Raw genomic sequence first — 44245 nt, forward strand, 5'->3', positions numbered from 1 at the left:
AACATTTACATTTCTGAATGTCTTTAATAATCTAGGATTTTTAATTTTTAGGGTTCATCGTTCAAAAAACGCCTTTTCCCGACAGCCCCTTTTTTTATACTTTTACATCTCTTTTTAAAACTTTTTTAATCTTTATAGAAAGGTCATCAAACAAGCTATATACAACTGGAATAAATGACAGGGTAAATACTGTAGAGAGGGTAAGTCCTCCTATTACAACTATAGCAAGTGGAGCTATAGTATTTCCACCTTCAGCTCCTCCTATAGCGATTGGAACTAGCCCAAGCACTGTAGTTAATGTGGTCATCATTATTGGTCTAAATCTGTCTTTTACTGCCTTGATTATAGCCTCAGTCCTGCTACTTAAAGCTCCTCTTGTCTGATTTATATAATCTATAAGAACTATCGCATTGTTTACAACTATCCCAGCAAGCATTATGATTCCTATAAATGCAGGAACTGATAGCGCTTTTCCAGTTATAAACAGTCCTATAAACCCTCCAGAAAGAGCAAAAGGAACGGATAGTATTACAGTAAATGGATGAAGCAAAGATTCAAACTGAGAAGCCAGAATCATATATACTATAATTATGGATAATACAAGAGCAAGTATCAGCCCTGAAAATGCCTCTGCCATCTGTTCTTGTTCTCCTGAAAAACTGTAGGTATATCCATCTGGCATAGGATATCTTTCAAGCTCTTTTTCTATATCAGATACAACAGAGCCTAGATCTCTTCCGTATATTCCAGAAGTTACGCTTATTGTCCTTACCTGACTTGATCTTCTTATTTGAGTAGGAGAGTTTCCAAACTCCACATCAGCTATTTGTCCAAGTGTCACTATTCTCCCTGTGGAAGTAAGAATTTCTATTTGCTTCATATTTTCAACAGAACTCTTTACAGATTCGTCTAGTGAAACTATTACATCTATTTCGCTATCCATCATCTTAAGGGAAGTGGCTCTTACCCCTTCTATGGAAGCTCTTAATGAGTTTGCAACCTCAGCTGCACTCACTCCATAAATAGAAGCCCTACTTCTGTCAATTACTACCCTAGCTTCGGGATCTCCATCTTCAACACCTATTGATACTTCAGATGTTCCAGGTACATTTCTCATTATATCCCTAAACTGAGTTGCTATTTCTTCAAGGGTTTCAAGGTTATCTCCCTTTATATCTATGCTTATAGGAGTCCCTCCGCCAAAGCCTCCTGACATAGCTGAGGTTTCACTTACTGTTATTTCAGCTCCTGCTATAGACTGGGTTTCTCTTCTTACCCATTGGACGATTTCTGTAGTTTCTCTTTCCCTTTCAGATATAGGTTTTAAGTTGACATTTACATTTGAAGTATTAGAAGCCGTAAGGTTAAATCCACTGCTTCCTCCTACTCTTGTAAATACTCTAGATTTTTCAGGTATTTGATTGACTATGTCTTCAACTTTTCTTACCATTTCATCGGTTTCATTTATGCTAGCACCAAATGGCATTTCTACCTGAACTGAAAAGCTTCCTTCATCTTCCATAGGGAAAAACTCACTTCCCACCATAGTAACGAGAAATAATGAAGAAATCAAAACTACAAGAGCTATAATTACAGATATTAATCTATGTCTTAAAGCTGATTTTAATAAAGAAGAATAGAAATCATTTACTCCATCAATTGCCTTGGAAAACCCATCTAAAATAATTCCAAGTCCTATTCCTTTTCTTTTTCTAGTCTTTTGCTCTCCCACTCTAAGTATTTTTGAAGAGAGCATAGGAACTACTGTTAGTGCTATTACCAGAGATGCTAGAAGTGAAAATGTAACTGTATAGGAAAGCTGTTTGAATATAATTGCAGTAAATCCTTCCACAAATACTATAGGCAAAAATACTGCAACTGTAGTCATAGTGGATGCAAAAACTGCCATTCCCACCTGTTTCGCTCCCTCAACGGAAGCCTTTTTAATATCTTTCCCCTCTTCTGCAAGTCTGTATATGTTTTCAAGTACCACTATGGAGTTGTCCACAAGAAGCCCTACTCCAAGGGCAAGTCCCCCAAGTGAAATAAGGTTGATACTAAGGTCTCCAAAATACATAAGAGCAAAGGTACTTATAATAGATACTGGTATTGCTATGGCAACAATAAATGTAGATCTGATATTTCTAAGGAACAGAAATAATATTATAACTGCAAGGAGACCTCCATAAAGAGCACTCTTTGTAACATTACTTATAGAGCTATTTATAAACTCACTTTGGTCCACTGCAATTTCCATTGTGATATCTGGAAATTCACTTCTCAGCTTTCCAATCTCTTCTATGACTCTTTGAGCAACTATTACCGTGTTTGCTACAGATTGCTTTGTGATACTTAGTCCAATGCTCGTCTCCCCATTAAATCTTGAAAGAGAACTTACATCCTTAAACTGAAGGTCTACCTCAGCTATATCGACCATCCTTATTGCTTCTCCGGTCCTTAGAGTGATTGGAAGATTCTTTATTTCTTCTATTGAAGAAAATTCTCCCATAGTTCTTATAAGGAGCTCTTGATTCCCTCTTTGAACCCTTCCTCCAGGAAGATTTAGGTTTTCGCTTCTTAATATATTTTGAACCTGAGCCACACTTATGCCGTATTGAGACATTCTCACAGGGTCAAGCTTTACCCTCACTTCCCTCTCCTGACCTCCAAAGGAATCCACAGAAGCTACTCCTTCAAGTCTTTCAAGTCTACTTATGATATTGTCCTCTATAATAGACTGAAGTCTGTCTACAGGCATATCAGCCGCCATGCTCAGCTCGATTATAGGCATAGCATTTGGGTCTATCTTAAGTACCAGAGGCGATGATGCTCCATCAGGAAGTGCCCCTTTCACTAGGTCTACTTTTTCCCTCATATCCAGGGCTGCAAAATCCATATCTGTGCCGTATTCAAACTGCACCACTATTATAGAAGTCCCCTCGCTTGAAAAGGATTCTACCATATTAAGATTGGAAACAGTTGATACTGCCTGTTCTATAGGTCTTGTTACAAGGGTTTCCATTTCCTGTGGTGCAACACCCGGATAATCAACTGTTACTATGGCAACCGGAACCTCTATCTGAGGATAAAGGTCAACTGGAAGTCTAGAAAGGGATACAAAACCCAAAAGAATCGCTATAAACATGAACATAAGGGTGGTAACAGGTCTTTTTACAGACATTCCAGAAACAAACATCTAATTACCTCCCTGACTCACTATAATTATTTTAGTTCCATCATCTAAGAAGTTTTGACCCTTTGAAATTATTGTCTCCCCTACTTCTATACCACTTAATATCTCTATATGCTCACCATCATCAAGTCCTGTCTCTACAACCTGCATTTTTGCTCTATCTCCTTCAGTAGTAAAGACAACACTTTGTCCATCTTTTATAGTGACAGCAGATGAAGGGATAGTTACGGTATTTGAGCTTACTTGAGTAGCTATACTTATCTCTCCAAACATCCCAGCCATAACCTCTGATGGTGCATTATTAACTTTTATTTCAAGGGGATATGTAAGACTTCCTTGATTAGGAGGAAGTATCACCTGAACAGTACCAGTTAAAATAACGTCAGAGGCTGATCTAACTCTTATTTGAATCTGATCTCCAACTTTAAAATAGTTGATAAGATTTTCAGGTATATTACTATCCATTATAAGTGAATCCAAATTTGATATTGTAAGTGAAGGTCCACCACTGGCAACATTTCCCTGAGTAATATTTAATCTAGTAACCACTCCTGAAATTGGAGCTCTTACAGTATAATCAGCAAGACCAGTTTGTGCGTCTAAAAGAGCTGCCCTTGCATTTTCAAGAGAAACCTGAGCCTGAAAAACCTGGGAGTTTGCAATTTCAATATTTACATCAGATGCCCCAAGCTCTGCCTGCTCAAGCTGATTGAGTGGAACTGCCCCAGCCTCATAAAGTTGCTTTGTTCTTTCAAGGTTTACTAGGGCATTTTCATGTTGCTCCTGTGTTCTTCTAAAAGAAGCTTGGGCTGATTCTACAGCTGCCTCTGCGCTTTTTATAGCAGACTCTGCATTTCTAACTGCAGATGCCACGTTTTGAGAATCTATTGTAAAAAGCACTTGATTCTTACTTACTCTTTGTCCTTCTCTCACATTTAGAGATGTTACCTTACCCATCACCTTTGGAACTACATCTACAGTATCAGATGCCCTAAAAGCACCTGTAATTGTAGTATTTAAAGAAATATCTCTAAGTTCAGATACAGTTGTTTCCACAGAAACACTCTTCTCCTCTTGCTCCTCTAAAACTACTTCATTTGAGCAACCCATAAGTGCAAGACTCATAAATACAAGGACCATAACTCCTGCGATAATTCGTTTTTTCATTTATCCATCCTCCTTATTTTTTGCCTACTCCATTGATAAATATATCAATTGTCGTTTTTATATCCCTTTGCATCTTTTCACGTGAATTTTCATTGCTATGAGCATGCTCCATAAATAGAATAAAAATCATTCCAGAAAAGCTTCTAATAGCACTATGAGAATCTATATCCTCTCTAAAATCCCCTGATTTTATATAATCCTCATAAGTACTTGAAAGTATGCTCTCTACTTTTTCGCATATGTATTTGTCAAAGAGCTCTTTTATTTCCATATGAAAGGAAAGCTCATGTATGACAATTTTAAAAAGATTTCTATACTTAACCCATAAATCATATCTATTCATAGATACTTCATACAAAAAATCTTGCCCATTTTTCTTAGCCCTTGTAAGTTCAATAAGAGGCTTTATAGCTATATCTTCTGAAAACATCTCAATTCCGTATTTTACAAGTCTCACCAGAAGCTCTTTCTTTGTACTGAAGTATCTAAATACAGTGCCTTCTGATACTCCTGCCTTTTTTGCTATCTCACTTGTAGAAGCTGCAGAATAACCCTTTTCAGAAAAAATCTCCCCAGCAGCAAGCATAATCTTTTGTTCGGTCTGCTCAGACTTTTTCATACCTCCTTGTTTCTCCTTTCAAAATATAAAAGTGAGTAAGTACTCACTTTTTTTAGGTTTCTCTATTTTATAATACATATTATCTATTTACAATATAAATTTCTATAAAATATCTAATTTTTAATCTATTTCTAATCTAGTTTTAACAAACTACTTTATAATTTAAGTACAAAAAAACCTGATGCTCTATAGCACCAGGTCTAGTTTTGCATATATTAACTTTAATTACTTTGATATATCTTTGCAAATTCCTCATATGGAACTGGAGTCATAGCTGTAGTACCTCTTCCATCTGAAGAAGTCTCTCTTAGAAATACAATGTTTCTATTGTTGTATCTTAACTCCTCAATCATAAAATTACTTTTAATAAACTCTGTATCTATTGATACTGCGTTTCCAGATACAGTATAGCTTCCTTTTCCTTCTTTTTTAGAAGTAAGGTTTTTTATATCTATGGTCATGTTATTGTTAAACTGAATTGCAAATCTTTCACCCTTCATGTTTTCAGCCACATAAATCCCTGCTATTATATTTGATTTCTGAGATGTATCTTTGGGTGGCACTGGTGAAGGCACTGTAACTATTGGGTCAAATATATCTGGAATTCCACCATTTACGGTCTTTACAGATGCTATGTAATTCACCCCATCCCAGTTTACCTCAGCACCAAGATATCTAGATACAAAAGCTAGGGGAACCATTGTTCTGCTATTTATTATTTGAACTGGAGTATCCATATTAACGCTTTCTCCATTAACTCTTGCTCCTGTTTTTCCAATAAAAAGTTCTACAGACAAATCTCCTTTTTTTCCTGTAACCTTCTGCTCAGGTTCATTCCAGTTTACCTCTTCTGCTCCAAGAGCAGTGAAAAGTACATTAAAAGGAACCATTGTTCTGCTATTTCTTATAACTGCAGGCTGATCCGTCACTAAAGGGGTTCCATCTACAAAAACCTGGACAGTAGAGGGAACTGCAAGAGATACTGTAGCTGTAAAAACACTAACTGCTGCTAAAAATCCTATAGTTATAAGACCTTGTAAAAACCTATTCATAAAAGACCTCCTAATAATCTAATCATTTATATTTAATTCATTTTGTAAACAATATTTTTTTCCCTATTCACTTTATAAATGATTATATCACAAAGTGCAGCCTTTTCTATTACAGTTTCTTAACACTCTATTCATATCTAAGGGCTTCTATCGGGTCAAGCTTTGCTGCCCTATTTGCAGGATAAAGCCCAAAAAACATTCCCACAACTGCAGAAAATACCACAGCTATTACTACTATTGCTGGAGATATTACTGGGGGAATCTTCAAAAAAAGTGATATTGATGATGAAATCGCAACCCCTATTGTAGTACCAATAATTCCTCCAGTTGCAGAAACTATCATAGCCTCAATCAAAAACTGAAAAAGAATATCTTTTCTTCTAGCACCAAGTGATTTTCTAATACCTATCTCTCTGGTTCTTTCTGTCACTGAAACCAGCATGATATTCATTATACCAATTCCCCCTACAAGAAGAGAAATTGCAGCTATAGCCCCTATCGCCATAGAAAGAGTTCCGAGTATTGAATCTATACTTCCCTGCTGACCTGCTGTTGTCTCCATCATATAAAAGCCAGGTTCTCTTCCTTTTGATCTAGCTAAAATATTAGCAATTTGATTTCCCACTTCTATTGATGATTTTTCTTCATTTATTTTCATATCTATCATACCCATATAATTTATCTGGGAAGGGAACATAGTATACGGCATATACATAGTCGTAGAATCTGATGTCATCATACTGTCAAATATAGAAGGTTCCGCTTCGTATACTCCTGAAATCATCACATCAGTAGGTACTGAATCAAGGCTCACCCTTATAGTCTGTCCTACAACATCTATACTTCCAAATATATTTTCCGCCATCCTCTTATCAACAACAGCCACAGGTCTTCTTGACTTGACATCGGAATTTGTAAGGAATCTTCCTCTTATGATATTCATATTAACCATTTTCTCGTAACCGTCTGCAACCCCGCTTATATTTACTCTACCTGTCTTTCTACCCCTTGAGATATCAGAGGAAGAGCTTGCAGAAGGAGCAAGGTATTCTATATCATCTCCAAATCTAGTTTTAATATATTCTATATCTTCCAAAGTAAAAAAATCAGAGTCCCTCATTTCTTCCGAATAAGGCATATATATTACAACTCTGTTTTTTCCAAATGCTTCAAACTCTTTTGCAATTACAGCTCTTGAAGTCTCTCCAAGGGATGCGATTGCAATAACTGATGATATTCCTATTATAATTCCTAGCATAGTAAGGAATGACCTCATTTTATTCGATTTTATACTGGAAAGAGCCAGCCTTATATTTTCAAATACCAACATTAAAGCTTTCTCTCCCTTCATCTTTGATGATTTCACCATCTTTAAATGTAATTATCCTATCTGTATATTCTGCTATATCCCTTTCATGTGTTACTATTATTACAGTTTTCCCCTCACTGTTTAGCTGCCTGAAAAGCTCCATTATTTCTTTGCTAGAGCTCGAATCAAGATTTCCAGTAGGCTCATCTGCAAGAATTATTGATGGATTATTTGCAAGAGCTCGTGCTATAGCAACCCTTTGTTTTTGGCCTCCTGAAAGTTCATTTGGAAGATGGTATATCCGGTCCCCAAGTCCAACTATTTCCAGCATAGACTTGGCTCTTTCTCTTCTTTCGCTCGAAGAAATCTTTCCATAAATCAAAGGAAGTTCTACATTCTTTAGTGAAGTAGTTCTTGGAATAAGATTGAATGCCTGAAATACAAATCCAATCTTTTGATTTCTAATATATGACAAATCATTTTCAGTCTTTTCCTTTATATCTATTCCTTCTAAAAAATATTCCCCTGCTGTAGGTCTATCTAAGCAGCCTATTATATTCATAAACGTTGATTTCCCAGAGCCTGAAGAACCCATTATTGCTATAAATTCTCCCTCTGTAATATTAAGACTAACTCCCCTAAGAGCCTTTACCTCAATATCTCCCATTTTATATGTCTTCTGGAGGTTTTCCACCTTTATAACTAAGTTTTCCATTACCTCATCTCCTGATTTGAAGCAGTCGCTACCTTCATTCCATCAATTTTCTCCATAGTAGGGTTTAGAATGATTTCATCTCCTTCTATAAGGTCATTTGAAATTATTTCCGTATTCATATCTCCCTCTATTCCTATAGCAACTTTAATCTTATTAATTATGCCATCTCGCACAGCTAAAACATAACTTTCACCAGCTTCTTCAAGAATCGTCTCAAAAGGAACTACAAAGGTATTTTCTTTTCTATCAATAAGTACTTTTCCTCTTGCACTTACACCTGCAATAAGTCTTGGATCATTTCCTTCTATATCAATTTCAACAGGAATAACCATTTCTCTTCCTCCCTGGTCCCTTGCTTCTCCAGTTGGAGATATTCTTGATACATATCCCTTTATAGAGTCAGAGCCAAGTATATCCGCACTTATTTCAACCTCCTGCCCTTCGCTAACTCTTGCAATATCAAATTCACTTATACTAACTATAAGCTTGAGATCCGAAAGGTTCTCTATGATAAACATAGGTCTATTTCCATCAGTATTTTGAGCATTTCTTCCAAGTCTTGCATTTACCCTTGTTACAGTTCCTTCTATAGGGCTTTTGATGTTTAATCTCTCAAGGTCTTCTTCTTTTTGTTTTATAACATCCCTTTTTATTTCAAGAGATTTCTCTGTTGATGCTTTTGGCCTTGACTCTTCAATTGCCTTTTCAATGTCGTGTTTTGTTTTTCGTAAGGTTTCCTGAGCTAACTCTACGGAAATATTTGCTCTTTCTAAAACGATCTCACTTTGTATAAGTTCTTCAAGAGGTATAGCTCCACTTTCATGGAGATTTTTCTTTATATTGACCTGTCTTTGAGCCTCTTCCTGCTCTAAAATACTCTGCTCTAGTTGTACCTCTTGAGCTTTTATTGAAGTGTCTATATTCCCCGTAAGTGATTCTCTGCTTTGAAGGACAGCCAGTTCATAATCCTTCTTTGCCATTTCTATCTCTCTTTTTAAATCCTTTCCATCAAGGACCGCTAGCACTTGTCCTTTACTAACATAATCCCCTTCTTTCACATTTATAGATATTATCTCATAGGAAAGAGAAGAAGATATCTCTGCACTATCCGTTCCTTTTATGGTACCTGTCACAGATAGACTTTTTTCTATATCGCCTTTTTCAAGGTTAACTGTTGATACATAAACATCCTCATCCTTACCTCTTCCAAATATACCAATTGCTAAAGCACTTATTAATGCTACTGCTAAAACACCTATTATTATTTTTTTTCTGGATAATTTTAAAAAGCTTTTTTTGTCTTTCACGATTAACTTTGCTCCCTTCACTTTTCTCACAATATATTAAGTTATGTGTGTACTATTTGTAGCAGTACACGTATATTATAACTCAGTAAATGAGATTTGTTACTTAAAGGAAGAAAGTGTAAATAATTCGTAACTATTTTAGGGTAAAAGAAAAAAATTTTTATTTTATTAATATCTTTATACCATTGAAAATACTGGTTTTTAGATAGACAGATTTTATCCTGTTACTTTTCTGTAACTAAAGCCTATTTTTAATATAAAATTTATGATATAATCTTTCAGTACCCTTACCAAGATGTACTTGGGAACATGAAACTTTCTATAAGAAAATAGAAAGAACTGGTTTTCATTAGAAAGCCTTTCAATACTAACCAGACAGTTTGGAGGAAATTTTTATGATTAAAATGTCAAAAGGGCTAAAAAGAAGGCTACTTCAAAATAGACTCTATGTTTATTCTTTAATTGCCCTTGTTGCTCTTGCAGGCTTTTTAGCCTATGTTCAGCCAGGAGTGGCCTATGAAGTAGCAGTAAATGGAAGCACCGTGGGGATAGTAAAAAGACCATCCCAAATGGAGAAACTTTTAAAAGAACTTGATAGCGAGCTTAGAGACACAAAAGGACAAGAAATTACATACGACATAAATATTGAATATATAAAAGGAAAATTAAACGGAAACGACCTTACAGATGCAGAAGACCTTAAAATAAAAACAGTTTCTTCACTGGATATCAAATCTCCAGGCTATCTAATAAAATCAGATGGCAAAGTTCTTATGGCAGTAAAAGATGAAGCTATTGCAGAAAATGTTCTTGAGGCAATAAAAGCACCTTTTTCAACATCTAAGCAAAATGCCAAGGTAGAATTTTTACAACAGGTAGATGTTCTAAAAGCTGAAAAAATTAGTGTCGATAAAATATTCAATAATCATCAAGCTTTAGCAGTAGTAAAGTCACCAATAAGTATAGCTAGTGTTTCAAGATCTAATATAAACAGAGATTCTTCAAATGAATCTACTGGGGATCATATCAAGCCTTTAATTGATGTGAAAGTTACATATGAAGAAAGTGTAAACATACCTATATATAGAGCAGAAAAAAGAGTTGCTGATTCTTCTATGACAGAGGGTACTACAAAAGTAACTTCCGAGGGAGAAAACGGTGTAAAAGAAGTACTTAGAGAAGTAATAGAAGTAAATGGAGAAGAAATTGAAAAAGTTACACTAAGCGAACAAGTAATAAAAAATCCTGAACCAAAAATAATAGCTTATGGAACAAAGCCAAAAACTCCAAGCGTTGTATCTATTGCTAGAAACTACATAGGAGTCCCATATAGATGGGGCGGAACTACTCCAAGTGGATTCGACTGTTCTGGATTTACTCAGTATGTATTTAGAAAAGCAGGAGTAAGACTTCCAAGGACATCTGCAGAGCAAGGAAGAGTTGGAACTAAGGTTTCAAGAAGCGAACTTAGATCCGGAGACCTTGTATACTTCCCTGGACACATAGGGATATATATAGGAAATGGACAATTCATACATTCTCCTAGCCCTGGAAAGAGCGTTAGAATAGATTCATTAAGCACAAGAAAAAATTTCCTTTACGGAAGAAGAGTTATTTAGTCAAAATTTAAAGACCTAATCATTTGATAAAGATTCACTCAAATGATTAGGTCTTATTTTATTTAGATGACCCGAAGGTCCATTTCTTTTGCATTATATAATTATATATCATGACAAGTCCAGTAACAAGTATCTGCCCAGTAATAGGACCTACTCCCAAAACATCTACCATAATATATAAAAGGCTAAGGTTTATCAAAAGAGCAGACAAATAAACACTTGAAAACATAAATAGGTTTTTTTTCGTCTTCTTCTCCTTAAATACAAATGCGGTATTTAAAATATAGCTGTTTAATATCCCAGCAATATATGAAATAATGCTTGCAAGTATATAATATATAGATAGCTTTACCAAAACCACGTATACGAGAAATGATATAGCTGTATTTGAGACTCCTACTATAGCAAACTTTAGAAACCTTTTATTTTCATCATTTAATATAAAGCTCTTTAAATCAGCTTTTTCTAACTTCATTGAGAAACTCCTCATAATCTCTAATGTATTCCCCAGAGTCAAATCCCTCGCTTGACAATACAAGGAGTATAGAATCACTAGAAAAATCCTTCATCTCTTTCCAGACCATGCTTTCTAGAAAAATCCCTTCATGTGGCTTATCTAGGACTACTACATCCTTATTATATCCATCATCTACAACTATGCTTACACTACCTTGAAGGTTTATAAGGACGAATTTTGAGTTTCTATTTGCATGCTGCCCTCTTATTACCTCATCCTTGGTATCATAGATATAAAATATTCTCTTTATATCAAAGGGTACATCCTTAAGACCTTCCGCAACTACAAGCTTTCCCCTAGAATCTCCAAGCTCATTGAATTTTAAAAGACTGTATTTTTTCATTTATACTCTCCAGTTTTACAAAATTAGATTTAAATTATAAAAGACTTGTTTTTAATAATTCATATCTATCATTTTACTTATAATTGTTGATTACTTCAATCACATAGTCTATTTCTTCTTTTTTCATCCCATTGTATATTGGAATACTTACAACTTCATTTGAATAAGCCTCAGCTAAAGGAAAATCCCCTTCCTTATAACCAAGATAGCTATATGCTTCACTAAGATGAGGAGGTATAGGATAATGTATCATTTTACCGATATCATTCTCCTCCATATATTTCATAAACTTTTCTCTGTTTTTTAATCTAATTACAAAAAGGTGGTATATATGAGTTGAATTTTTCATTGACTCAGGAAGTAATATCTCCTCATTTTTAATCTCAGTCAAATAGCGTTTTGCTATTTCTTCTCTTTCTTTATTTAGCTCGTCAATATACCTTAACTTGACCCTAAGAAGTCCAGCTTGAATCTCATCAAGGCGAGAGTTGTATCCAACAGTCTTATTATGATATCTTTTTTCACTTCCGTAGTTTCTAAGTACTCTTATTTCCTTTTCTATATCAGGATTCTCTGTAACTATAGCTCCCCCATCTCCAAAACATCCTAGATTTTTGCTTGGATAAAAGCTAAAACACCCTATATCCCCTATAGTTCCGCTCATCTTTTCCCCGTGCTTTGAGCCATGGGACTGTGCACAGTCCTCTACAAGATAAAGTCCATGTCTATTGCAAATATCCTTTAGAGAACTCATATCTGCACTTTGCCCATATAAATGCACAGCTAGTACAGCCTTAGTCTTTTTAGTAACTGCATCCTCTACAGCTTTTGGATCTATATTATAGTACTTGTCAGGCTCTACAAAAATAGGTGTTGCCCCATTCATTGTGATGCCCATCACGCACGCTATATATGAATTTGCGGCAACAATAACCTCATCACCACTGCCAATACCTAGCGCTCTAAATGCTATCATAAGAGCATCGAGTCCACTTGCAAGGCCTATGCAGTATTTCGCTCCAAGATATGCGGCAAACTCCTTTTCAAAGCTCTTTACTTCAGAGCCAAGAATATACCATCCGCTTCTAAGAACTTCTAAAGCCTTAGACTCATACTCCTGCTGATGAAGAAAGAACTGCCTGTCTAAAACATTAAAAGGTACCTTCATATTTTACCTTCCTTTCTAAAACTAGTCCCTATACCAGATATTCCAAGAGCCGTAATCATAGGCATAGCTATATATCCATATCTTGGCTGCATCTCAATTAAAGTATGTAGACATACAAATCCTATAAACAGTATCACTCCGAATATAAACTCCTTATCCAGTTCATTTTGATGCCAAAGCCTGTATATTTTGTATAGAATACTTAACACAATTGCACTGTAAAAAGATTGTATAAAATAAAAATGGTAGTTAAACCATACTAGCATATCATTGGTTGACTTTGGGTTACTTCGCAGTTCTAGAGTGGACCAGTAAAGCCCTCCAAAATCCCCTGCTCCCCACTGAGTTCTATACTTGCTTGAAATAAGATTCATTACCTTGTCTTTATCCTCAAGCCTCTCACTTAGCCTTCTTTTTGCCTCAATTTCTGCCTTTTCATAATCATAGCCCACATCTCTTAGAAGGTCGTAGTCGTACTGATTCCACATACCATTGCTATCGTGATTGAATCCTGCATTTATATAGAGTATGAGATTTCCTTCAGTCTCCCACGTTGCCTTTTGAAATACTCCTGTCCATATAAAAGCATAGTTTAATAAAAAAGTGGTAAGATACATACTTATTAATAAAAGAGGAAGGCACATCAGCTTCATGCTATGATTACCTCTGTTTTTTTTCTTGAATCTTAGCCCTTTATAATCCGTAAACAAAATCATATGCATCAGTATTGCAATCAAAAATATAGGCCCTACAGAGCGCATTAGGTTTCCAAGGGAAAGAAGTACTCCGCAAACAATCAGGTATAATGGGTTTAGTTTGTCCTTAAATACCCTTAGATAAATATATACACACCCATAAAATAGAGGTATAGCAAGATTTTGCGAATCAAGAATATTATTGAAAAATATAAATGGAGCATTTATAGCCATTACCAAAAATGCTAGCCCTTTTTTTCTGTTTGATATCTCATTTGCAATAAGATATACAAGTAAAGCAGATACCATAGAAAGGATAAGATTTACTATTTTCATAGCATAGATACTTCCTGAAGACACTCTATAAACCAGAGAATAAAACAGTGTAGTAAAGGCTAGGTGAGGATAGGTATATAGATATCCATTTTCCTTGAATCTCGAATAGTCTCCTTTTGCTATTTCTCCGGCACTTTCCCACATTCTTCCAAAGTCAGAAACCTGAATAGTATCCACAGAGTTAATCCAGTAAAGCCTCAGAATAAGCCCTGAAAACAATATAGCTCCAGCTATAATATAATAATATGTATTTTTTTTTTCAATATAATGGAACAGAAAATCACATAATATAAAGATTCCAATAAAAACCCCTGTCAAAAAAAGACTCTTAAGGACTGGGGCTCTAAATCCTGGAGAAGCAATATAATTTATGTAAATAAAGATAGACAAAAATAGAAAAAAACCTAATGCTAGCAGAGTTTTTCCAAAAAGTCTCTGAAATTTTTCCAACATAAAACCTCCAAATGAGTTTATATTTTTATAATAACTGGCTTTAAATTACTTTTGCATCCTATATTTACTTTAAACCCATAAAGCCCATGGGATATTTTATCATTTGCAGTTGATGGCCCTATATCAACATACGATATCCCTCTTTCCTTGTAATATTTTATGATCTCAAAAGATAGTAGCTCCATAGGTCTCATACAGGAAAACTCTTCAAGACTTCCCCAGTAGATGACTTGAACAGCATTTTCATTTATTTTAAATACTATACCTGCCGCTATATCTATATCAGATTCCTCACACCTTAATACAAATGAATCTACATTTGAGCTTGTCATGGAAGAAATGCTTTTTATCTGCTCAAAACTCATACTAAGAGGATAATTCTTTTCACTTCTATTTTTTTCTATTACCCTATAGGCCTTTTCAAGGGAAGCCTCTTTATTTATCTCCATCTTTAGATTTTGATTTTTAGCTTTTTTTAAATTTTTTCTATAGCTATGACTTTTCTCTCTTACAAAACCCTCCATATCCTCTAGATATCTAAGGTCAAAATAATTATTTATATGCATATAGTCAACCTTAAAGGAACTATCCATAAAAGATGCTAAATCCAGGGCAAAGTCTTTATAATAAATATCAGGGGGCAACATAATCCTTAAGCCCACTTTCATATTATTAGCCATCTTCATAAGGGAGCTATATACTTTTTCCCTATCACTAGTCTTTGCCTTTTTCGAAAAATAAACCTTTGAAAAAGGAGAGGAGTAGGGTATAAAGAGCATTTTTTTATTGTCTATGTTTTTTTCCCCTGCATAACAAAATCCTAGGTAAGCTTCATCTTCCATAAAGATGAGCTTATATACCTTTAGGGCATTTTTTTCATGGTAAGCATGGAATTCCTCTGAGTCAAAAAAAAGGACGTCCTCAAATCTTGAGCTGTAATCAATTTCAGGAAAATCAGAAATATATTGTACTTCAAACTCAAGAGTATTCTTTAGTTTATCTCTTCCAATAAATGCTTCTTCTTTAATATCATAGATTAACTCTATCATACTTTTGCACCTTCTTTAAAATCCATTTTCTCTATATATTCTAAAGTTTCTATATCGATTCCATGATGCTCATCAACTATATATGTAGGTCTATTTCTAGTTTCATCAAAGTTTCTCCACAGATATTCCCCTATTACTCCAAGGGTTAGCATCTGGATTCCAGAAAGAATCAGAACAGTAATCATCATTGTAGTCCACCCTTGTACAGGGACATTGTAGATAAATTTGTTTGCAACAAGAAACACCGCACTTAAAAATCCAAATATAGATATGACTATACCGAGTGTAGATATAAATCTGATTGGCACATAGGAAAAGGCCATAAAAGAATCTACAAAGAGCTTTATCTTTTTTGATAAGGTCCATTTTGATTCTCCTATTTCTCTTTTTTTCCTAACATAATATATCTTAGCAGGCTCAAACCCAGTCCAAAGAACCTGTCCAACAATAGACGAATTTTTTTCACTCATTCTTGTAAGAACATCCCTGACCTTTTTGTCTATAAGGAAACAGTCAAAGCCTCCATCTGGCATATTTGAAATAGCATATTTTTGCATAAGCTTATAATATGTATTCGAAAAAATCTTTTGAGAAAATCCATCTTCCCTATCTTTCCTCACCGCTATAACTACCTTGTTTCCCTCTTTCCATTTTTCATACATCTCTATTATTATTTCAAGTGGCTCCTGAAGATCAGCCGCTACCATAGTCATGCAGTCCCCACTTGCATGGGCAAAACCTGAAAGGATTGCAGTATGAGAGCCAAAGTTTCTAGATAATTTTACTATTTTAAACCTGCTGTCTTTTTCCCTTAGCTTAAGCAGCTCTTTATAGGAATTGTCCTTAGAACCATCATCAACACATATTATCTCAGATTCAAAATCAGTTCTTGAAAGGATTTTTTCATTAAGAGCATCATAAAGATGAGGTATATTAAGTTCATTATAATAAACTGGAATAATTATTGATATTTTATTCATCACTTTCTCCTACATCTAAAGACCTTATTTTTTTTGCTGGAACTCCTGCATATACACTATATGGCTCAACGTCTTTATTTACTACTGCCCCTGCTCCAACTACGCTACACCTTCCCACTGTCACTCCTGGGAGAATAGTTACGTTCGCTCCTAGCCATACCTCATCCTCTATATATATGATTTCATTTTTAGTTAGATTTTTTCTTACATAATCTATAGAGTTTATTTCAATGCCGTTATTGGCTGATGACTCTCCAACCAAAGTGAGATTCGGGCCAATTGAAACTCTATCTCCAATATATACCATATATCTATGATTAGACCCTATTACAGCTTTCATTCCAAGATTTGCAAAGGTTCCTTCACCCATTTTCACACCAAGTCTGTCAAAATAAAGCTTTCGAATCCTAGCATCTGTATAGTAATGGGCTATTAACTTTTTAAGTCTTGATGGCATATTATCCACAGAGGCTTCCAAGACCTTATATAAAATTTCATCTAAAAGCTTAAAAAATTTGTTGTCATATTTTTTTATATTAAAATCGTCTCCCATAAAAACCTCCAGTAATAAGACGCTTTATTTGTATTTTACTTTCTTAAAAAATCATCAATAACTCCTAGAACTATATCCATATCATCCCTTGAATACCTCTGGTCTATTGGTAGAGGCACTAGATAGGAGCTTAGGTATGCTTCAAATGAATCTGATTTCACTCTTTTAAGTACATCATTCCACCAAGTCGGCACATATATCCTGTTTGATACAAGGTGCTCTCTAAGTCCTTTTTTTTCAATAAGAAAAGGATATATCATTGGCGCTTCAAATCTATGGGACAAATCAATGCCATTTATATCCTTTAACCTTTGATGAAGATAATAAAAATTTCTCTCCCTTTTTATCTTCACCTTTTCGTAATCTATACCTTGAAGGATTCTCCTTGTGAGCTTTGACATACCCATCGCCTTAAAGTCATCAAATCTATTTTCATTATCCATGTTTTCCTTGTAGGCACTATTTGCCCCCTCTTCTATTCTTTTGAAAAGATGGGAAGCATGCTTATATGATATATCCTGAGGCAAATCCTCAATATCTATATTCCCTTTGATTAGGTAACCTCCATCACTTACGCCAAAAAATTTTCTTGGGGAATATATGTTATATGCTTTTTCTAAAGGAGGGCTATAAAAGCTTTGAGTATTGTCTAAAAGAAAATGTTCATGATTTTTGGAAATCTCATTAATATCCTCTTTTTTCCCTGTTCCAAAATAGTTTATATAAAGAAATGCCTCTTCACTAGAGGTAGAGTGAATCTCCTTTGGTCTAAACTGCTCATCCATATAATAAAGCTCCACATCTATGCCTAGAGCTTTTGGAGCCTGAAACATACTGGTGCAAAGATAATGAGGCAAATATACTTTTTTTACATTTGCTTTTTTTAGAGCATAGTATATGCAGGCTCTTCCAGTATTTAATCTCATTACCGATGAGCCTTCATAGTACTCTTTTCCAGCAGGAAGCTCTAGCTCCATATATCCACCTATTTCTTTTTGATTAGTCATCTTTCCCTCCATCTATCAGAAATTCAAATAGCGTTGGAAACTGCTTAACAAAATGCTTTATTTCAGATTTTTTCATAAAGCGAAGGAGGCTTACAACTTCAACAGTAAACCTCTTTCTCGCCTCTGTAACTCTTATATTGTTGAGTCCCAAAAGTGCTAGAGTTTTGTACTCAGGTGTATTTGAATTTTTTATACCTGATTTTGGTATTATCTCTCCAGTTAAAGAATCATAGGTAAAATGTTTGCCTGGATCATAAAAAACCGGATCAATAAACTGTTCAAAGTACCTATTTCCTTTTTTTATGCCGCATGATTCCTTTGAATTACAAGATACAATTAAGTTGGTATATTCAAGGTCAGATTTAGGAAATTGTGATTGGGGCTTTATATGCTCTATATGGGAACCATTTGCTTTATCAGAGTTTACAACTATCTCCCTTTCACAATATGCACAAAAACACCTTTTGGCTTTGCACTGCTCTCTATATGCAATATAATGCCTCAGGTCTTTTCTCATTTCTCCCCTCATATTCTTATAGCTTGCATTGGCCTTATTTTCCTTGTATTCAATTAGAAATTCCGGCTGTTCAGACTTTTTAACATTCAGCATTAAATCCACCTTTTCTTCTGGCTATCTCTATATTGATTAAAAGTATGTCTTGATCTATAGTCCCTATATTTCCTGTAACCTCTTCATAAAGCTCTTTGAATTCATCAGTATCGTAAAGATCATTTCTGACCATATCCTTTAAAGTGTCAATCATCTTTTGAACATTTGGGTGCCTTACTGTATTAAGTCCCATTATCTCAAGAAGTATTATATCTGCTGGAAGCCCATAGATTTCATCTAGGTTTTCCCCATCTATCACTGAAACTGTCTTCCCATTTTTAGAAAGTATTTTAAGAGACTCTCTTTTCACTGAAGAAATCACATGAGGTGAGTGGGTAGCTATAATGATTTGATTTCCCTCTCCTATATGCTGATAAACTTCAACTATTCTTTGCTGCCAAGATGGATGAAGAGAAATCTCAGGTTCATCCACTAAAATCAAAGCACCTACAGGATTTAAGGCTTTTAGAGAAAGTATTCTTATAAATAGCTGTTTTTCTCCTGATGAAAGTCCATTTATATCAAACTCAGCCCCTGAAGAATTTCTAAAAAGAGGCATTTTAGTAGCAGTATCCTTCATTCCAACAAGCATCACATCAAGGTCTAGTATATCAAATATAGAATTTATTTCGTTGCACACTTTGTCTATACTCTGCCCTACTGTAAGCTCATGATTTGAAAATATCTGTTTATCAAATTCATCTTTTATATATGTTGTAATATCATAGGTATTTTTGTCATCCATGCAGTATGTAAAGGATGCTTCATGACGTGGTTCACCAGCTTTAATACTTTTATATCTCACTTCTGAAGGAAGGTATATAACCCTTGGCTTTTTAGTTTTTTCCTCCTCAGTGATTTCCATATCCAAATAGACTTTATGCTCTTCTTCTTGAACAAACTTAGAAATCTCCATTTTTCTTACCGCTTCGTATATATTATTAAGAAGAGTAGTCTTACCAGAGCCATTGATTCCAGCTAACACAACCGTATCTAAAAACTCTCCTTCCTCTGTTTCAAACCTTATCTGAGCACTATCAAACAGGGCATGATTGTTAAATTTTACTCCCTTGATTTTCATAATTTCCCATCCTTTCAATGCTCTTCACTTTATTATGTAATAATGATACCATAATTTTGTTATTTTTCTTTAATGATTCTGTAACTAAATCCAAATTTTAAAAGGTTAAAATTAGATTAGAAAACCAATTATATTCCCTTGTAGAAGGGCAATGCCCGAAAATAAAGGAGAGCCTTACGTGAAAACTATAAAAAAATTTATGTTTATATCCATAGCACTATCCCTAACAGTAATATATTCAGGATGTAGTCAAGGTCCTGAGATGTATATGGATAAATCAGATGAGATTATGATGAATAAAGAAATGAATATGGATGAATCTACAGGTGCATCCGAACCTAGAATGGCTATGATGAATCTAGCTCCAAGTGTAGATATCATATCAGAGTCTGAAACTAGTGATTATTTTTCCTATGACATAGAGTATCCAGTAGTCTCCGGACTAATGGACCAATTAGTAGAGGAAAGACTAAATCAAAGATTTAAGGAACAGGTTCTTAATCACGTGGATAGCTTAAAAAAGACATCCCAATCAAGGCCAGTAGATCATTACTCTAGACCCTATAAGGCATATACGTCATTTGAGATTAAGACAGTATCTCCAGAATTTATAAGCCTTTTTGGAATATTTGGAGACTATACAGGAGGAGCACACGGAAATTACTACGCTACCTCTTACAACATAAACATGCTAACTGGCGAAAGTGTACCACTTGATTTTTTCTTTAAGGATGATTTTGACTATAAGCAGGTAATCAACGGGGAAATCTCAAACCAAATTAAAAATTCACCTGATGACACTATGTATTTTAAGGAAAAAGGTCTTAGATTTGAATCTATTGGAGAAATGCAGCAATATTTTGTAGAAGATGGAAATCTTGTAATTACATTTGGAGTATATGAAATAGCCCCATATGCAACAGGTATTCCAGAATTTATAATCCCCATGGAAAAAATAGAAAAGGGATTAAAAAAAGAGATAAGATGGATATTAAATAACAACTCCTAGAATCTCAAAACTTAATTCAATTCTTAATTGCGAGAATAAGCCTTTCATAGAAGAATTTTGGTAATATTTCCCACAAAAATGCACCTTCTAAATTAGAAGATGCATTTTTTATAAACTAATTATCTTTTTCTTATTTTAACTCCAATTGCTGTAATAAATGCCCCAAGTCCATATAACAACTCTGGTGCTATTCCAGATGTTCTAGGAAGAGTTTGAGCTCTAGCAGGAGCTGCAAGAGGCACAGGGTCTTCTTCTATTACTACTTCAGGTGCTGTAAGCGGCACTTCTTCATCTATAATTTCTTCTTCAGCATCTTGAATATTTGTTACATTCGCTACTATAGATTCAGGAGTTGGCGCTAATGGAGTTTCTTCATCATCTATAACTACTGTATCATCGTCATCATCGTCATCATCGTCGTCATCGTCTGGATCTGGATCAGGGTCTGGATCTGGATCAGGGTCTGGATCAGGGTCTGGATCTACTGGTATTTCTTCATTTATGAAGTTTACTACTTCTTCGGCCCCCCCAGAGATTGCATTTCCAACTTTAATCTGGTAAGCCAAGTGAGATCTCATTGGTGCATTATCTATATCCCAGTACATCATAGAATTCCCCGTAAGCTCAAATCCATCTTTTAGGTTATGTCCTCTAATCCAAAGCAGTCCATGACCATCTTCTGAGCCTACTGCAACCGATGTTGAATCTATTGACTTTCCATTTAACATAAGATCATTCAACATAATCCCACTATCTGACTTAGTGGCTCTAGTTCTTATGAAAATATCATTAAACTCTTCTTCTTCTGGTAAATCAAACCACATTTCATTAGTTCCTATCTTAAATACTATTCGTTGATTACCAGTTTCATATTTAAGTGAAAACTCTTCAGGGACTCCATTATTTGCCCATTCTCTATCAGCTTCTGTATAGACTTGACCGTTTTTTCCTGAAAGTTTCATTTCATATTCTGCATGTCCCCAATTGTCTCCAATTCTTCCTTCTGCCACAAATACTACATTTTGTTCTGGCATTAAAAGATTTAAGTCACCATCAGTTTCAAGGTTTATATAACTCTCTTCATAACCTTCTCCGTCTAATGTAACTTCCACAGATATTGGATTATCATCCGGGTTAGCTAACCTCCATCCTTCTTGCATTACTTCCATAACAGTGTATGTCCCAAGTTCAAGGTCTTTAAATTCAAAACGGCCATTTTCATCAGTTTCTGTTCTACCTTTAAATTCTTCACCCATCCAAAGCTCTATAGTCCAGCCTTCAAGAGGTTGTTCTTCTTCATTGAATTTATAACCATAAATTCTGTTTCCAGTTAAATTCGCATTTTCTTCAGGGTTTTCTTTAAAAGTATTTTCAATATGGATTGGAGTAGGTTCACAAGCCTGTACTACTACATATCCTTCATATCCATCACCATAATTAGTATTAAAATACTCATTATTTAGCTCTTTTATTTTATAAGTTCCTGGCAACAGATTCCCTATTTTTAAGAATCCATTACTATCAGTTACTAGTCTCGCAGGTTCCTGTGCTAACGTCTTTAGTCCTCTCATATTAAGAGCTTCCCTAGCCTCTTGTGGAATTTCTTCTACATCTATTTCTTCAACTTCAAACTCCGCTCCAGCATGTGGAACCTTATCTTCTAATGTTTTATAGATTTCTACACTTCCTACATACACATAGTTTTTAACTACAAGTATATATCCTCCAAAGTCATCATCCCACGTTGCAACTTCTGAGAGCATATCTTCATTTTCATAATAGCCATCTCCTAGACTATAATACCCTGGAGCTGTATCTTCCCAAATTTCAATCGAATTACCTTTAGGTATACTAATCTCCATTATAGGATTGCCATTATCTATAGACTGTGATTGAGTTGTCCCTTTCTCATCATCCCACTCTGCTTTTACTTCCCAGTCATTATAATATGCTTTATCTAACAATTCTCCTGTACCATTGTTGTACCATTCTTTAATTACCCTTATTTTATAAAATTCCTGCTTTTCAATTTCTATTACTTTCCATTGAACCTTAAATCCATTCCACCATGCGACTTTAAAATAATTAAATTTAGAATCAAGAGGGACCTCTCTAATTATTGAATCCTTTCCTCCTATTAAAGTAGTTTCCCAATTCAAATTTTGCAGATTAATTAATGTCACAAACATTGGAATATAATTTTTATTATAAATATTTATATTTGCAGTATCTCCATTAACTGTATGACTTACATCTGGCGCCTTAATCATGAAAAAATTTCTTGATGAAGAAGATATTTCATAACCATCTCCAGAAAATTCTTCATATTGTCCATTAATAACACCTTGAATTTCTTCATAAGTCAACTCTCTTGAACTTTCCTCTAAGTCCATTGCTTCATTTTGTTCTTCAGGATTTACCGGATTTGTAGGTTCTTTGGAATTTCCTAGATCTTCATTATCTACTGGCTCTTCCTCTGATTCTCCCAAATCCTCGTTGTCTGATGAGCCATCCCCAGGTTCTTCTGAGCCTTCATCCCCTACTGATTCTTCCGAACCTTCGTTGTCCCCTTGTTCATCTTCTGCTTCTACTTGTTCTGAATCTTCCTCTGGATTTTCTCCTAGTTCTTCTGAATCTTCCTCCACTACTGATTCTTCATCATCAGCTGGAATTTCTTCAGCCTCTGCTGGTTCTCCAGATTCTTCTGAATTCTCAGCCCCTGGTTGGTCTGCTATCTCTACTGTCTCAATTATTTGTTCTGTATCCGTTGCTTGTTCTCCATTTCCCTCTTGGTCAGCAAATGCTGCCAAAGGATTAATAAAGGAAATCAAAAACATCATTATGACAATCCACGCAGTCCTTCGTCTTATTTTCTTGCTTGCCATAAATAACACCTCCACCCTAAAAACTAATAAATAACCCTCAGCTTTTGGATGGTAGCCGGTCGACCTTAGCACATGCTTTAGGTTCCTGGCTTTGCGTCCTATAGTTTCCTATAGTTTGCCCTTTTCATTCAAAAATAAAGAAATTTTGTAAAATAATTATGTATGAATTAACTGCTGAAGCTTAGATGTCTTTATTTATATTTCTATATGTTTAATACCCTAGACCTAATAACTATAATCTAAAAATAATTCTTTTACCTTCATCCATACTTTTTTCAAAAAAGGAAAAAGCCGGAATTTTGAATATTCCGGCTTTTGTTTTAAAGTATAATTTTATTAAATATTATACTTTGTTATTTCTTTCTAATTTTTATACCTAATGCCGTTACAAAAGCTCCAAGTCCGTATAGAAGCTCTGGTGCAACACCTGAAGTTTTAGGAAGAGTTGGAGCTGCAAGAGGTACAGGTTCTTCTTCTATAATCTCTTCTACTTCTGGAGCTGATAGAGGAGTTTCTTCCTCTTCTATAATCACTTCAGTATCTTCTATATTAGTTACAGTAGCAACTATAGTTTCAATCTCTGGTGCTGGTGCTAGTGGTGTTTCTTCATCTTCTATAATTATATCATCGTCATCATCGTCGTCATCAGTTGTAGGTGGCGTAACCGGAGGTCCAACAGGAGTTTCCGGTTCATCTATAGGTTCTTCCGGGTCTGGATCTGGGTCTGGGTCTGGATCTGGATTTGGATCAGGATCTGGATCAGGATCTGGATCAGGATCTGGGTCTGGGTCTGGATCTACTGGTATTTCTTCATTTGTAAAATTAACTTCTTTGTAGTCTCCGCCTGATAATGCGTTTCCAACTTTGATTTGATAAGCAAGCTGTGATCTTAATGGAGCATTGTCTATATCCCAGTACATCATAGATTCTCCTGTAAGTGTAAATCCATCGCTAAGGTCGTATCCTTTTAACCAAAGTAGTCCATGACCATCTGATGATCCTACTGCTACAGATGTCGAGTCTATAGATTGTCCATTTAATACAAGTTCATTTATCATAATACCACTGTCTACCTTAGTAGCTCTAGTTCTTATAAATATATCATTTACTTCTTGCCCTTCTGTCATTGTATAACTTAAAACATTAGAGCCTATTGTAAATATAATCTCATTATCTGCTTTTATATACTGAAGTGAAAATGTTTCAGGAATTCCATTATTTTCCCAATCTTTATGAGATTGTTCCCAAACTTCTTGGTTTTTCCCTGTAATTTTCATTTCATGTTCTGCATTACCACTATGATCTCCAATTCTTCCTTCTGCCACAAATAATATATTTTCTTCTGGCATTAGAAGATTTAAATCACTATCAGTTGTAAGATTTACATACCCTTCTTCATATCCACTGCCAGTTAAAGTAACTTCTACAGATACTGGTGTTATATTAGTCCAGCCATCTTGCATTACTTCCATAACAGTGTAAGTTCCAGCTTCAAGATCTGTAAATTCAAAATAACCATTTTCATCAGTAATTTGTTCATCTATAAGTGTTTCTCCCATATAAAGCTTAATTGTCCAACCAGAAAGTGTAGCTTCATTTTGGTTAAATTTGTATCCGAAAATTCTATTTCCTTCTAATGATGCTGTAGTTTCTGATTTTTCTTTCAATGTGTTTTGAACAAAAATTTCAGTAGCTTCACAAGGCTGTACAGTTATATACCCTTCATATCCGTAATTAGTATTAAAGTAATTGCTATTTAATTCTTTTATTTTATATGTCCCTGGCAAAAGATGAGTTAACTTAGCAAATCCATTGCTATCAGTTGTAACTAGCATTTTGTTAGTCATTGTTTTTTGTAAAGTGAAATTAGGTTCAACTTGTTCCGGAAGTTCATCAAGATCATAAGGAGTAATTTCAAAAGTAACTCCTGCATGAGGAACTTTTTCTTCTAAAGTTTTATAAATTTCAATACTTCCAACAAATACATAATTTCTAATAGGAATGATATATCCATTAAAGTCTTCATCCCAAAATTCTGCTAAATCATTTTCTGAATAAGTTCCAGTCCCAAGTCCATAATATCCAAATTTTTCATCTTCCCAGATGCTAATTGTATTTCCTTTTGGGATTGTTATTTCCATTGTAGGGTTGGAATTATTTATCACTTTAGTATTATACTCTTTGTTTTCGTCTTCCCAACCTGCTACGACTTCCCAATCAGAGTAAAGCGCTTCATCTAGTATTTCTCCATTTCCATTATTGTACCACTCTTTTATAACCTTTACTTTGTAAGGCTCAACTGGCTGTGGATTATAAGGCTTTAATACAAAAGCAAAATGGCTTATATCTGCTATTTGTTTCTTCCCTCCACCGTGAAGACCATAATCAGATTCATATCTTTCGTTATAGCTGTAAAGGAATCCAAATGGACTATTTCCACCTTTTACATAAACTTTTTCAATATATGTGTTTTGTCCAGCTTGCCAAGAAAGATATTTGCCATCTGAGCTCACTTGCCAGTCTACGGATAGACCGTTAATATTTATGGTTCCACTATCTCCATTAGATGGATTGTCTATTTTATATCCTCCATCTAATTTGAAATTTGGAGAATTTATAGGAGTCTTATTTGCACTTCCTACATAAAATACCTCTGTGCTACCTGGCCCTCCCATTACTACAAGAGGAATTTCTTCAGGTAATAAAACTACTTCTTCTTCATTAACTACTTCTTCTTCATTAACTACTTCTTCTTCATTAACTACTTCTTCATTAACTACTTCTTCTTCATTAACTACTTCTTCATTAACTACTTCTTCATTAACTACTTCTTCATTAACTACTTCTTCATTAACTACTTCTTCTTCATTAACTACTTCTTCTTCACTGTCTACTTCTTCTTCAGTGTCTACTTCTTCTTCAGTGTCTATTTCTTCTTCACTGTCTAATTCTTCTTCACTGCCTAAGTCCTCGTCATTTAAATCCTCTTCTGTCTCTATACCTTCATCGTTGTCTAAGTCTTCTTCGTTATCTTCCCCTTCTTCGATGTCAATCTCAGGTTCTTCTTGGATTTCTTCTACTAATGTCTCTTCTATTACTGGGTCATTAGTAACTTCAATCTCGTCTGCCATTACAACTGACGGGCTAAGCATACTTACAAGAAATATAAATCCAGTTATAAATGCTGTCAAAGCCCTTTTTTTCTTCACCTTCGTTGTCATTTAAAACACCTCCACCCTAAAAACTATTAACACTCAGCTTTTGGATGGTAGCCGGTCGACCTTAGCATCTGCCTTAGGTTCCTGGCTTTGCGTCCTATAGTTTCCTATAGTTTGCCTTTTTCATTCAAAGTATTTAATATTTTGTATTGAAATTTATACCCTTATGGTATAATTTAAACCTCAAACCATTGTTAACACTTTGTCCAAATAGTATCTCTCTAAATAAAAAAAGCGCCTTATAATAAAAAGGACGCTTTTGTATAACTTTTATTAAACTTATATTATATTTTTATTTATATATTTTCCGCTAATCCACAAATTCATCTATAAATCTAATTTTTTAAGTTATAATTCTTAAAAAATTCCCCAAGCAAATACAGAAAACTTTACCATTGATATTTTTTAATCTATTTTTAAATGATTTTGTAATTTTTTTATAACTTTTCTTTTTAGCTCTTTCGCATATGGATAAGAAACATCTATTTCCAGAGCTATATCTTTCAGCTTCTTCTTTTCTATTATATTCCCAATTACAATAGTCTTTTCTTTTTCCTTGAGATTTTTTATAAGGTCTTTTAGTTCTACCTCAAAATATCCGCCCTCAAATAAAGGCTGCTGACCAAAAGCTTCATCAAATAAAATCAGTTCTGGCTTGGAGGAATGCTTTTTCTTCATATCAAAGAAATAACACCCTAGCATTCTCTCCATATATCCAATAAATCTTATATCTCTATTCATATCAAATCTCTCTATAAGTTCTATTGATTTCAAATAACCATCTTGAAGAAAATCTTCATTGTAAAACCCAAAGTAATGTCTTATTTTTTTGCAAATAAGAGGCCTTAAAAAGACGAGAAGGTTTTCCAAATGATTTTTTTTAATCTCTTCATTATCGCTCAATTTATATTTTTCAAGTTCAATCTGAACTTCCCTGTAGTCATATCTTTTTTCCATAATCCACCCCTGTTTAGAACATTTTGCGAACATATGTTCTTTTTATCAATATACAATATGTATATCAATTTGAAAAGGTAGGATTATTTTTTTCTATTTATCTTCCATCGTACATCTTATTGTAATATCTCATGTATTCTCCTGATACTATATCTTCCATCCACTCTACGTTTTCAAGATACCAAGTTATAGTTTTCTCCATTCCTTCTTCAAATTTATAGGATGGACTCCAGCCTAGCTCCTTATTTATCTTTGTATTGTCAATAGCATATCTTCTATCATGACCCAATCTATCTTTTACATGGGTAATAAGGGAATGTTCTTTTCCCAATTTATCCAAAATAAGTTTAACTATCTCAATATTTTCTTTCTCGTTGTTTCCTCCTATATTATATACTTCTCCGGATTTTCCTTTTTCTATTACTGCACTTATAGCCGAGCAATGATCCTCAACATAAAGCCAGTCCCTCACCTGCTTGCCATCTCCATATACAGGAAGCGAAAGTCCTTTTAGAGCATTGTTTATCATAAGTGGAATTAGCTTTTCAGGAAACTGATAAGGCCCGTAGTTATTGGAGCATCTTGTAATACAAACCGGCAGACCATAGGTTTCATAATAAGCTCTAACCATCATATCCGCAGATGCTTTAGTGGCAGAATATGGACTATTTGGAGCAAGGCACGTCTCTTCTGTAAAGTATCCAGATGGTCCAAGACTTCCATACACTTCATCTGTTGATACTTGGATGAATTTCACCCCTTTTTCGAATTCTTTACTGTATTTATCCGCAAGATTAAGCTTCCAATAGTCTTTTGCTGTGTCAAGAAGAGCTTGTGTTCCCATTACATTTGTCTTTAAAAATATCTCAGGATCCTCTATACTCCTATCAACATGGGACTCTGCAGCAAAATTCACTACAATTTGAATCTCAAAAGTTCTAAAGATATAATCAAGAAGCCCTCTATTTAATATATCTCCTTTAATATATGTATATCTCTTGTTTTCTGAAAGCCCTTCAAGGTTCTTTATATTTCCTGCGTATGTAAGTAAATCAAGATTTACTATATTGCAATCTTTATGTTGAAGCATATACTTTATAAAGTTAGAGCCAATAAATCCAGCCCCTCCTGTAACTAATATATTCATAAAAAATACCTCCTTCTTTTTAGATAATATAGTTAAGTTCTCACCTCATTTTTAAAAACGAAGTGAGAACTCAATAGAAAAAAATAAATTTACAAACCTCAAAGTTTACTCTTATTTTCCTTGCTTTTTATTTAAATCCTTTATTTCATTTAAATCTTCCTCTTTATCTATCCCATTTTCTACAAGTTTTTTTAAATAATTTGAAAGCTCGTCCTTAAGGTCTTCTCTTCTTAGTGCATATTCTATATTTGCTTCTAAAAATCCTTGTTTGTCTCCCACATCATATCTTCTGCCATCAAAATTATATGCATACATAGCCTCTCTAGATGCTAGCTCTTTAAGGGCATCTGTAAGCTGGATTTCTCCGCCTTTTCCAGGTTTTGTATTTTCCAAAATTTCAAATATAGCGGGATTTACTATATATCTTCCAAGTATTGCAATATTTGAAGGAGCTTCTTCAGGAGAAGGCTTTTCCACAAGATCTTTTACTTTATATACCTTTCCTTCTATATGCTTGCCCTTTACTATTCCATATTTTGAAACATCTTCATTTGGAACCTCTTGGACTCCAAGGATACTTGTCTTGTATTCATCGTAGGCATCTATCATTTGTTTTAGGCAAGGCTTCTTCGCATATACTATATCATCTCCAAGAAGGACAGCAAAAGGTTCGTCTCCTATAAAGCTTTTTGCGCATGATACTGCGTGTCCAAGTCCCTTAGGCTCTTTCTGCCTTATATAGTATATGTTTGCCATTTCAGATATTTTTCTTACCTCTTCAAGTAAATCATCTTTTCCTTTTTTTTCAAGTTCTAGTTCAAGCTCCACCGATACATCAAAATGATCTTCTATACTTTTTTTATTTCTTCCAGTTATTATAAGTATTTCCTCTATTCCTGATTCTACAGCCTCTTCTATAATATATTGAAGAGTAGGCTTGTCCACAATAGGGAGCATCTCCTTCGCCTGAGCCTTTGTTGCAGGCAAAAAGCGAGTTCCTAACCCTGCAGCTGGAATTATAGCTTTTCTTACTCTCATTAATTATTCCCTCCCGATTTCTTTTTTGTATCTCTACCCGTTTTGAGATATATCTATCAAATACTTTCCATAATCAGTCTTTTCAAGAGGTCTTGCAAGATGTAGAAGTTCTTCTTTCGATATATACCCCATCTTGTATGCAATCTCCTCTATGCAAGCTATATATAATCCCTGCCTTTTTTGAATAGCCTCCACAAAATTTGAAGCTTCAAGGAGAGATTCATGGGTCCCAGTATCTAGCCATGCAAGCCCTCGTCCCATAACCTCTACATTTAAAGAACCCTCATTTAAATAACAGTCTATAACAGACGTAATTTCTAGCTCTCCCCTATTAGAAGGCTTTACATTCTTTGCAATCTCTTTAACCCTATTATCAAAAAAATAAAGTCCTGGTACAGCATAGTTAGATTTTGGTACCTTAGGCTTCTCCTCTATGGATATGGCCTTCATATCTTCATCTACCTCTACAACTCCATAGTCTCTTGGATCCTTTACGTAGCATCCAAATATTACAGAGCCTTTTTCAAGCTTAGCGGTTTTTTTAAGTACGCTAATAAGATTAGCTCCATAAAAAATATTGTCTCCAAGTACAAGACATACAGAGTCATCTCCTATAAACTTTTCTCCTATTATAAATGCTTCAGCAAGCCCCTTTGGCTCAAGCTGCACCTCATAGGAAAATTTCATCCCAAGCTGTGATCCGTCTTGAAGAAGCTCTTTAAAATGAGGTAAATCTCTAGAAGTAGAGATTATAAGAACCTCCCTAATTCCAGATAACATAAGAACAGAAAGGGGATAGTAAATCATAGGCTTGTCATAAACAGGAAGCATCTGCTTAGATATAGATTTTGTTATAGGATAAAGTCTTGTCCCAGACCCCCCTGCTAAAATTATACCCTTCATAAATAAACCCTCCAATCATTCGCACATAATACTCTAATTGTAGCATTTTTAAAGGGTTTTATCCACTAATAGGACATAGTATATTCTAAACTTTAAACAAAATAAAAAGTAAAAATTTTAAAAAACTATTGAACATAGATTTTAAAAATGGTAATATATCAAAGTTATTAATTTTTGTGATCACAAATGCATATTGAAAACCAAAGAGCCAATGCCTATCAAGGGCGGCTCCTCAGAAGAGTCTAGTCGCCCTTAAAGGGTCACTTGACTCTTTTTTTATTGTAAGTAACACATTTTAAGATAAATGGAAAATCGTTTTTTATTATACTTTAAGGAGTGGAAAACAGTAAACAAATACATTGACAAACATGGTCATATGTGATGATATGTAGTCAAAGGAGATGATTACATATGAATACTTATAAACCAAATGAGTTTGCAGAAATGTTAGGAGTTTCAGTTAAAACACTTCAAAGGTGGGATAAAGATGGAAAGCTAAAAGCTTATAGAAATCCATCGGATAGGAGATATTATACACATTATCAGTATGTTGAATATATGGGTAAAATTGTTCAAGATGAAGATAAAAGAAAAACAATAATATATACCAGAGTGTCTACTTCGAATCAAAAAGACGATTTAAAAAATCAATTAGATTTTCTCAAACAATTTGCAAATGCAAAAGGAATTATTGTTGATGAAATCTTTGAAGAGATTGGGTCAGGTCTTAATTATAATCGTAAAAAATGGAATAAACTACTTGAAGATTGTATGTTGGGCTATGTAAAAACTATTATAGTATCTCATAAAGATAGGTTTATTCGTTTTGGTTTTGAATGGTTTGAAAGATTCTTAAAAGCCAATGGAGTTGAATTAATAGTAGTAAATAATGAATCTTTATCTCCACAAGAAGAAATGATTCAAGATTTAATTTCAATTATTCATGTTTTTTCCTGTAAGATATATGGGCTAAGAAAATACAAGAAAAAAATAGAGGAGGATGATGAGATATGCTCAGAGGATATAAAACAGAAATCAATCCCACCGAAGAACAAAAAATAATAATTCATAAAACTCTGGGCGTATGCAGATTTATTTATAACTTTTATCTTTTACACAACAAAGAAATTTATGAAAAAGAAAAAAGATTTGTTTCAGGTATGGATTTTTCAAAATGGCTTAATAATGAATTTATCCCTAATAATCCAGAATATGAATGGATTAAAGAAGTGGGAAGCAAAGCAGTTAAACAAGCAATTATGAATGCTGAAAAAGCCTTTAAGGGATTTTTTAAACGACAAAGTAAATTTCCTAGATTTAAGAAAAAGAAAAATCAAGATGTAAAAGCATATTTCCCAAAAAACAATAAGGGAGATTGGACAGTAGAAAGACATAAGGTTAAAATACCTACTATTGGATGGGTAAAACTAAAAGAAAAAGGTTATATTCTAACTAATGGAATAGTTAAAAGTGGTACATTTTCATTTAAGTCAGGAAAATATTATGTTTCTGTTCTTATTGAAGATGAAAAAGATTATACTTTTGATGAATTTAATGAAGGTATAGGAATTGACTTAGGAATCAAAGATTTAGCAATTGTTAGCAATTTAGAATCACCATTCAAAAACATAAATAAAACAAAAGAAGTTAGAAGGCTTGAAAAGCAATTAAAACGTGAACAAAGAAAACTTTCGAGAAAATACGAGAGTTTAAAAAAACAAAACAAAAATAAAGAAGGGAGAGCTACTAGGCAAAATATCCAAAAACAAATAGCCAAAGTACAAAGTATTCATAAACGTTTATCTAATATTCGAGAAAATCATATTAATCAAACTGTAAATAAGATAGTAAAAGCCAAACCATCTTATATTACAATTGAAGATTTGAATATTAGAGGAATGATGAAGAATCGTCATTTAGCAAAAGCAGTATCTCAACAATGTTTTCATCAATTCCAAATTAAACTTAAGTTCAAATGTAAAATATATGGAATTGAATTGAGAATTGTTGATAGATTTTATCCTTCGAGTAAAGTATGTTCTGAATGTGGCTTTATCAAAAAAGATTTAAAATTGTCTGATAGAACCTATATATGTTCAGAATGTGGAATGGTTATTGATAGGGATAAAAATGCTAGCATTAATCTTGCAAATGCCAAAATATACAAAGTAGCATAAACAAGCTATTGTATATGTGTACCGTTGGCTAGACGGGAATTTACGCCTTTGGAGTGTTATACCAAATGTTAGTAGGATAGATTTATCCGAAAGCAGACACGTTGAAGAAGGAATAATCTCGATATGGGTATATTTGTCCATATTTTGAGTAGCAGAGTGGACTATGACTACAAAATATGTATTTGTAACAGGGGGAGTTGTCTCATCATTAGGAAAAGGAATCACGGCTGCGTCCCTTGGAAGACTATTAAAATCAAGAGGAATATCTGTCACTATTCAAAAATTTGACCCTTACATAAATATTGACCCAGGAACAATGAGTCCATATCAGCATGGAGAGGTTTTCGTAACAGAAGACGGAGCAGAAACTGACCTTGACCTTGGACACTACGAGCGCTTCATAGACATGAATCTTTCAAAAAATTCTAATGTCACAACAGGAAAAATATATCACAGCGTAATATCAAAAGAGCGTAAAGGAGATTATCTAGGCGGCACAGTACAGGTAATTCCTCATATTACAAACGAGATAAAAGATAGAGCCAAAAGAGTTACCAAGGAAGGTCAGGTAGATGTGGTAATTACTGAAATAGGTGGTACTGTAGGAGACATAGAATCCCTTCCTTTTCTCGAAGCAATAAGACAGATGAAATATGACGTTGGTGAAGAAAACGTCATGTATATTCACGTTACTCTTGTGCCATATCTTGGAAAGTCAGGAGAATTAAAAACAAAGCCTACTCAGCATAGCGTAAAAGAGCTAAGAAGCATTGGTATTCAGCCTGATATCATAGTATGCAGATCAGAGCACCCTCTTACAAAGGATATGAAAGATAAAATCGCATTATTTTGCAACCTCAAATCAGACCACGTTGTAGAAAACCTAGATGCACAGACACTCTATGAAATACCACTAATGCTTCAAAATGAAGGTCTCGACTCTTTGGTAATCGAAAAATTAAAACTTCCTAAAAATGAGTCTAATCTGCTCGACTGGAAAAAAATTGTGGAGAAAGAAAAATCCCTTGAAAATAACGTAAATATTGCCCTTGTTGGGAAATATGTAGAGCTAAAAGATGCCTATATATCAGTTGCAGAATCACTAAAGCATGCAGGTATTGAAAACTCTGTAAAAGTTGATATTCATTGGATATCATCAGAAGAGCTGGAAAATACTCAAACTCCTGAAAAAATACTTGAAAAAATGGATGGAATTTTAGTTCCCGGAGGATTTGGTGATAGAGGTATAGAGGGAAAGGTCTTTGCCGCAAAGTACGCAAGGGAAAACAATATACCTTATCTTGGAATATGCCTAGGAATGCAGATAGCAGTAATCGAATTCGCCAGAAATGTCCTTGGACTTAAAGACTCTCACTCTACAGAGCTAAATTCAGAAACTCCATATCCAGTGATTGACCTGATGCCAGAGCAGGCAGATATCGAAAATATGGGTGGAACTATGAGACTTGGCACCTATCCTTGCAAAATAAAAGAAGATACAAAGGCATTTTCTGCTTATAATGATGAACTTGTGTATGAAAGACATAGACATAGATACGAGTTTAATAATCAGTTTAGAAAAGAAATAGAAAATGCTGGAATGGTCCTTTCTGGACTTTCCCCTGATGAACGTCTTGTCGAGATAGTTGAGATTCCAAGCCATAAATGGTTTGTAGCTGCTCAGTTTCACCCAGAGTTCAAATCAAGACCTACAAAGGCTCATCCTCTATTTAGAGAATTTGTTAAAGCCTCAAAATAAGCCAGCTAGTTTTTAAAATTAAAAAATGCTCCTGCCTTATAAAGGCCTTACGCCATTAAAAGCAGGAGCATTTTACTTTTATATTAAGCAAAATTTTATAGTTCATCTCAGTTGATGATTTTTTTTATTCTTTTGTCAGTTTATCTAAAAGATGGTTTATATCTGATTTGAGCTTTGTGCCTTCTTCTATGGAAAGTTTGGATGCACAAAACACTTTATAGGGAACCTCTTTTGCCTTTTCTTTGAGTTTTTTCCCATCATCTGTAAGGGATACTATCATAACCCTTTCATCTGATTCTGACCTATTTCTTGATACTATTCCCATTTTTTCAAGCTTTTTAAGGAGGGGTGTAAGGGTTCCAGAATCGAGAAATAATCTCTCTCCAAGATTCTTCACAGAAATATTATTTTCCTCCCAAAGCACAAGCATAGTAATATACTGAGTGTAGGTAAGACCAAGCTCATCAAGATAAGGCTTATATAGCTTTATGATTTCCTTTGAGCAGGCATATATAGAAAAACAAAGCTGATTGCTAAGCTTTAAGCTTTCATCCTGATTCATATCAATCTCTCCCTTCAGGAGAATTATAGCATTTTTGTTATATAAGGTTCAATATCCATCGGATCTACAGAGGACTCAAATCTCTCAGCTACATTTCCATCCTTGTCTATTAGGAATTTTGTAAAGTTCCATCTTATTCCATTTCCCATAGTAAACTCTGGGAATTTTTCCTTGAGCATAGAATCCAGTATCTTATTTGTAGAATTTGTCATGTCAAATCCCTCAAAAGGCTTTTCTTCAGTCAAAAACTTGTATAGTGGATGAGCAAATTTACCATTAACATCTATTTTTTCAAATATAGGAAATGTAACTCCAAAGTTTAGAGAACAAAACGACTTTATATCACTTCCAGTACCAGGCTCTTGCTCCATAAACTGATTACAAGGAAATCCAAGTATCTCAAAACCTTTTTCACTATGTCTATCATAAAGCTTTTGTAAATCTTCATATTGAGGTGTAAATCCACATTTACTTGCCGTATTTACTATAAGAACTGTCTTCCCTTTAAAATCTTCCATCGAAACCATATTTCCATCTATATCTTTAGCAGTAAAATCATAAAAGTTCATTTCGCATACCTCCAATTTATATTTTGTATAATTGTATTGTATGCAATTCAATTACCTTTGTCAACATTTTTTAAAATTTATTTATTTTTTTCAATTATTATCTCTTCTTTAAAAATTAGCCATCTTAGGGGCTTTCCGCTGCATAGCTTTGATTATTACAGAGTCTGCTTTTTCCATACCAATTACAGCTACATCTCTTAAATTTTTTATAGATTCTTCAGCTGTATCCGAAACTATTCCATTATCATCAGGGGCTACTTTTCCAGCCAAAGAAAGGAGTGCTCCCTGAATAGCAACTGAAGCAGATGTAGAGAGCTTTAGAGCGCATCCTATTTTTGCTCCATCACAAATCATACCACTAATATCCGCTATGATATTTTTTATGGTCCCTTCTATTTCTTTAGCTTTCCCTCCCATAAGCCATGTAATAGCTACGCCTGCTCCTGTACCTGCTGCAACTCCACAACCGCAAAGAGCCGAAAGCCTCCCTATATAATGCTTCACATAACTGTTTATAATATGACTCATAGCAAGGGCTTTAGCTAATCTTTCATCATCAGTCTTAAATTTATTTTTATAGGCTACTATAGGCAGTATTGCCGTAAGACCATTGTTTCCGCTTCCATTACTACTCATTACAGGAAGATTCGCTCCTGACATTCTTGCATCAGAGGCAGCAGCTGTTAGTATTTTAGCATCGTTCATCAAATCACTGGCAAGTATTCCATTTTTTACATAGCTTTGAAGAGTGAATCCCACTTCCATACCAAGAGGATTTTTTAGTCCGTAATTAGCTATTTTTTCATTCATCAAAAGCCCATCAAGCATAAAAGCAAGCTCAGAATGGGGAATTTTTTCTATTGATTCAACAATATCTTTAATATTATAAGTATAAATCTCTTTACTGCATGAATTGTTCCCACTAGAATTATCATCTTTAGAATCTTTTAAAATTATTTTATCTTTTTCTACGTAGGCTATATTATCATGCTTGCCTTTTATAATTACAGTTGAAGTACTTTTTTCTCCTTTTAAGTTTACCCTTATGTAAATTTTCTCTTTTGTGTCTTCTATATTAAGCCCTAGCCTTCCTTCACTTAAAAAAACTTTGGCTTTTTTCAATACATCCTTTTCCATAAAATCAAGTATTCCAAGCCCTTTTGAGCTATCACCAGATATAAGTCCCATTGCAGAAGCAATATCAAGACCACTTTCTCCAGTATGGGGCACTCCAACCGCAAGGCCGTTTTTATATATATTGGGGCTTACAAATACCTCTGCACTTTTTACATCTTCTCCAAGTATTTCTCTAGCCTTAGCACAGCATAGAGTAACAGCAACCGGTTCTGTACAGCCCGTTACTGGAACTACTTCATTTTTTAAAGTTGTTAAAATCATTTCTTCCAGCTTCATAAAATCGCTCCTTATATATTATTTTCAATCATTAATTTAAAATTCATAAAGTCTTTAATTTAAATTTCAATTGACTGTAAATTTATATATTATGTAAAGAGCAATCTCTATGCCAAAATACTTTAGATTTATTTAATTTTTAGTTTACTATGATTGCTTAAGGCCTTAGATATTAAAAACTCTAGTCTTTCTTTAAATAAATATTTTATATTTTGTTTCTTTAATAATATGTAAGAAGTGAGATTATAGTTGATTTCAAAAAATAAAGTCTCAAAATGATAAAAAACTTCCCATAAGTATCATTTTGAGACTAAACCCTTTATTTTTTCCAAACTTTTTCATAATTTTACATTTATTAATCTTATTTTAGTATCATTTTGAGACTAAAGATTTTCAGATCTTATTTCTATGTTATATTCTTTTATTTTTCTATATAGAGTAGCTTTTCCAATTCCTAAGAAAGTCGCCCCTTCTTTAAGAGATATGTTGTTTTCCTTGCAGTATTTGATAGTCTTTATAATCTCTCTTTTTTCAAGCTCCTGTAGATTAATTATGCCCTTATCATCCAAAGAGCTATAATCATTTTTAAGAATTCTTTTTGGAAGGCTTTGCAGTGTGATAACAGAAGATGATGACATATTGACTGCATACTCAATAGAATTTTCAAGTTCCCTAACATTTCCAGGCCAGCTATAGTTAAGTAATGCTTTCATTCCCTCATCTGATACGCCCTTTACGTCTTTTCCAAGCTTTTTATTACATTTTTTTATAAGATAATCTACAAGTATTATGATATCTTCTTTTCTTTCTCTAAGGGAAGGTATCTGAAGTGGAATCACGTTAATCCTATAAAAAAGATCGTCTCTAAACTCCTTTTCATCCACCATTTGCTCCAAATCCTTATTTGTTGCAGCAATGATTCTTATATCAATTGGTATAGGAGATTTTCCTCCTATTTTTTCTATCATACCTTCTTGAAGAACTCTAAGAAGCTTAGTCTGAAGATGAAGAGGCATATCTCCTATCTCATCTAAAAAAAGAGTCCCTGTGCTAGCAAGAAGAAATTTACCTTCTTTTCCTCCTCTCTTCGCACCTGTAAACGCCCCCTCTTCATATCCAAAGAGTTCACTTTCAAGAAGATGTTCAGGTATAGCAGAGCAGTTTAACGCTATAAAAGGCCCTTTTGACCTGCTGCTTGAAAAATGGATTGCTCTTGCAAATAATTCTTTTCCTGTACCGCTTTCACCTTGAATCATTACTGTAGATGATGAAATACTTGCCTTTTTAGCTTTTTTCTTTGTTTCATCTAATATGCTACTAGTCCCTATAATCTCTTCAAAGCTTGTAGTAATCGTTCCAGTTGACACTCTATTTACTATGGAGAGTACATCTGATATTTTACTGAAAACAAATACTACTCCTATAGATTTATTATCTATTTCTATGGGACTTGCATCAAAAAAACCTCTTATTTGATTTTTCTTATCTTTGTAGGAAAACTCTATATTGCTTAACTTGGAGCCATTTTTAATAATATTATCATATTGACTTTTACCAATGATACTTTGAATTTTCTTTCCTTTTAAGCCCTTTAAACCAAATATATCAATAGCATTTTTATTTTCCATAAGGATATTTCCTTCATTATCTACAAGAACTATCCCTTTGTCTACGCAGTCGATTACGATTTCTAGCTTTTTCGCAAGAAGCTCTATCTCTTTGGTATTCTTTGACTCAAGTAACTTGGAAGCTACTAGGTCAGCCATTCTCCCTAAAAAGTTCATAAGGTTATCTTTATTTTCCAAGATTTTATCTCTTTTTTCTTCATCAAAGGCTATGAGGCCAATTACCCCTACAACCTCTTTTTCAAGAATAATAGGACAGCACACTTCTGCAAATTCGATGCAGCTCCCCCTCACTTCGCATCTAAGACACACCTCATGCTTTCTAGGTTCTTCTATGATAAGACTTTTTCCAGTCTTTAGAACGTCTCCAAAGGCCGAATTAAAGCTTATATTTTCTCCAATACATTTTTTGTAAGAACCTGTGCCAGCAACTCTTTTAAGTATATCATCTACAACTGTGACATCTACCCCAACTACACTTGCTATTGCTTCTGATATATTTTGTACACTTTCTCTTATATTATCAAGACTCATTTACAAACTACTCCCTAGTTAAAAAATTCCTTCCTCCTCAAGCAGCTTGATTTCTTCATCTGAATATCCAAGCAGTTCTTTGATTACCTCATGGGTATGCTCTCCAAGAAGAGGTGCAGGATTTACTACTTTACCTTGAGTTTCACTCATTTTTATTGGAACTCCAGCCATTTTAAGATGTCCCGCAACTGGATGGTCAACTTCTACTATCATTTCTCTTGCTTTTACTTGTGGGTCCTCTAGCACCTTGTCAATAGTATTTATAGGCCCGTTTGGAACTCCCGCCTCATCCAAAATATTTTGCCACTGCTCTGTATTTTTTGTCTTTGTCACTTCTTCAATTAGTTCCTTTAGTTCATCTGCATGCTTAGTTCTTGAAGGGTTTGTCATAAATCTTTCATCTTCAAGCCAGCTATTCTGATTCATAACATTACACATTTTTTGGAAAAGTACATCATTTCCAGCAGCTATCATTATCTCTCCATCTAAAGTTTCAAAAGGTTCAAATGGAGTTATTGAAGTATGACGATTTCCTGCGGGCTTTGGAACCTCACCTGTAACTACATACCTAGCTATTGCATTTTCAAGTATCGCAACCTGACAGTCAAGCATAGCTACATCTACTTTTTGTCCTATTCCAGTTTCATTTCTATAGTTTAGCGCCGCTAATATTCCAATTGCACTGAAAAGCCCTGCAGTGATGTCTCCGATAGAAGGTCCTACTCTTGTTGGAACTCCCCCTACCTCTCCAGTTATACTCATTATACCACCCATTGCCTGAACTACAGCATCATAAGCCGCTCTTTTACTATATGGTCCACTATGACCAAATCCAGAAGCCGCTGCATATATTATTCTTGGATTTATTTTTTTAAGCTCTTCATATCCTAGTCCTAGTTTCTCCATAGTCCCAGGTCTATAATTTTCAACTATTACATCTGCATGTTTTACCATTTCCAAAAAAAGCTCCTTAGCTTTTTCTTTTTTGAGATTTAATGTCATACTTTTTTTATTTCTATTAAGACTCATAAAATAAGCACTTTCATGATTTATGTAAGGCCCAAAATGTCTAGAGTCATCACCAATTTTAGGTGTCTCAATCTTTATTACCTCAGCCCCCATATCAGCCATAACCATTGTAGCATAAGGTCCAGCAAGAACTCTCGTAAGATCAAGTACCTTAATTCCTTCTAAAGCTTGTTTCATAGCTTTCACTCCCTTTTTATAATTTTCCCTCCTAGATTTTATACCTAAAAAATATTTACCCAAACAGTTTAACTATACTAAAGACCTATTTTTTTTGCGTAAACCGTACTATTATATTTAAGTTCAGATTGTAATATATATTTTCAAATGATAAAATATATAGAATAACCTAAAATCGAAATGATAACTAAGGAGATTAAAATGATAAAATTAGTAGCAGATTCTACCTGCGATCTTAGCCATGAAATAATAAAATTGTATGATATTGCAGTGGCACCTCTTAATATTACTATAGACGATGTTACATATAAAGACAGGGTTGATATAGATGCTGATACTTTTTTTTCAAAAATAGCAGAATATAAAAAGCCTCCTACAACAGCTATGCCATCACCAGCTGAATTTCTTGAACTCTATGAAAAAGCATACGAAAGTGGACAAAAGGATATTCTTTGTATATGTATGTCCAGCAAGACAAGTGGTTCTTACCAGTCTGCAGAAATTGCAAAAGGCTACTTTGCAGAAGCTCACAAGGAAACCGACTGGAGGATTCATGTTGTAGATAGTACATCCATGAGCCATGGAAGCGGATGGCTTCTTATAAAAAGTGCAAAAATGAGAGAGCAGGGAGCTTCTTTTGAAGAGCTTGTTGAATTTAATGAATCTAAAAAAAGAAGTGTAAAGCATTTTTTATCAGTAGATGATCTTGATAACCTAGTAAGAAGCGGAAGACTAAGATATGGAAGTGCTTTGATTGGAAAGCTTTTAAAAGTTAAGCCAATAATGACAATGAAAAACGGCGAGGGAGCAATTGTAGGAAAAGAAAGAGGAAGAAAAAGAATCCTACAGCATTATATTACAGAGTTCAATAAAAGGGTTGACCTTGAGTATACTGATTTTGTAATAGTGGGATATACATCTGACAAGCTCTATGCTGAGAATCTAGTTAACCTTATAAAAAGCGAGACTAGCTTCAAAGGCGATATATACCTTATGCAGATGGGAGTTGCAGTAGGAAATCACGTAGGACTTGGGGGATTATCGTTTTATTTTATGGAAAAACCTCACCTTAAAGATGGACTCCTTGCAAACACCCTAAAAAGATAAAGACAACTAAAAAACCCATAGGATTTTTAAATCCCAAGGGTTTTTGTTATATTATCTTAACTTAACTTAACTTAACTTAACTTAAGAAATTTTAAAATATAAAATGTTTTTTAAAGATTTCCAATTTATTTGTTCATTAAATCTACAGCCTCTTGGGGTATATAGAAATCTTTACCATTAAATACAGATATTCCATTAAAATCTTTTTCTATACCATTTTCTATCATATAATTTTTATTTTCAGGGAATCTAAAAGTTCTCCCTTTTTTTGTAGCCACCAAAACAACATTAGTTTCATCAGATTCATCTATATTGCAATTAAATCCCAAGGAAGAAAGCCTAGAAGAACTAACGAATAGTTTTTCAGTAATGCCATCTAGGTCTATTCCAAATGCTTTTGCCGCATAAAGAGCAATATCACTATTTTGTATAGTTCCAGTCAAAGTATTATCCCAAGAAGAGGCATAAACATAAAGTACAACATCTTCCCCTGTATGACCACCAGTTGTCCATCCAATTTTTGATTTTTTGTTTACTAATTTAGAAATTTCATTAAGTGTATTATCAAACTCTTTTCCATCTTCATATTTACCTTTTGCAGATACTATAACAAGCTCCTCTTCGTCTGTTAAATCATTTATCCCTAATTGACTCATGACTTCTTTAACGTTTGATCTTTCCGAATTTATCAATGTGGATGCCTTCTCCTCTGTAATCTTTGCCTTTTTTAAGACAGAAGTAAAATACTCCATAGAGTGTTCTGGATAGGACTTTGTAGTACTTATATCTCCAATAGATATACCTCCGTTGCCATGATCAGATGCAACAATTAATAAAGTGTCTTTATTCGACTTTGCAAATTTTAAAGCCTCTCCAACAGCATCATCAAAAGCTTTAATTTCAGATATTAATCCAATAGTTTGATTTCCATGTGCTGCCCAATCAATTTGAGAGCCTTCAATCATTAGAAAAAAACCATCTTTATTTTCAGATAAAACTTCTATAGCTTTTTTAGTCATTTCAGCTAAAGAAGGTTCGTCATCACTTCTTACTAAATCTTTACTCATAGCCATCGGAGTAAATGCACCCCATATTTTTTTAGATGATGAATTAATCATTTCATTTTTATTTGTAATGAAATCATAACCTAATTCCTTTATAGCCTCCTGCATATTTTCTCCATCTATCCTAGTCTTACTTGAAGGATCTTTTGAACCATTTATATCTGGCAAAAGAAAATTCCTTCCTCCTCCAAAAACTACATCCATATTTTGATAAACTTGTTGTTCTCCTATTTGAGTATACAAAGATCTGTGGATTGCATGGGAACTAAAATCAGCCGGCGTTGCATGTTGAATCTCAGATGTTGCTATTATACCTATAGATTTCCCATTAAACTTTGCAGCTTCAAGTATGGATGCAGCAGGAGAAAAGTGTTGTTCTTCATCTACATTTCTTGCTCCAACAAGAGTTGATACTGACGGTTTTACACCTATAAGCTTATCCTGAGTTTTAAATCCAGTAGCCATAGCAGTTCCAGCTGGAGCTGAGTCAGCTATCGCAGTGTCAGAATTATGTGTCATTATTAATCCTGTAGCTAATTCATCCATATGTAAAGGATGTCCATCATTGTAAACCCATCTCGTAAGGGTAACTCCTGGATGACTCATACCATCAGGAATCATTATGATTACATTTTTTGCAAACCCTTCATTAATCTGACTTAAAGGTGCCGCAGTACTTGGAGTACTTGAAGATAATAAAAATACAGATGCAAGTGCAATTGATACATAAGACTTATAACTTTTGATTAGATTCATTTTTTCACTCCTCTTTTTTTTGCTTGCAGGATAATTATAATAATAAACCTGAATTATTCATACACTTCTTTTAAAATCTTTAAAAGCATTTAAGCGTAAGCTTTACAAAGGCGTAGCCTTTTACACCTATTAGGTGAAAATACAAAAAAATAGAAAAGGACTCAATTTCGTGTTAAAGTTTAAGTGCCCAAACCAAAACCAAACATGAGAGGAGCCTTTTCTATGTCTAGTTTACAGCAATATTCATTTAACTTCAACAAAAGTATTTCATATAATTTTCAAGGTGGTAATCTTTCTTCCGATTCTGGTCTTTTAACAATCAGGTCATTTGTTGAAAAACTTGGAGTTAAGCCGCTACTTGAAGATATTTTTAAAAGTCATTCATATAAAAAACATAGTTTTGCTTCTATCGCTGAACAACTTATTTACACTACTATTGCTGGCTATCGCCACGATGATGATTCAGATAGTTTAAGAAGTGATCCTGTATTTACAAATATCTTAGGCAAAAAAGAATTAGCTTCCCAGCCTACTATTTCTAGG

The 44245-nt window shown here is 34.2% G+C and carries 36 protein-coding genes and 2 riboswitches; of the genes, 7 read left to right on the top strand and 29 right to left on the bottom strand.

Features of this window, described 5'->3' with window-relative positions:
• Positions 1 to 94: 94 nt before the first annotated feature.
• From J2Z35_RS10550 to J2Z35_RS10580, 7 genes are all read right to left on the bottom strand, one after another.
• Positions 95 to 3196: an efflux RND transporter permease subunit gene (locus tag J2Z35_RS10550; RefSeq protein ID WP_209661374.1), complete on the bottom strand. Its 3102-nt coding sequence runs from the start codon at positions 3194 to 3196 to the stop codon at positions 95 to 97.
• A complete protein-coding gene (locus J2Z35_RS10555; RefSeq protein ID WP_209661375.1) occupies positions 3197 to 4360 on the bottom strand; it encodes an efflux RND transporter periplasmic adaptor subunit in 1164 nt (387 codons plus the stop codon).
• Positions 4361 to 4373: 13 nt separating this feature from the next.
• Positions 4374 to 4979 (bottom strand): TetR/AcrR family transcriptional regulator, encoded by a 606-nt coding sequence (locus tag J2Z35_RS10560; protein WP_209661376.1) that lies wholly within the window; start codon positions 4977 to 4979, stop codon positions 4374 to 4376.
• 221 nt (positions 4980 to 5200) lie between these two features.
• A complete protein-coding gene (locus J2Z35_RS10565) occupies positions 5201 to 6031 on the bottom strand; it encodes a copper amine oxidase N-terminal domain-containing protein (protein ID WP_209661377.1) in 831 nt (276 codons plus the stop codon).
• Between the two features lie 127 nt (positions 6032 to 6158).
• Complete coding sequence (locus tag J2Z35_RS10570; protein WP_245330862.1) at positions 6159 to 7361, bottom strand: ABC transporter permease; 1203 nt, start codon at positions 7359 to 7361, stop codon at positions 6159 to 6161.
• Positions 7348 to 8055, bottom strand: a complete 708-nt coding sequence (locus J2Z35_RS10575) for an ABC transporter ATP-binding protein (RefSeq protein WP_209661378.1) — start codon at positions 8053 to 8055, stop codon at positions 7348 to 7350. Before J2Z35_RS10575 ends, J2Z35_RS10570 begins: the two co-directional genes overlap by 14 nt.
• Positions 8055 to 9362: an efflux RND transporter periplasmic adaptor subunit gene (locus J2Z35_RS10580; protein ID WP_209661379.1), complete on the bottom strand. Its 1308-nt coding sequence runs from the start codon at positions 9360 to 9362 to the stop codon at positions 8055 to 8057. The genes J2Z35_RS10575 and J2Z35_RS10580 overlap by 1 nt, the downstream gene beginning before the upstream one ends.
• A gap of 395 nt (positions 9363 to 9757) precedes the next feature.
• Between J2Z35_RS10580 and J2Z35_RS10585 the strand changes: the two genes are divergently transcribed.
• Positions 9758 to 10981 carry a C40 family peptidase gene (locus J2Z35_RS10585; protein ID WP_209661380.1) on the top strand — a complete coding sequence of 408 codons (1224 nt, stop codon included), beginning with the start codon at positions 9758 to 9760 and terminating at the stop codon, positions 10979 to 10981.
• A gap of 58 nt (positions 10982 to 11039) precedes the next feature.
• Here the strand turns inward: J2Z35_RS10585 and J2Z35_RS10590 are convergent, their stop codons facing one another.
• The 10 genes from J2Z35_RS10590 to J2Z35_RS10635 form a co-directional block, all read right to left on the bottom strand.
• Positions 11040 to 11456, bottom strand: coding sequence for a GtrA family protein (locus J2Z35_RS10590; RefSeq protein ID WP_209661381.1), 417 nt, complete (start codon positions 11454 to 11456; stop codon positions 11040 to 11042).
• On the bottom strand, positions 11437 to 11841 hold the full coding sequence (locus J2Z35_RS10595; RefSeq protein ID WP_209661382.1) for a sugar 3,4-ketoisomerase: 405 nt from the start codon (positions 11839 to 11841) through the stop codon (positions 11437 to 11439). The genes J2Z35_RS10590 and J2Z35_RS10595 overlap by 20 nt, the downstream gene beginning before the upstream one ends.
• 73 nt (positions 11842 to 11914) lie before the next feature.
• Positions 11915 to 13009, bottom strand: a complete 1095-nt coding sequence (locus J2Z35_RS10600; protein ID WP_209661383.1) for a DegT/DnrJ/EryC1/StrS family aminotransferase — start codon at positions 13007 to 13009, stop codon at positions 11915 to 11917.
• Positions 13006 to 14217 (bottom strand): glycosyltransferase family 39 protein, encoded by a 1212-nt coding sequence (locus tag J2Z35_RS10605; protein WP_209661384.1) that lies wholly within the window; start codon positions 14215 to 14217, stop codon positions 13006 to 13008. Before J2Z35_RS10605 ends, J2Z35_RS10600 begins: the two co-directional genes overlap by 4 nt.
• 293 nt (positions 14218 to 14510) lie before the next feature.
• A complete protein-coding gene (locus tag J2Z35_RS10610; protein ID WP_209661385.1) occupies positions 14511 to 15542 on the bottom strand; it encodes a peptidoglycan bridge formation glycyltransferase FemA/FemB family protein in 1032 nt (343 codons plus the stop codon).
• Positions 15539 to 16522, bottom strand: a complete 984-nt coding sequence (locus tag J2Z35_RS10615) for a glycosyltransferase family 2 protein (RefSeq protein ID WP_209661386.1) — start codon at positions 16520 to 16522, stop codon at positions 15539 to 15541. The genes J2Z35_RS10610 and J2Z35_RS10615 overlap by 4 nt, the downstream gene beginning before the upstream one ends.
• Positions 16515 to 17075 carry an acyltransferase gene (locus J2Z35_RS10620; protein WP_209661387.1) on the bottom strand — a complete coding sequence of 187 codons (561 nt, stop codon included), beginning with the start codon at positions 17073 to 17075 and terminating at the stop codon, positions 16515 to 16517. Before J2Z35_RS10620 ends, J2Z35_RS10615 begins: the two co-directional genes overlap by 8 nt.
• A gap of 35 nt (positions 17076 to 17110) precedes the next feature.
• Positions 17111 to 18082, bottom strand: coding sequence for a hypothetical protein (locus J2Z35_RS10625; RefSeq protein ID WP_209661388.1), 972 nt, complete (start codon positions 18080 to 18082; stop codon positions 17111 to 17113).
• A complete protein-coding gene (locus tag J2Z35_RS10630; RefSeq protein WP_209661389.1) occupies positions 18075 to 18692 on the bottom strand; it encodes a retron system putative HNH endonuclease in 618 nt (205 codons plus the stop codon). Before J2Z35_RS10630 ends, J2Z35_RS10625 begins: the two co-directional genes overlap by 8 nt.
• The gene (locus J2Z35_RS10635) at positions 18679 to 19773 is read right to left on the bottom strand and encodes an AAA family ATPase (RefSeq protein WP_209661390.1); all 1095 of its coding nucleotides are present in this window, start codon (positions 19771 to 19773) and stop codon (positions 18679 to 18681) included. The genes J2Z35_RS10630 and J2Z35_RS10635 overlap by 14 nt, the downstream gene beginning before the upstream one ends.
• Positions 19774 to 19951: 178 nt before the next feature.
• Here J2Z35_RS10635 and J2Z35_RS10640 point away from each other — a divergent pair, with 178 nt between their 5' ends.
• Entirely contained in the window at positions 19952 to 20782 is an 831-nt protein-coding gene (locus J2Z35_RS10640) for a DUF3298 and DUF4163 domain-containing protein (RefSeq protein ID WP_209661391.1), read from the top strand.
• A gap of 119 nt (positions 20783 to 20901) precedes the next feature.
• Here J2Z35_RS10640 and J2Z35_RS10645 read toward each other — a convergent pair whose 3' ends face one another.
• The 6 genes from J2Z35_RS10645 to rfbA form a co-directional block, all read right to left on the bottom strand.
• On the bottom strand, positions 20902 to 23667 hold the full coding sequence (locus J2Z35_RS10645) for a choice-of-anchor W domain-containing protein (protein WP_209661392.1): 2766 nt from the start codon (positions 23665 to 23667) through the stop codon (positions 20902 to 20904).
• 47 nt (positions 23668 to 23714) lie between these two features.
• A riboswitch (cyclic di-GMP riboswitch) is annotated at positions 23715 to 23797 on the bottom strand.
• A 223-nt stretch (positions 23798 to 24020) separates the two neighbouring features.
• Complete coding sequence (locus tag J2Z35_RS10650) at positions 24021 to 26888, bottom strand: MSCRAMM family protein (RefSeq protein ID WP_209661393.1); 2868 nt, start codon at positions 26886 to 26888, stop codon at positions 24021 to 24023.
• 43 nt (positions 26889 to 26931) lie between these two features.
• Positions 26932 to 27014: riboswitch (cyclic di-GMP riboswitch) on the bottom strand.
• 276 nt (positions 27015 to 27290) lie between these two features.
• A complete protein-coding gene (locus J2Z35_RS10655; protein WP_209661394.1) occupies positions 27291 to 27842 on the bottom strand; it encodes a sigma-70 family RNA polymerase sigma factor in 552 nt (183 codons plus the stop codon).
• 97 nt (positions 27843 to 27939) lie between these two features.
• Entirely contained in the window at positions 27940 to 28989 is a 1050-nt protein-coding gene (gene rfbB / locus J2Z35_RS10660) for a dTDP-glucose 4,6-dehydratase (RefSeq protein ID WP_209661395.1), read from the bottom strand.
• A gap of 111 nt (positions 28990 to 29100) precedes the next feature.
• Positions 29101 to 30027 (bottom strand): UTP--glucose-1-phosphate uridylyltransferase GalU, encoded by a 927-nt coding sequence (gene galU, locus J2Z35_RS10665; protein ID WP_209661396.1) that lies wholly within the window; start codon positions 30025 to 30027, stop codon positions 29101 to 29103.
• Between the two features lie 33 nt (positions 30028 to 30060).
• A complete protein-coding gene (rfbA, locus tag J2Z35_RS10670) occupies positions 30061 to 30930 on the bottom strand; it encodes a glucose-1-phosphate thymidylyltransferase RfbA (RefSeq protein WP_209661397.1) in 870 nt (289 codons plus the stop codon).
• 411 nt (positions 30931 to 31341) lie between these two features.
• Between rfbA and J2Z35_RS10675 the strand changes: the two genes are divergently transcribed.
• From J2Z35_RS10675 to J2Z35_RS10685, 3 genes are all read left to right on the top strand, one after another.
• On the top strand, positions 31342 to 31992 hold the full coding sequence (locus tag J2Z35_RS10675) for an IS607 family transposase (RefSeq protein ID WP_209661398.1): 651 nt from the start codon (positions 31342 to 31344) through the stop codon (positions 31990 to 31992).
• Positions 31941 to 33107 (top strand): RNA-guided endonuclease InsQ/TnpB family protein, encoded by a 1167-nt coding sequence (locus J2Z35_RS10680; protein WP_209661399.1) that lies wholly within the window; start codon positions 31941 to 31943, stop codon positions 33105 to 33107. Before J2Z35_RS10675 ends, J2Z35_RS10680 begins: the two co-directional genes overlap by 52 nt.
• A 163-nt stretch (positions 33108 to 33270) precedes the next feature.
• Positions 33271 to 34866, top strand: coding sequence for a CTP synthase (locus tag J2Z35_RS10685; RefSeq protein ID WP_209661400.1), 1596 nt, complete (start codon positions 33271 to 33273; stop codon positions 34864 to 34866).
• 124 nt (positions 34867 to 34990) lie between these two features.
• Here J2Z35_RS10685 and J2Z35_RS10690 read toward each other — a convergent pair whose 3' ends face one another.
• The 5 genes from J2Z35_RS10690 to J2Z35_RS10710 form a co-directional block, all read right to left on the bottom strand.
• Entirely contained in the window at positions 34991 to 35428 is a 438-nt protein-coding gene (locus J2Z35_RS10690) for a MarR family winged helix-turn-helix transcriptional regulator (protein ID WP_209661401.1), read from the bottom strand.
• Between the two features lie 23 nt (positions 35429 to 35451).
• Positions 35452 to 35997 (bottom strand): glutathione peroxidase, encoded by a 546-nt coding sequence (locus J2Z35_RS10695; RefSeq protein WP_209661402.1) that lies wholly within the window; start codon positions 35995 to 35997, stop codon positions 35452 to 35454.
• A 108-nt stretch (positions 35998 to 36105) separates the two neighbouring features.
• The gene (locus J2Z35_RS10700; RefSeq protein ID WP_209661403.1) at positions 36106 to 37410 is read right to left on the bottom strand and encodes an L-cysteine desulfidase family protein; all 1305 of its coding nucleotides are present in this window, start codon (positions 37408 to 37410) and stop codon (positions 36106 to 36108) included.
• 383 nt (positions 37411 to 37793) lie between these two features.
• Positions 37794 to 39569 carry a sigma-54-dependent Fis family transcriptional regulator gene (locus J2Z35_RS10705; RefSeq protein WP_209661404.1) on the bottom strand — a complete coding sequence of 592 codons (1776 nt, stop codon included), beginning with the start codon at positions 39567 to 39569 and terminating at the stop codon, positions 37794 to 37796.
• An 18-nt stretch (positions 39570 to 39587) separates the two neighbouring features.
• Positions 39588 to 40775, bottom strand: coding sequence for a CaiB/BaiF CoA transferase family protein (locus J2Z35_RS10710; RefSeq protein ID WP_209661405.1), 1188 nt, complete (start codon positions 40773 to 40775; stop codon positions 39588 to 39590).
• Between the two features lie 201 nt (positions 40776 to 40976).
• Between J2Z35_RS10710 and J2Z35_RS10715 the strand changes: the two genes are divergently transcribed.
• Positions 40977 to 41882 carry a DegV family protein gene (locus tag J2Z35_RS10715; protein WP_209661406.1) on the top strand — a complete coding sequence of 302 codons (906 nt, stop codon included), beginning with the start codon at positions 40977 to 40979 and terminating at the stop codon, positions 41880 to 41882.
• A 125-nt stretch (positions 41883 to 42007) separates the two neighbouring features.
• On the opposite strand, the gene J2Z35_RS10720 is transcribed toward J2Z35_RS10715, so the two are convergent.
• Positions 42008 to 43702, bottom strand: a complete 1695-nt coding sequence (locus tag J2Z35_RS10720) for an alkaline phosphatase (RefSeq protein WP_209661407.1) — start codon at positions 43700 to 43702, stop codon at positions 42008 to 42010.
• Between the two features lie 222 nt (positions 43703 to 43924).
• Between J2Z35_RS10720 and J2Z35_RS10725 the strand changes: the two genes are divergently transcribed.
• On the top strand, positions 43925 to 44245 hold a 321-nt coding region (locus tag J2Z35_RS10725), incomplete at its 3' end, for a transposase (protein WP_209661408.1).

It is taken from the genome of Acetoanaerobium pronyense, from assembly GCF_017874355.1.
Classification (GTDB): domain Bacteria; phylum Bacillota; class Clostridia; order Peptostreptococcales; family Filifactoraceae; genus Acetoanaerobium; species Acetoanaerobium pronyense.

What these genes read in the sequence shown, in the direction of transcription:
- J2Z35_RS10630 (WP_209661389.1), bottom strand. Translation starts at nt 18,692, where the DNA reads ATGCTGAATGTTAAAAAGTCTGAACAGCCGGAATTTCTAATTGAATAC.
- rfbA (WP_209661397.1), bottom strand. Translation starts at nt 30,930, where the DNA reads ATGAAGGGTATAATTTTAGCAGGGGGGTCTGGGACAAGACTTTATCCT.
- J2Z35_RS10710 (WP_209661405.1), bottom strand. Translation starts at nt 40,775, where the DNA reads ATGAAACAAGCTTTAGAAGGAATTAAGGTACTTGATCTTACGAGAGTT.
- J2Z35_RS10575 (WP_209661378.1), bottom strand. Translation starts at nt 8,055, where the DNA reads ATGGAAAACTTAGTTATAAAGGTGGAAAACCTCCAGAAGACATATAAA.
- J2Z35_RS10705 (WP_209661404.1), bottom strand. Translation starts at nt 39,569, where the DNA reads ATGAGTCTTGATAATATAAGAGAAAGTGTACAAAATATATCAGAAGCA.
- J2Z35_RS10695 (WP_209661402.1), bottom strand. Translation starts at nt 35,997, where the DNA reads ATGAACTTTTATGATTTTACTGCTAAAGATATAGATGGAAATATGGTT.
- J2Z35_RS10720 (WP_209661407.1), bottom strand. Translation starts at nt 43,702, where the DNA reads ATGAATCTAATCAAAAGTTATAAGTCTTATGTATCAATTGCACTTGCA.
- J2Z35_RS10700 (WP_209661403.1), bottom strand. Translation starts at nt 37,410, where the DNA reads ATGAAGCTGGAAGAAATGATTTTAACAACTTTAAAAAATGAAGTAGTT.
- J2Z35_RS10585 (WP_209661380.1), top strand. Translation starts at nt 9,758, where the DNA reads ATGATTAAAATGTCAAAAGGGCTAAAAAGAAGGCTACTTCAAAATAGA.
- J2Z35_RS10570 (WP_245330862.1), bottom strand. Translation starts at nt 7,361, where the DNA reads ATGTTGGTATTTGAAAATATAAGGCTGGCTCTTTCCAGTATAAAATCG.
- J2Z35_RS10715 (WP_209661406.1), top strand. Translation starts at nt 40,977, where the DNA reads ATGATAAAATTAGTAGCAGATTCTACCTGCGATCTTAGCCATGAAATA.
- J2Z35_RS10615 (WP_209661386.1), bottom strand. Translation starts at nt 16,522, where the DNA reads ATGAATAAAATATCAATAATTATTCCAGTTTATTATAATGAACTTAAT.
- J2Z35_RS10555 (WP_209661375.1), bottom strand. Translation starts at nt 4,360, where the DNA reads ATGAAAAAACGAATTATCGCAGGAGTTATGGTCCTTGTATTTATGAGT.
- J2Z35_RS10680 (WP_209661399.1), top strand. Translation starts at nt 31,941, where the DNA reads ATGCTCAGAGGATATAAAACAGAAATCAATCCCACCGAAGAACAAAAA.
- J2Z35_RS10690 (WP_209661401.1), bottom strand. Translation starts at nt 35,428, where the DNA reads ATGAATCAGGATGAAAGCTTAAAGCTTAGCAATCAGCTTTGTTTTTCT.
- J2Z35_RS10550 (WP_209661374.1), bottom strand. Translation starts at nt 3,196, where the DNA reads ATGTTTGTTTCTGGAATGTCTGTAAAAAGACCTGTTACCACCCTTATG.
- J2Z35_RS10625 (WP_209661388.1), bottom strand. Translation starts at nt 18,082, where the DNA reads ATGACTAATCAAAAAGAAATAGGTGGATATATGGAGCTAGAGCTTCCT.
- rfbB (WP_209661395.1), bottom strand. Translation starts at nt 28,989, where the DNA reads ATGAATATATTAGTTACAGGAGGGGCTGGATTTATTGGCTCTAACTTT.
- J2Z35_RS10610 (WP_209661385.1), bottom strand. Translation starts at nt 15,542, where the DNA reads ATGATAGAGTTAATCTATGATATTAAAGAAGAAGCATTTATTGGAAGA.
- J2Z35_RS10595 (WP_209661382.1), bottom strand. Translation starts at nt 11,841, where the DNA reads ATGAAAAAATACAGTCTTTTAAAATTCAATGAGCTTGGAGATTCTAGG.
- J2Z35_RS10675 (WP_209661398.1), top strand. Translation starts at nt 31,342, where the DNA reads ATGAATACTTATAAACCAAATGAGTTTGCAGAAATGTTAGGAGTTTCA.
- J2Z35_RS10590 (WP_209661381.1), bottom strand. Translation starts at nt 11,456, where the DNA reads ATGAAGTTAGAAAAAGCTGATTTAAAGAGCTTTATATTAAATGATGAA.
- galU (WP_209661396.1), bottom strand. Translation starts at nt 30,027, where the DNA reads ATGAGAGTAAGAAAAGCTATAATTCCAGCTGCAGGGTTAGGAACTCGC.
- J2Z35_RS10565 (WP_209661377.1), bottom strand. Translation starts at nt 6,031, where the DNA reads ATGAATAGGTTTTTACAAGGTCTTATAACTATAGGATTTTTAGCAGCA.
- J2Z35_RS10600 (WP_209661383.1), bottom strand. Translation starts at nt 13,009, where the DNA reads ATGAAGGTACCTTTTAATGTTTTAGACAGGCAGTTCTTTCTTCATCAG.
- J2Z35_RS10645 (WP_209661392.1), bottom strand. Translation starts at nt 23,667, where the DNA reads ATGGCAAGCAAGAAAATAAGACGAAGGACTGCGTGGATTGTCATAATG.
- J2Z35_RS10635 (WP_209661390.1), bottom strand. Translation starts at nt 19,773, where the DNA reads ATGAAAATCAAGGGAGTAAAATTTAACAATCATGCCCTGTTTGATAGT.
- J2Z35_RS10620 (WP_209661387.1), bottom strand. Translation starts at nt 17,075, where the DNA reads ATGGGAGACGATTTTAATATAAAAAAATATGACAACAAATTTTTTAAG.
- J2Z35_RS10655 (WP_209661394.1), bottom strand. Translation starts at nt 27,842, where the DNA reads ATGGAAAAAAGATATGACTACAGGGAAGTTCAGATTGAACTTGAAAAA.
- J2Z35_RS10650 (WP_209661393.1), bottom strand. Translation starts at nt 26,888, where the DNA reads ATGACAACGAAGGTGAAGAAAAAAAGGGCTTTGACAGCATTTATAACT.
- J2Z35_RS10685 (WP_209661400.1), top strand. Translation starts at nt 33,271, where the DNA reads ATGACTACAAAATATGTATTTGTAACAGGGGGAGTTGTCTCATCATTA.
- J2Z35_RS10560 (WP_209661376.1), bottom strand. Translation starts at nt 4,979, where the DNA reads ATGAAAAAGTCTGAGCAGACCGAACAAAAGATTATGCTTGCTGCTGGG.